Origin of the sequence: Neobacillus driksii, from assembly GCF_013409995.1 — a bacterium.
GTDB classification, from domain to species: Bacteria; Bacillota; Bacilli; order Bacillales; family Cytobacillaceae; genus Neobacillus; species Neobacillus driksii.
Genome location: NZ_JACCBX010000001.1, coordinates 353,618 through 411,288, shown reverse-complemented (window position 1 = coordinate 411,288; position 57,671 = coordinate 353,618). Strand labels below are relative to the sequence as shown.

General features: G+C 37.9%; 49 protein-coding genes, 1 pseudogene and 1 riboswitch (2 of these 51 running past the window's edge). Of the genes and pseudogenes, 18 read left to right on the top strand and 32 right to left on the bottom strand.

Annotated features, from left to right (window positions below):
• Positions 1-136: the start of a glycosyltransferase family 4 protein gene (locus F4694_RS01765; RefSeq protein ID WP_179595178.1), read on the bottom strand. The gene continues 968 nt to the left of window position 1, outside the view; the window shows 136 of its 1,104 coding nt (coding positions 1-136); the start codon lies at positions 134-136; its stop codon lies beyond the left edge, outside the window.
• Between the two features lie 19 nt (positions 137-155).
• Entirely contained in the window at positions 156-905 is a 750-nt protein-coding gene (locus F4694_RS01760; protein ID WP_179595177.1) for a WecB/TagA/CpsF family glycosyltransferase, read from the bottom strand.
• A gap of 279 nt (positions 906-1,184) precedes the next feature.
• On the opposite strand from F4694_RS01760, the gene F4694_RS01755 reads away from it, so the two are divergent.
• From F4694_RS01755 to F4694_RS01735, 5 genes are all read left to right on the top strand, one after another.
• The gene (locus F4694_RS01755) at positions 1,185-2,255 is read left to right on the top strand and encodes a glycosyltransferase family 4 protein (protein ID WP_179595176.1); all 1,071 of its coding nucleotides are present in this window, start codon (positions 1,185-1,187) and stop codon (positions 2,253-2,255) included.
• A gap of 21 nt (positions 2,256-2,276) precedes the next feature.
• Positions 2,277-3,725, top strand: a complete 1,449-nt coding sequence (locus F4694_RS01750; RefSeq protein ID WP_179595175.1) for an O-antigen ligase family protein — start codon at positions 2,277-2,279, stop codon at positions 3,723-3,725.
• 81 nt (positions 3,726-3,806) lie between these two features.
• Positions 3,807-4,913, top strand: coding sequence for a glycosyltransferase (locus tag F4694_RS01745; RefSeq protein ID WP_179595174.1), 1,107 nt, complete (start codon positions 3,807-3,809; stop codon positions 4,911-4,913).
• Between the two features lie 61 nt (positions 4,914-4,974).
• Positions 4,975-5,928 (top strand): glycosyltransferase family 2 protein, encoded by a 954-nt coding sequence (locus F4694_RS01740; RefSeq protein ID WP_179595173.1) that lies wholly within the window; start codon positions 4,975-4,977, stop codon positions 5,926-5,928.
• 48 nt (positions 5,929-5,976) lie between these two features.
• Positions 5,977-7,413, top strand: coding sequence for a flippase (locus F4694_RS01735; protein WP_179595172.1), 1,437 nt, complete (start codon positions 5,977-5,979; stop codon positions 7,411-7,413).
• 51 nt (positions 7,414-7,464) lie between these two features.
• On the opposite strand, the gene F4694_RS01730 is transcribed toward F4694_RS01735, so the two are convergent.
• The 14 genes from F4694_RS01730 to F4694_RS01665 all read right to left on the bottom strand — a co-directional run bounded on the left by F4694_RS01730 (position 7,465) and on the right by F4694_RS01665 (position 30,795).
• Positions 7,465-8,559 carry a glycosyltransferase gene (locus tag F4694_RS01730; RefSeq protein WP_179595171.1) on the bottom strand — a complete coding sequence of 365 codons (1,095 nt, stop codon included), beginning with the start codon at positions 8,557-8,559 and terminating at the stop codon, positions 7,465-7,467.
• Between the two features lie 92 nt (positions 8,560-8,651).
• Positions 8,652-10,166, bottom strand: coding sequence for a murein biosynthesis integral membrane protein MurJ (gene murJ / locus F4694_RS01725; protein WP_179595170.1), 1,515 nt, complete (start codon positions 10,164-10,166; stop codon positions 8,652-8,654).
• A 4-nt stretch (positions 10,167-10,170) separates the two neighbouring features.
• Positions 10,171-10,878: a WecB/TagA/CpsF family glycosyltransferase gene (locus tag F4694_RS01720; protein WP_179595169.1), complete on the bottom strand. Its 708-nt coding sequence runs from the start codon at positions 10,876-10,878 to the stop codon at positions 10,171-10,173.
• 32 nt (positions 10,879-10,910) lie between these two features.
• Positions 10,911-12,188, bottom strand: coding sequence for a nucleotide sugar dehydrogenase (locus tag F4694_RS01715; RefSeq protein WP_179595168.1), 1,278 nt, complete (start codon positions 12,186-12,188; stop codon positions 10,911-10,913).
• Between the two features lie 212 nt (positions 12,189-12,400).
• Positions 12,401-14,638: a SpoIID/LytB domain-containing protein gene (locus F4694_RS01710; RefSeq protein ID WP_179595167.1), complete on the bottom strand. Its 2,238-nt coding sequence runs from the start codon at positions 14,636-14,638 to the stop codon at positions 12,401-12,403.
• Positions 14,639-14,743: 105 nt separating this feature from the next.
• Positions 14,744-15,451: a hypothetical protein gene (locus F4694_RS01705; RefSeq protein WP_179595166.1), complete on the bottom strand. Its 708-nt coding sequence runs from the start codon at positions 15,449-15,451 to the stop codon at positions 14,744-14,746.
• 44 nt (positions 15,452-15,495) lie between these two features.
• A complete protein-coding gene (locus F4694_RS01700; protein WP_179595165.1) occupies positions 15,496-17,577 on the bottom strand; it encodes a cell wall-binding repeat-containing protein in 2,082 nt (693 codons plus the stop codon).
• 101 nt (positions 17,578-17,678) lie between these two features.
• Positions 17,679-19,319 (bottom strand): cell wall-binding repeat-containing protein, encoded by a 1,641-nt coding sequence (locus F4694_RS01695; protein WP_179595164.1) that lies wholly within the window; start codon positions 19,317-19,319, stop codon positions 17,679-17,681.
• 105 nt (positions 19,320-19,424) lie between these two features.
• Complete coding sequence (gene galE, locus F4694_RS01690; RefSeq protein ID WP_179595163.1) at positions 19,425-20,438, bottom strand: UDP-glucose 4-epimerase GalE; 1,014 nt, start codon at positions 20,436-20,438, stop codon at positions 19,425-19,427.
• A gap of 53 nt (positions 20,439-20,491) precedes the next feature.
• Entirely contained in the window at positions 20,492-21,361 is an 870-nt protein-coding gene (gene galU, locus F4694_RS01685) for a UTP--glucose-1-phosphate uridylyltransferase GalU (protein WP_179595162.1), read from the bottom strand.
• 146 nt (positions 21,362-21,507) lie between these two features.
• Positions 21,508-23,649, bottom strand: coding sequence for an LTA synthase family protein (locus F4694_RS01680; protein ID WP_218895481.1), 2,142 nt, complete (start codon positions 23,647-23,649; stop codon positions 21,508-21,510).
• 102 nt (positions 23,650-23,751) lie between these two features.
• Positions 23,752-24,900, bottom strand: coding sequence for a non-hydrolyzing UDP-N-acetylglucosamine 2-epimerase (wecB, locus tag F4694_RS01675; RefSeq protein WP_179595160.1), 1,149 nt, complete (start codon positions 24,898-24,900; stop codon positions 23,752-23,754).
• 152 nt (positions 24,901-25,052) lie between these two features.
• Positions 25,053-29,381, bottom strand: coding sequence for a bifunctional 2',3'-cyclic-nucleotide 2'-phosphodiesterase/3'-nucleotidase (locus tag F4694_RS01670; RefSeq protein WP_179595159.1), 4,329 nt, complete (start codon positions 29,379-29,381; stop codon positions 25,053-25,055).
• A 199-nt stretch (positions 29,382-29,580) separates the two neighbouring features.
• Positions 29,581-30,795 (bottom strand): cell wall-binding repeat-containing protein, encoded by a 1,215-nt coding sequence (locus tag F4694_RS01665; protein ID WP_179595158.1) that lies wholly within the window; start codon positions 30,793-30,795, stop codon positions 29,581-29,583.
• A gap of 202 nt (positions 30,796-30,997) precedes the next feature.
• Between F4694_RS01665 and F4694_RS01660 the strand changes: the two genes are divergently transcribed.
• On the top strand, positions 30,998-32,980 hold the full coding sequence (locus tag F4694_RS01660; protein WP_179595157.1) for a cell wall-binding repeat-containing protein: 1,983 nt from the start codon (positions 30,998-31,000) through the stop codon (positions 32,978-32,980).
• Between the two features lie 70 nt (positions 32,981-33,050).
• Here the strand turns inward: F4694_RS01660 and F4694_RS01655 are convergent, their stop codons facing one another.
• Positions 33,051-33,953, bottom strand: a complete 903-nt coding sequence (locus F4694_RS01655; RefSeq protein ID WP_179595156.1) for a CPBP family intramembrane glutamic endopeptidase — start codon at positions 33,951-33,953, stop codon at positions 33,051-33,053.
• A 280-nt stretch (positions 33,954-34,233) separates the two neighbouring features.
• Between F4694_RS01655 and F4694_RS01650 the strand changes: the two genes are divergently transcribed.
• Positions 34,234-34,536, top strand: coding sequence for a DUF4359 domain-containing protein (locus tag F4694_RS01650; protein WP_179595155.1), 303 nt, complete (start codon positions 34,234-34,236; stop codon positions 34,534-34,536).
• A gap of 79 nt (positions 34,537-34,615) precedes the next feature.
• Positions 34,616-36,349 carry a hypothetical protein gene (locus F4694_RS01645; protein ID WP_179595154.1) on the top strand — a complete coding sequence of 578 codons (1,734 nt, stop codon included), beginning with the start codon at positions 34,616-34,618 and terminating at the stop codon, positions 36,347-36,349.
• Positions 36,350-36,492: 143 nt separating this feature from the next.
• On the opposite strand, the gene F4694_RS31965 is transcribed toward F4694_RS01645, so the two are convergent.
• Positions 36,493-36,624, bottom strand: a complete 132-nt coding sequence (locus tag F4694_RS31965) for a hypothetical protein (RefSeq protein ID WP_257029078.1) — start codon at positions 36,622-36,624, stop codon at positions 36,493-36,495.
• Between the two features lie 40 nt (positions 36,625-36,664).
• Positions 36,665-37,342: a copper homeostasis protein CutC gene (locus F4694_RS01640; protein WP_179595153.1), complete on the bottom strand. Its 678-nt coding sequence runs from the start codon at positions 37,340-37,342 to the stop codon at positions 36,665-36,667.
• 201 nt (positions 37,343-37,543) lie between these two features.
• Between F4694_RS01640 and F4694_RS01635 the strand changes: the two genes are divergently transcribed.
• Together F4694_RS01635 and F4694_RS01630 are read left to right on the top strand one after the other, a co-directional pair.
• Positions 37,544-38,596 carry a multicopper oxidase domain-containing protein gene (locus F4694_RS01635; RefSeq protein ID WP_179595152.1) on the top strand — a complete coding sequence of 351 codons (1,053 nt, stop codon included), beginning with the start codon at positions 37,544-37,546 and terminating at the stop codon, positions 38,594-38,596.
• Positions 38,597-39,076: 480 nt separating this feature from the next.
• A riboswitch (cyclic di-GMP riboswitch) is annotated at positions 39,077-39,163 on the bottom strand.
• A 212-nt stretch (positions 39,164-39,375) separates the two neighbouring features.
• Positions 39,376-40,215 carry a M15 family metallopeptidase gene (locus F4694_RS01630; protein ID WP_374757400.1) on the top strand — a complete coding sequence of 280 codons (840 nt, stop codon included), beginning with the start codon at positions 39,376-39,378 and terminating at the stop codon, positions 40,213-40,215.
• Between the two features lie 44 nt (positions 40,216-40,259).
• On the opposite strand, the gene F4694_RS01625 is transcribed toward F4694_RS01630, so the two are convergent.
• From F4694_RS01625 to F4694_RS01615, 3 genes are all read right to left on the bottom strand, one after another.
• On the bottom strand, positions 40,260-41,444 hold the full coding sequence (locus F4694_RS01625) for a toxic anion resistance protein (RefSeq protein WP_179595150.1): 1,185 nt from the start codon (positions 41,442-41,444) through the stop codon (positions 40,260-40,262).
• Positions 41,441-42,097: a 5-bromo-4-chloroindolyl phosphate hydrolysis family protein gene (locus tag F4694_RS01620; protein WP_179595149.1), complete on the bottom strand. Its 657-nt coding sequence runs from the start codon at positions 42,095-42,097 to the stop codon at positions 41,441-41,443. Before F4694_RS01620 ends, F4694_RS01625 begins: the two co-directional genes overlap by 4 nt.
• Before the next feature lie 99 nt (positions 42,098-42,196).
• The gene (locus F4694_RS01615; RefSeq protein WP_179595148.1) at positions 42,197-42,388 is read right to left on the bottom strand and encodes a hypothetical protein; all 192 of its coding nucleotides are present in this window, start codon (positions 42,386-42,388) and stop codon (positions 42,197-42,199) included.
• A 151-nt stretch (positions 42,389-42,539) separates the two neighbouring features.
• Between F4694_RS01615 and F4694_RS01610 the strand changes: the two genes are divergently transcribed.
• The 6 genes from F4694_RS01610 (at position 42,540) to F4694_RS01590 (ending at position 48,354) form a co-directional block, all read left to right on the top strand.
• Complete coding sequence (locus F4694_RS01610; RefSeq protein ID WP_179595147.1) at positions 42,540-43,013, top strand: hypothetical protein; 474 nt, start codon at positions 42,540-42,542, stop codon at positions 43,011-43,013.
• A 208-nt stretch (positions 43,014-43,221) separates the two neighbouring features.
• Entirely contained in the window at positions 43,222-44,034 is an 813-nt protein-coding gene (zupT, locus tag F4694_RS01605; RefSeq protein ID WP_179595146.1) for a zinc transporter ZupT, read from the top strand.
• Between the two features lie 303 nt (positions 44,035-44,337).
• A complete protein-coding gene (locus F4694_RS01600) occupies positions 44,338-45,645 on the top strand; it encodes a S1C family serine protease (protein ID WP_257029077.1) in 1,308 nt (435 codons plus the stop codon).
• Positions 45,646-45,950: 305 nt separating this feature from the next.
• Positions 45,951-46,085 carry a hypothetical protein gene (locus F4694_RS31960; protein ID WP_257029076.1) on the top strand — a complete coding sequence of 45 codons (135 nt, stop codon included), beginning with the start codon at positions 45,951-45,953 and terminating at the stop codon, positions 46,083-46,085.
• 102 nt (positions 46,086-46,187) lie between these two features.
• Entirely contained in the window at positions 46,188-46,754 is a 567-nt protein-coding gene (locus tag F4694_RS01595; RefSeq protein ID WP_179595144.1) for a glycerol-3-phosphate acyltransferase, read from the top strand.
• Positions 46,747-48,354 carry an aminotransferase class V-fold PLP-dependent enzyme gene (locus F4694_RS01590; protein WP_179595143.1) on the top strand — a complete coding sequence of 536 codons (1,608 nt, stop codon included), beginning with the start codon at positions 46,747-46,749 and terminating at the stop codon, positions 48,352-48,354. The genes F4694_RS01595 and F4694_RS01590 overlap by 8 nt, the downstream gene beginning before the upstream one ends.
• Before the next feature lie 132 nt (positions 48,355-48,486).
• On the opposite strand, the gene F4694_RS32600 is transcribed toward F4694_RS01590, so the two are convergent.
• The 4 genes and pseudogenes from F4694_RS32600 to F4694_RS01580 all read right to left on the bottom strand — a co-directional run bounded on the left by F4694_RS32600 (position 48,487) and on the right by F4694_RS01580 (position 50,565).
• Positions 48,487-48,759, bottom strand: coding sequence for a magnesium chelatase subunit ChlI family protein (locus tag F4694_RS32600; RefSeq protein ID WP_308806260.1), 273 nt, complete (start codon positions 48,757-48,759; stop codon positions 48,487-48,489).
• 99 nt (positions 48,760-48,858) lie between these two features.
• Positions 48,859-49,277, bottom strand: a pseudogene (locus tag F4694_RS32595) (ATP-binding protein); the annotation flags it as partial.
• A 44-nt stretch (positions 49,278-49,321) separates the two neighbouring features.
• On the bottom strand, positions 49,322-49,969 hold the full coding sequence (locus tag F4694_RS32590; protein ID WP_306458355.1) for a magnesium chelatase domain-containing protein: 648 nt from the start codon (positions 49,967-49,969) through the stop codon (positions 49,322-49,324).
• On the bottom strand, positions 49,954-50,565 hold the full coding sequence (locus F4694_RS01580) for a transposase (RefSeq protein WP_257029075.1): 612 nt from the start codon (positions 50,563-50,565) through the stop codon (positions 49,954-49,956). The genes F4694_RS32590 and F4694_RS01580 overlap by 16 nt, the downstream gene beginning before the upstream one ends.
• A 350-nt stretch (positions 50,566-50,915) precedes the next feature.
• On the opposite strand from F4694_RS01580, the gene F4694_RS01575 reads away from it, so the two are divergent.
• The gene (locus F4694_RS01575; protein WP_179595142.1) at positions 50,916-51,365 is read left to right on the top strand and encodes a DUF6376 family protein; all 450 of its coding nucleotides are present in this window, start codon (positions 50,916-50,918) and stop codon (positions 51,363-51,365) included.
• A 119-nt stretch (positions 51,366-51,484) separates the two neighbouring features.
• Here F4694_RS01575 and F4694_RS01570 read toward each other — a convergent pair whose 3' ends face one another.
• The 4 genes from F4694_RS01570 to F4694_RS01555 are packed head-to-tail and all read right to left on the bottom strand — an operon-like array spanning position 51,485 to position 54,831.
• The gene (locus tag F4694_RS01570) at positions 51,485-52,624 is read right to left on the bottom strand and encodes an ABC transporter permease (RefSeq protein WP_179595459.1); all 1,140 of its coding nucleotides are present in this window, start codon (positions 52,622-52,624) and stop codon (positions 51,485-51,487) included.
• Positions 52,605-53,327, bottom strand: coding sequence for an ABC transporter ATP-binding protein (locus F4694_RS01565; RefSeq protein ID WP_218895497.1), 723 nt, complete (start codon positions 53,325-53,327; stop codon positions 52,605-52,607). Before F4694_RS01565 ends, F4694_RS01570 begins: the two co-directional genes overlap by 20 nt.
• Positions 53,328-53,335: 8 nt before the next feature.
• On the bottom strand, positions 53,336-54,604 hold the full coding sequence (locus F4694_RS01560) for an efflux RND transporter periplasmic adaptor subunit (protein WP_179595141.1): 1,269 nt from the start codon (positions 54,602-54,604) through the stop codon (positions 53,336-53,338).
• Positions 54,605-54,621: 17 nt separating this feature from the next.
• The gene (locus F4694_RS01555) at positions 54,622-54,831 is read right to left on the bottom strand and encodes a hypothetical protein (protein WP_179595140.1); all 210 of its coding nucleotides are present in this window, start codon (positions 54,829-54,831) and stop codon (positions 54,622-54,624) included.
• 423 nt (positions 54,832-55,254) lie between these two features.
• On the opposite strand from F4694_RS01555, the gene F4694_RS01550 reads away from it, so the two are divergent.
• Positions 55,255-55,998, top strand: coding sequence for a C39 family peptidase (locus F4694_RS01550; protein ID WP_179595139.1), 744 nt, complete (start codon positions 55,255-55,257; stop codon positions 55,996-55,998).
• Positions 55,999-56,026: 28 nt separating this feature from the next.
• Here the strand turns inward: F4694_RS01550 and F4694_RS01545 are convergent, their stop codons facing one another.
• On the bottom strand, positions 56,027-56,806 hold the full coding sequence (locus F4694_RS01545; protein ID WP_179595138.1) for an energy-coupling factor transporter transmembrane component T family protein: 780 nt from the start codon (positions 56,804-56,806) through the stop codon (positions 56,027-56,029).
• Positions 56,793-57,671, bottom strand: partial view of an ABC transporter ATP-binding protein gene (locus tag F4694_RS01540; RefSeq protein ID WP_179595137.1) — the 3' portion only. The gene runs 741 nt beyond the window's last position; only the last 879 of its 1,620 coding nucleotides appear in the window; its start codon lies beyond the right edge, outside the window; the stop codon is at positions 56,793-56,795. Before F4694_RS01540 ends, F4694_RS01545 begins: the two co-directional genes overlap by 14 nt.

The window sequence follows — 57,671 nt, the reverse complement described above, 5'->3', positions numbered from 1 at the left end:
TTGCTTTCAGCTCGAAAGTCCCCTGTTCAAGAAGCCCTAAATAAAATTCGTCACGATTTAATTGATTTAGAAGGGATAATATGTGGACCATCCCCCCTCCCGTTTCATTACCAGCATTTAGATGCAGTACTTTCATTCGTTTTCGCTCCTAAGTTTTACTCATTCGTTTTCTTTATATATTTCCCAACAAAAACTTTATAAACAAATTGAGGCAAGACCAGCATTCGTTTCCATCTGCTTGGCTGCTGAATCAATCGATATAACCACTCGATATTCATTTTTTGCCACACCAGCGGGGCCCTTTTTACTTCACCGGCAAGAACATCAAAACTTCCTCCAACCCCCATAAAAAGTCCCTTTTCAAATGCATTAATATTTTCGGATATCCAGATCTCTTGCTTGGGGAATCCCAGGGCAACAAAAATTAAATCCGGTTTCTTTTCTCTTATCTCATCAGAAATACTGGAGGATTCCCAGTCAAAATAACCGTCATGCCAGCCAACTATATCAAGGTCAGGATAGGTTGTCTTCACATTATTAACTGCCTTATCGACTACTTCTTTTTTAGCCCCTAAAAAGTAGGCAGACCAGCCTTTTTCATTTCCAACTTTCAATAATTCCACTAACAAATCATAACCAGCGATTCTTTCAGAGAGCGGGTTACCAATCATTTTGGAGGCAATAATAACCCCGATTCCATCAGGAATCGTATAATCCGCATTGTTGACAATTGAAAAGTAGTCCTTGTCCGTATTTGCATACATAATAATTTCAGGGTTTGCTGTAACTAAAAATGTCTTTTGGTTACTCGAAACCCTCTCAACTAATTTTTTCACTAATGCATTTTTTGTTATATGATTAAAAAGAACATTTAATATTTTTACTTTGTTTTTTTCCTCTTTCATGATTTCATCTCCAAATAATCCATACAGTTTTAAAACTGTTTACATGATATGCCCATCAATATTCTTCAGAAATCATTATATTCTATTAGGTTATTGATGACAAATATGTTTGAAAGGAAACGAGTTTGAGGTTAGTCTTTATATCATGGAAAAGATAGTAATTAAGGGGTTGTATTTGACGTGATACCTTCCATAAAATATACTTTAAGCGGTGAACATCTTTAAGATTTGTGACCTTTATACACCTAACTTTGCATATTAAAGGGACTGATATCCAGCATGAAAAAAATTATGTATATACTCAACTATCCTGGTGATGGGGGAACAGAAAAATATGTTCTAAACTTAATATCTGCACTTGGTAAGGAACGATGTGTTTTTGTTTATTCTGAGAACGGACCATTTTTAGGGAGATTTAAGGAATTAGGTATACCCACCTACCAAGTTACGATGAGCGGTCCGTTTGACCTAAAAGCAGCAAGGAAGATAAAGAAAATTTGTAAACAGGAAGGTGTTCGCTATATACATGCTCAATTTCTAAGAGAAAATTATATTGCCTTACTTTCGCGTATTTTTGGCTCAAAGGTAAAGGTAATTTGGACCTATCATGTAAATGTTCCTATGCCGGCATTATTCCGATTTTTAAACCGCTTTATGATACGATTGAATCATAGGGTCATTTCCGTAGCAAACTTTATTAAAATGGAACTATTACAAAAGGGTATACCTGAGGATAAAATTACTGTTATATATAATGGAATAAGCGAGCCAAGAGTAGACCATATAGATCGAGTAAATAGTATCGAAAAAGTAATCTCAGTCGTTGGGCGTCTAAGTGAGGAAAAAGGTCATAAGTTTCTATTTCAAAGCTTAGCAAAGTTAAAAGTTAACCACCCACAATTAAAATGGAAATTAAATATCGTTGGAGACGGACCTTTAAAGGAAGAGCTAAATTCATTAGCAGACAGTTTAAATCTCCGGGCTAACATTAACTTTCAAGGTTTTGTAAATAATATGAATACTGTCTATCTTAATAGTGATTTAATCGTTTTACCATCTGAAAATGAAGCTTTTCCATTTGTTGCAATAGAAGCATTGGCATATGAAAAACCAGTTATTTCTACTAATGTTGGCGGATTGCCTGAGATTATTAGACATAATGAAACAGGAATTCTGGTCCCTTATGGAGACGAAAACGCCATGGCTGACTGTATCTTAAGGGTATTAGAAGATGAGGATTTTGCAAAAAAAATTGCAAAAAGTGGTAAACACTTCTTCTTAAAGAACCTGACCTTTGATAAGATGCTAAATCAAACATTAGCTATTTACGATTTAGAAAATGAAAGATAATAAATAAATGAGGTAATATTAATGAATATCATATCTAATCGATTTCTTTCCATCTTGCTAGGAGTACTCCTTGTAATAATAGGATTATTTATTCCCAATCCGATAATCGGTATTGTTATTTGCTTAATTTTAGCAGCTGTAGTATTTTATGATGAAAAAATTGCCCTTCTCTTTTTGATTGTATTGGTTCCCATTAGGCCATTTTTAATTGTTTATAATACCGGATTTAAATTTGTTGCCGACATCCTGATATTTTTCCTTCTGTTAAAGGTAATTTATAATCACAGGACAAATATTCGAAATTTATTCCGTTTTCATTTGCTTGAAATCTCCTATATACTATTTCTCTTAGTTGGTATCCTTTCTGCATTCATAACCGGTGTCTCACCGATCACCATTATTATGCAGGTACGCGCTTTTCTTGTCTTTTTCCTTCTATATTATATTGTGAAGAGAATAAAAATTGGCGAGAAGGATATAAGGGATTTTGCTTTCACGACCTTTATTACAGCCGTTGTTTTATCAATCCATGGACTCATTGAAAAGATCTCTGTAAGGACCCTTCTTTTACCTGAGTTATGGGCAAACATGAATTTATCACCGACAAATAAAACGCGAGTGTATGGTCTAATCAGTGGGCCAAATGAATTAGCACTGTACTTATTGATTGCATTTTTCATTAGCTTTTATTTATTAGCGAATACAAAGGGTAAAATGAGAATTTTCATCTATATTGGGATGACTTTAATGCTCTCTGTGTTCCTTTTAACATATTCAAGGGGTGCCGTCTTAGCAATAGGAGCATTCTTAATCGTCTATCTGATTGTTAATCGAAAAATTCACCATTTCAAGTCAGTCTTAATTATTGTTATCGCGTCTGCAGTGACATTCTTTGCTGCCGCCTCCTTATCCGAATATGTCGATAAACATATCATCGTTGAAAAAGTACCAAGCGAAACAGATGGTCAAAATCATACCGGTAAAAATGGCGGTTTGAACCGTTTTAAAGAAGCACTATCTGAAGAAACAATTGAACTAAGCACAGCTGACGGCCGGGTATATTATGTCAAAAAGGCTATTGAAGTATTTAAAGATAAACCGATATTTGGTTATGGTTTTGCTACCTTTGGCGGTTCTGCAACCCAAACCTATTCCTCGCCAATTTACGAGAGATATGAAATAGCATGGAACTTTTATTCAGATAACCAATATATTCAAATTTTAGCCGAGACAGGAATTATCGGTGTGCTATTAGTAGCATTGTTTATTTATGGTATCTTTAGAATTACTTGGGCATTACGAAAGGGATCCATTGTATCCCCATTACTTCTCTTTTTCCTTTTTGGCGGTGTAACCAGCGCAGTGGTATACAATATTCTAGAAAACGATGTATTTATGCTTTATTATTTCATTGTTCTGGGATATGCTTATCAGTTATTGGAGAATAAGAAAACCAATTCAATAAAATAAACAGCTAACTTCATATACCCATTTTAATGAGACACCTCAATAGAGGGTCTCTTTATCTTGTAATGGCGGAAAGGAAAAGTTATGAAGAAATTATTAATCGCCATAGATAGTTTAGGCGGTGGCGGGGCTGAAAAGGTCCTCATTAACCTCTTAAATCATCTCAATACAAACAAATACAGTATTACATTATTGTTGCTCTTTAATGAGGGAGTCTACCTTAAAGATGTACCTCCACATGTTGAGGTTAAATACCTTTTTAATCCAAAGAGTACTTGGATGAGAAAAATAATTTATAAAATATTTAAGTATTTTCCCGCTGAGAAAATCTATAAGAAATATATCAAGGAATCCTATGATGTCGAAATTGCCTTTTTAGAAGGTTGTACAACAAAATTGATTTCTGGCTCGACAAATCCGAGGTCAAAAAAAGTGGCATGGGTTCATACTGATTTCTCTAATCATCATTGGACTGTCCATTACTACAAAAGTAATGAGGAAGAACAAAGACAATACAAACTATTTAATGATATTGTGTTTGTTTCAAATGATGCGCGAAAAGGATTTGAAACTACACTTGGGCTGCATGAAAATCTAAGTGTTATTTATAACCCGATTGACGCTCAAGATATCATTGCTAGGGCCAAAGAGGAAACAATCGTACACGATAAATTAACAGTTTGTTCGGTTGGACGATTAATACCGGCAAAAGGTTATGATCGATTACTAAACGTTCATTCTAAACTCATAAAGGAAGGGATAGAACACGACCTGTTATTAATTGGGGAAGGCGAAGAGAGACAAGCACTAGCTCAACAATGCCAGCAATTAGGTGTCACAACAAGTGTTAAATTCCTTGGATTTCAAAATAATCCATACAAGTATATAGCAGCAGCTGATTTATATGTAAGTTCATCACGGGCGGAAGGCTTGCCTTTGGTTGTAGCCGAAGCTTTAATTCTCGGAAAACCAGTTGTATCTACAAGATGCAGTGGCCCCGTTGAATTATTAGATAATGGAAATTACGGCTTAATTGTTGAGAATTCAGAAGAAGGCCTCTACAACGGCATGAAACAGTTATTAGTAAATACCGAAGAAAGAAAACGCTATGGAGAACTCTCCCTGCAGCGTAGAAGTTTTTTTGACATCAAGCAAATCCTCGGACAAATTGAGGATTTAATTGATCGTTAGGTTTCCAGAATGTCACACCCTATTAAGGGATATTCATTCATTATTTATAAGGAGGGGTTACATGGGAGATTTAGTATCAGTAATCATGAGTACCTATAATGAAGAACCTGATTGGTTGAAGAAAAGTATTGATTCAATTTTGAATCAAACCTATCGTAATATTGAATTCATCATCGTTTTGGACAAACCGGAAAATGAGGAATTAGGGTCAATATTGTATGAGTATGAAAAAAAAGATAACCGAGTAAAAATAATTCTCAATAAGAAAAATATGGGGTTAGTTAAAAGCCTAAATACTGCTTTAGAACACTGCCACGGAAAATATATTGCCCGGATGGATGCGGATGATATCTCAGATCCGGAGAGAATCAGTAAGGAAAAAAATTATCTAGAAAATAACAAACTAGATTTCGTTTTTTCCGGCATGATTGTCATTGATGAGAATGACAAGAAGCTTTACGAATGGGATAATAATAACTTTAGCCCAGAAGAAATAAAAAAGGTAATGGGAATTTGGAATATCTCTCTACATCCTACATGGTTCGTAAAAAGAGAAGTATTTACCTCTCTCAAAGGGTATAGGGACATCCCATATAGTGAAGATTACGATTTTTCGCTTCGAGCACTTTCAAATGGATTCAAAATTGGAAAATTAAACGAAAACTTATTGTTGTATAGAATGAGAAGCACAGGTATTTCTAAGAGTAATAATTTTGAGCAGTTTATTATTTCACGAAAGTTAATCCAGCTATATAAGAAAAATAAATTAGATGATTATTCCTATGTAAACGATCAAATAAATCATGTACAAGGGCAAATGAAAAATGGTCAAAAGCAAAAGTATAGTATTGCTGAAGATATTTTCCATGAAAGCATTGGCCAAATGAAAGAAGGTCAATTTCTTAAAGGAATATCGAAATTAGTAAAAAGTCTTTTGCTTTCAAAGTATCATATTCGAAAGTTTAATGAACTACTTAAGTATAAAATAGTAACAAAACAAATGAAGAATCGTTAATAACGAAAATAATCTTACAGTAGATGCTGTTCTAATAGGTGATCATCCTTGAGTATTAAAAAAAATTATTTATATAACCTGGCATATCAAGTGTTAAATATGGCGCTGCCATTAATAACTGTCCCTTACATCTCAAGGGTTCTTAAACCAGAAGGTGTTGGAATTTACGCCTATACAAATTCCATTGTGCAATACTTTATGTTACTCGCAATGCTCGGCATCGGAACCTATGGTAATAAGATGGTTGCAATCGCCAGAGATAATAAAGAGGAATTAAGCAGAACTTTTTTTAGCATTTTTCTTCTGCAATTATTTTTTTCGTTTATCTCTCTCTCATTGTATTTCGTTTTTGTATTTTACTTTTTTCAAGAGTATAAATTAATCGCCTTACTGCAAGGTATTGCACTTCTGGCAACGGTTTTGGACTGCTCTTGGTTCTTTAGCGGTTTGGAAGATTTTAAAAAGATTGTTACTAGAAATATCTTTTTTAAGGTATTGAGCCTAATCGCAATCTTTATATTTGTAAAAGACCCGAATGACTTAACGCTTTACACCATTATTATGGGGCTTTCCCTATTACTAGGATCCATTGTCCTTTGGTATTACGTGAAACCTCATGTGGCCCGAGTATCCATTTCTTTTCATTCTGTCTTTACTCATTTTAAACCAACGGTTGTTTACTTTTTGCCACAAATCGCAACACAAGTTTATTTTGTTTTAAATAAAACGATGCTGGGGTATTTTTCAACTACCAGTGAAGTCGGAATTTATGACTATGCAGATAAAATCCTAAAAATTGCATTAGCAATTGTTACTTCATTAGGTATCGTTATGCTCCCTCGTATGGCGAATACGTTTGGTAAAGGCGACCTGGACAAAGCAAATGAATATATAAGAAAATCATTGGAGTTTACGACATTGTTAGCCATTCCGATAATGTTCGGTTTAGCTGGTGTCGCAATGGAATTTGTTCCGTGGTATATGGGTGAGGATTTTAGTTTAAGTGCCAATGTATTAGTTATATTAAGCCCTGCAATATTTCTAATGGCTTGGAGCGGTGTCTTTGGTACACAATATTTAGTGCCATTAGGAAAAATGAAGCAATATACTAGCACCTTATATATCGGAGCCATTGTTAACTTAATCGTAAATATTATTCTTATTAAACCTTACGGGGCAATAGGAGCCGCAATAGGCACATTAGCTGCAGAAATAGCCGTTACCGTCGCCCAATTATTCTTTATCAGGAAAGATATTAAGATTATACAAGTTATGCCTAAAACCTTTTATTATCTCATTTCTGGAGGCATCATGTACCTTGTGGTCAGGTATATTGGCGGTTTACTCGGCTCAACGATAATGACCACTCTTTTACAAGTAGCAACAGGAATCTTTGTTTATTTAACATTCGTTATTTTGTTCGAAATATTATTTAAAGATGGATTAATAATGAACGAGATTAAACGCAGGCGTTCAAGGCCCTAGTATATAAAAAGCGAAAAGAACTCTTAGGTAAGAGTAATCTTTTCGCTTGTTTTAATTCATTCGGTAAATTTCTTTAAGTTTGTTTATGATGGCAATTTGATCGTGCTCTTCTGCCCTTTTGTAACCATTTTGAATGAGTACCTCTCTTACTGCCTTATTTGTCAGAACGCGATTAATACCCTCTGAAAGGGCACTGCTGTCCGCTGGCGGCACCAGAACTCCGCTGCTGTTATTTAGTAAGTAAGAGAGTCCTCCTACATTACTTGCCACTACTGGCGTACCGCAAGCCATTGCTTCTAGTGCTACCAATCCAAATCCCTCAATATAAGATGGCAGTACAAAAACATCTGCTGCATTCATCCACTCCGCTACTTCATACTGTGGCTTGGGTTCGTGAAAAATAATGCCTTCCAAAGAATCTTTTTTAATAATGGTAGTAAGTTCCTCTACAAAAGGTTTATTCTTTGCAGAACCAATGATATGTAGTTCAGCCTGAAAAATTTGTTTTTTTACATTAGAAAATGCTTGTATTAGCTCGATTAACCCCTTATCACGGGTAATATTTCCGACGAAAAGGATCACAGGGTTATTTTTATTAAGTTCTAATTTTGTCTTCATCGTTTCTTTAACAGCTATGTTTCTAAAGAGTGTACGATTCACTCCCATTGATAGAAGCAACAGCTTTTTGGGTTCTACTTGATAGTTATCCTGTATCTCTTGATATAACCTCTGCCCAACTGCAATAACAGAATCTGCCTTATGTAGAATCATCGTGGTAATCCTTTGAATGAGTTGGTTCTTTTTGGCCATTTTATCTAAATCCCCGCCATGCGCAGTAACAACTAATTTGGACTTCCATACAAACTTGTAGATTAATCCTATTAATCCTGATGGGAAAACATAATGAGCATGAACAGTTTGGTACTGATACCCCTTAAATAGAAAGAGCAGCCCTTTAAGGAACCATATTAGATATTTACTAATAACTGCCTGCTTTTTAGTACTTGTATTTGTAATCGCAAGTACATCAACCTGAATTCCCTCTTTCATTAACGCCTCTACTTGATTCTTCACAAAAATTCCAAAGGTAGGGGAATTTTCACTTGGATACATATTACTTATTACCAACACACGTTTTTCTTTCAATATCAGTCACCCTATTTTTAATATATTTGCTTCATTAAAAGCAGAGACAAGTAAATTAACTTGCCTCCATCATAGGTCGATAGGTTAACGTATTATCTCCTTCTCTTAAAAGAAATGGTATCAAAAAAGGTAGAAGATTTTAATACAACTAGGACGCTTACAAAAATAAGCCCGCCAATAAACGTGTTAATCAAAATATTAGGAATATCTCCCCACTCAGAGAGTCCAAAATAGTGTTTGATTCCTATTAAAATTAGCACCATAGTGAGGGTTGCAAAGCCAATTTTCCCGACTTCTTTTAATAGATATTTTAAATCAAATCCACCAGATATCTTATAGAGTGTTGTAAATGTAAGAGTTGAATAAATAAACCCTACAATGGATGCAGACAAGGCTAATCCTTGCGGGCCCATAACATGCGCTAAAAAATAGTTTGAGAGAATATTAATTACAATTGATAAAAGTCCAATCCTCATTATATAGTGGCCCTTTTCTAATGTATAAAAGCCTTTTGCTATTACAGCCTGAATACTATAAAAGAAAACCGACCCCATATAAAAAAGTGCATACTCCGAGGTAAGCATGGTTGCACTCTCAGTAAATGCTCCACGTTCGTATACGATACGGATGATAGGCTCTATTAGAAAGATCATTCCGGAAATAGTCGGTGCTAGTAATAAAAGCATAACAGATAAACCGCGTTCAATCCCGCGTTTGAATAAATCGTGATTGGCTTCTGATTTTGCCTGTGCCAGAATTGGAAAGATAATCGTAGCAATGGTAACCCCAAAAATCGCTTGTGGGATACTTATGAGCCGGAATGCATAGTTTAAATTCGAAACGACACCTTCCCCCATCCCTGCAGCAAAGAGCATGTTAACAGACAGATTAATCTGTCCGACCGCAATAGTGATACCCACAGGCAGGAAAATCAGATAAAATTCCTTTACTTCTATCCAGTCGATTTTTTGACCCCATATGAGAAATTTTTTTGGGGAAATCACTAAAAACTTTAGGATAAATGATAGTACGGTTCCTACAAGATAGCCAATTGGTACTGAATAAATCCCCCATGACCGATGGAATAAAAGCGCAAATAAAACGGTGACGAGTACAACAATGGTTTGAGAAAAGGTAGAAATAGAGAACTTTTTCTTAGCATCAAAATAGCCTTCATAGATTGCATTAACCCCGACAAATACGACAGAAAGGAAATATAACGCAATGGTCCATTGGGCTATACTCGTCCCAAATTCATAGTTACTAAAACCAGGATAAAGCCAGTCAACTAAAAAAGGGGACAAAATTGTCCCTATAAGTGCAATGGCAATCGAGAAAAGAAACGTACTTTTTATGATATTGGTCTGATGCGAGATCCCTTTTCCCTGGACATCAAATTTATAAAAACTAGGAAGAAAAGCATCCTTCAATCCGGTTAACAAAAAAAGGATAATCGTATTCGGAATGGTCATTGATGCAAAATAAGCATCAGCCATATAGGAATCTCCATAAAGTCCGGAAATGACCAAATCCCGAATCATACTAGAAAATTTTAAAACCAGTGTAGATAGTAGAAGTAAAATTACTGAGATTTTTAATTTAGACATAGCATTATTCCTTCAGTGCCTTTATTAAGAATTTAGGAAGAATGGTTTGGCGCTTCCACCGAACTGGTTCTTTTAAAAGGCGGTACAGCCATTCCAGACCAAACCTTCTAAAAATCGAAGGTGCCCGCTTAACACGCCCGGAGATAACATCAAACGAACCTCCCACTCCCTGGAACACCTGAGCCGAGAGATGATTCATATTATTTACGATCCAGTATTCCTGCACGGGACTGCCAAGCGCAACAAATACAATATCAGGATTTGCACGATTAATGGTACTTCTAACTATCTGTTCATCCTTTTCATAGCCATTTAAGACGCCTGTAATATTAATACCTGGATAGAGAATTTTGAGGCACTCACACGCCTTTTCCGCAACACCGGGCTGGCCGCCATAGAGAAATATGGATTTATTATTCTTCGCAAAAGCCTTGCAAAGATGCATCATTAGATCAATACCGGTTACCCTTTGACGAATTTTGCCTCCCCTTAATTTTGAAGCTAAGAGTATACCTACTCCATCAGGGATTTGAAAATCGGCTTTATTTAGGAGTTCCATTAATTGAGCGTCATTTTGGGCCTTCATAATCTTCTCAGGATTAATCGCAACAATAAATGACTTTTGATTATGACGGATCCTGTCTAATAGTTTCTGTGTTATTTGTTCATATGTTTCATTACTAACATTTACGCCTAGGAGATTTTCTTTCATGATATCCACCTATCTAATTGGGAAGCAGTGTTTTAATTTGAGCTTGAATCACCCAATACGTGCACCTCAAATCCTGCCTGATTCCATTTATCTTCATCGATACACTTTTTTGTATCATAAATTATTTTCGTTCTCATTTTATCCTTAAGGCTCTCTGGGTTCAACTTTTTAAATTCTAGATGGTTCGTCATAATTAGAATCAAATCCGCATGTTCTACTGCTTCTTCAATCGTAGCAGCCTGCTTAATAAATATTTGTTCTTTAATATGCGGGTCGAATACACTGTATTCTACTTTTTGTTCTTCCAGCGCTCTGATAACATCTAGTGAAGGGCTTTCCCTAGTGTCATCGATGTCTGCTTTATAGGATAACCCAAGTAAAGCTACTTTTCCATGATGGATGGATTTTTGATTTAATATGGATGTTACTCTATTGGTTGTATAAAGCGGCATGGAATCATTAATATTCCTAGCTAGTCCAATCATTCTCGCCGTTTCTGGCTGGAGCTCAACTAAAAACCATGGATCTACAGCTATACAGTGACCACCGACTCCAGGTCCTGGGCTATGAATGTTTACTCTCGGATGGTGGTTGGCAAGCTTAATGGCCTCCCAAACATTAATGTTAAGATTATCACAAATTCTGGCAAGTTCATTAGCAAATGCGATATTTACATCGCGGTAGGTATTTTCAATTACCTTTACCAACTCTGCCGTTTTTGCATCCGTAATATGAATATCGCCAACAACAAAGGTTCGGTATAATTCAACCGCTAATTCCGAAGATTTGTCATTAATCCCACCAATTATTCTATCATTATTTATCAATTCCTCAAAAACTTTTCCCGGAATAACCCTTTCTGGTGAGTGTGCTACAAAAAGTTCAGTTCCAATTTCTAAATTTGTTTGCTTTAGAATTGGCAGCATGACTTTTTCTACCGTTAGGGGAGGTACAGTTGATTCTAGGATAACCAAATTACCCTTTTGCAGATACGGAGCGATAGATTCCGTAGCCTTTTCTACATAACTTAAATTTGCAGTTTTATCACCCTTAATCGGTGAAGGAACAGCAATAATAAAGACATCTGCATGTTCTGGCTGACTAGAAACCGTTAATTGCCTTTGGTCAATTGCTTTTATTAATTTTTCTTTAAGTCCTTTTTCTTCTATATGCAGTTGCTTTTGATTTATTTTATTGACGATCTCCTCATTTGTATCCACACCGTGGACTTGTTTACCATAGTTCGCAAACATGACTGCAGTCGGAAGACCAATATAGCCTAGACCTATCACACAAATTTTATTTATCACAAGTATGTCTTCCCTTCAAAATTACAATTTAGCCTATTTTTCATTATATCGAATTTTGTCGCCATCCGACAGTATTTCCTACTAGAACATATTGTAAGATAATCATACACGATATTAAATTTTAATTTGGAGTCGTTTAAACTGTTAAGACTTCTTTATCACTCAAAATAAAGGATACAGTGTAATGTTCCACTGTATCCCGCAAAAAATATTTACTTAAAAGTAGCTCCTGGGTAGTAAAATTCTAAGATTTCAGTATAAGATTTATTGTTTGGAGCATCTGCCATTGCTTTTGCACCATACTGACTCATACCTACACCATGACCATACCCTTTTCCGTTAATGGTAACCGTCGTTCCATTGTTTGCTACACTTGAAATATGGTAGCTTTTAAACAAAGCTCCTCCAAGAATGGATCTGAGAGTTCCAATTCCTACATTCTCTTTTTCAAGTGTAAATAATTTAATATCTCCGAGGAAGGTATTTTTTATTTCCGCTCTTGTAGTATTGGCGATTGCAGCCGGTCCACCAAGATAGTATACCTTTGGTCTCACAGATAAGCCTTTCACCCATGCTTTTGGTGCGGTTGAAAATGTATCTTTCTGTGTAAGAATTACCGGCGCATTATATTGGGCAGCTAATGCAGCTCCTGGTAAGGCGTCAATAAATAAATCACCGTTTGCAAAAAATACATTATTTAAATCAAAGTTAAATCTCTTGGCAATCTCAACACTTGTATCATAGCGTTTTTCACCGGCTATCCTCTCAATGTTGCTTATTCCAAGACTTTTCATTTCGGTCACTACGTTTTCTGAAACGGCTACTGTTCCACCAATTACATATGCTTTACTTATTTGGTGATTTTTAATATAGCCTTTAACATCCTCAGGTAATCCGTTTGCTGCTGTAACTAGAATCGGAATCTGATTTTTTGCCGCATATGAAGCAATTGATAAAGCATCTGGAGATTCACTGCTGCCGCTAGTAATAATAAGCTCTGTAGAACCCGTAATCTGTTCAGCAATCTTCACAGCCGTTGCATATCTTGTTTCCCCGAAAACTCTTTCAACTACTGCCCCTGTAGTTTCAATCTGTTTGATAACATCATCTGTTATTGCGATATTACCACCTAATACATAAACCTTTGATGGATTTAATGATTTTATTTTATCTACTACGGGTTGAGGCACAAAAGTCGATGTCGTTAATAATAATGGAGCATTATACTTTTTCGCTAAAACTGTACCCGTCAAGGCGTCAACAGGAATATCTCCTCGACCGACGATAACTGCATCAGATTGGCTCCATCCTTCATTAGCAATTGCTGTGCTCGTTTCGTAGCGGGTATTTCCTGCCAGTGTAACGGAGTAGTTTTCCGGTAACTGACTGCCTGAATTCCTTACGTAAGTCCCATCAGCATTCTTCATGAAATAGTTTACAACTAGGGATCCTTTTGTACTTTTTCCGCTTGAATTTTTCTCATTAGAAATTTCAAGTTTAGGAACAGATGCGATTTTTATTTCGTTCTTTGGGTAATAATTATTATTAATATAACTCTTTATATTATTTATTACACTTTTGTCATTCGGATTTTCAGAAACCTTAGACCACCATGCGTCTGGATTTAATAAATCTAAGCCAGTCGTAGTAAACTGCTGCTTATTTACTGACAAAGTCCAAGGAATTTGTGGATCGTATGGATCTGGCTTAGATGGCAAATAAGGTACATATGCTGAACCCCAATAGTTTGAATTTGATTCAGTATGTCCGCCATTACTTGATGAGTAAACAGCAGAAATTAAATTACCATTATACCTTAATACTTGACCATTTGTTTCTTCAACAGCATTATTGGAATTTGCATATAGAGAACTATTCCAAATATAACCGCCATAAACCTGATAGGAAATGGTATCATCAATGACATTATTAATTCTAGCTAATGCATACGTTCTTGCTGCAATAGTTTGAGCCTTTAGAGCATCAACGTCCCAGCCAGCAGGCATTTCATACGGAACCACTCCCTTTAAATAATCTTCAAGCGGGAGTTTATTCATTGTTTGGATTGAAGTACCTGATACAGTAAATTGAATATCACCTAGGTAGTTCCTGCCGTTAATAGAAACATAGTTACTAGTACCATATTGTTCTGGAATAATAACAAAAGTAGTACCATAATTTTTCACAAGACTATTATCTTTATATAATGCTATTGATCCATTCTCAATGCGAACGGTAAAATTTTGATTGGTAAGGAGATTCGTATTGGTATCACCTTGTACAATGTACTTACCACTAACATTAACTTGAATACTTTTTTGTAGTCCCAAATAATTGTTTAGTTTAACTGATACTATAGGTCCCCCAGTTGCTGCACTTGCACTTTCCGGAGAAATAGCTAACGGAAGCAAAAGCAGCAATAGAAGAAAACCTAATATAGCTTTTTTCATTTATTCTCCCCCAATAAAAATGAAATAGTTATATCTTACTAGACATAATGATACATAGATTTACAAATTTCAGCAATAGACCGATAGGATGTAACATTTCCCTATTTACAATTCTTCTATCTTTTGCAACAGAGATTCAGCCTTATACCCTTGGTCTCCGGTTAATTCGAATGATTCTTTTATCAGTCCAATCCCAGGTGCAAAATAATTGGTGTAAATGGTTTCTGCTCCTTCTACCTCATTTGTAGTCTTTTGAATGACATAGACATTACTGAAAGTTTGGTAGGGTGTCTGAACTGTTTCATTCTGACTAATAACTTTCCAATCTGCCTTTAAAGAGTCTGCCAAAGAAATCATAATTTCTTGTTTGTTAACTTCTTTGAAACCATCCAGGTAGTTGTTATTTGGATTATCGGGATTTTTTATTGTCTCTATTATAGAAATTTCATCTTTATTCCATTTGTAAATCATCACACTTGGTGATTGACCAATCGTGACGATACTTTGAATATAGTCTCCATTCTCAAAGACAACTTCCTCTGTAAGGGATTCAACATTTTCATGATCAATAAAAGTCTTCTTTACACCCATTTTCGGACGATAAACCATTAGTCCCTCTTCAGCCGATTCTGAATCCACAATGGGCTCCTTCTTAGCACTCTTACTATCATTCTCATTTTGGCTATTCGATTCAACAATCTTTTCTTCACTCTTATTCTTTGCTGCACTATTATCCTTTTCGTCTTCAGAAAATAGTGAACAACCCGTAATACTTCCTGCGAGTAGAAGCACAGTGAGTAAAAACCTAATCATTTTTTCTCCTTTCTAAAAAGAAAGCAAACTCAGGAAGAGTTCGCTTATTTTGCTTTATTTACAATCATAGTCTCTAAGGATTGTGGTACAGCTACAGGGCCGCCGATAACATTAACGCGTTTGATTAAATTTTCCTCAGTATATTGATAAAGGAAAGATTCAATATTTTTGTATAGACCATTGCCTAATAGAATAAGTGGTGCTTTATTCTGAATGGATAACGGGGCCGCTGTCAGTGCATCTGGGAAATTTGCTCCAGTAGCGATATTAATGGTATCGGATTTCATCTGATCTTTAAAATACCAAAGGATACTTGCGAGCGTTTCGTAACGGTCAGAACCTGAAAGTCTAACTACATTCTGAGTCCCATTTTGTTGGACTAGTTGATTTTGAATAGACTGAGAAACTACATTCGGTCCTCCAAGAATGACCGTTTTCTTACCACTAAGATATTTTAAAGTCTCAGCTGACATATTATTTTGTTCAGTTAACACAATGGCCCAGTTATTAGCGGCCGCGATTGGTGCTGAAGCTAATGCATCAGGGTAGCTCATACCAGATGCAACAAACACTCCATCTACGGACCCTAACTTTTCAACAATACGTAAATTTGTTTCAAAGCGCGTTGCACCAGATATTCTTTCTGTTTGAATACCTAAAGAGATTATCGCATTTTCTACATTAGGAGAAATCGCCACTGGTCCTCCGATAATGACTACCTTTGTTGCCCCTAAGCGTTTTAGTTCATCTTTTACTTCAGGAAGTAAACTGCTGCTATTATTTAAAAGAATTGGTGCTTGTCCGTATATAGCTGATAAAGGACCAGCAGATAACGCATCCGCAGGTTCTACTCCTGTCGTTAAAATAACCGTTTTATCCATATCTGCAGTAAAGCCATTTGGATGTAACATCTTTGAAATAGAAACTGAGGTTGAGTAGCGCGTTGCACCATCCAATCGGCTAGTTTGTAGACTTCTTGTTATCTGTTCATTTGGAAAGCTAGTCCAAATGATTTCATTTGAATTGGCTCTTACCACTCTTGCAGTTTGTTTGCTTTGTGCAAATGAAACGGCTTTATTAAAATCAAAGAACGAAGAGTTAGTTCCTTGTTGGTCTTGAACAATATAGCGTTGAGTAAAGAAATTTGCCCAAATGGTATCACCGGATGCCTTTTCTATTACTCTCGTATTTGCATAACCAGATGCATAAGCAATGGCTTCTTGTTCGTTGGCGAAACTTTTTAATAGCCCCATTGATTTGTGATAGACTTCAAAGTTACTATTTTCCCAAACATTCTGCTGTGTATCTTTATCAAACACTCTTACATTACCATTAAGTGTTTGAGCATAATTGATTGCTTCATTTTTAGTTTTAAATGTAGCTTTCTTGGTTTCATTTTGATAGACGTCAAAGACTTTAAAATAGGCGATGATTGAGTTGGCAAGAGCCTGTGCAGCTTTTTGTTGATAATCAGCTGTTTTAATTCTGCTTTCCTCATCCCGATTCGTCATATACCCAAGTTCCACTAACACCGAAGGCATTTGAGTATTACGAATAACATAAAAACTTTGATCATTATGGATTTTTCGATCAATTAATCCAAGTGCACTTACCACATTTGGGTGAATAACCTCTGCAAATCGTTTACTATCATTTAAGTATTTTACTTGGAGTGGATCATATGGATACATTGGGTCCAAGTTATGATAATCATAGTAATACGTCTCGTAGCCCTTTACATAGGGGCTTGTTGGTGAAGCATTGTGGTGAACGGAAATAAAAATACTATTATCGTTATTTCCTTTTATAAATCCATTGGCAAGATTTGTCCTTGCTCTAAGATCATCACTTGAATTTGAGGCGAAACCTATATCAGTTTCACGTGTCATAAATACTTTAATACCCGAGGATTTAAGTGCATCTCTTAGTTTCAATCCAACGGATAAATTAACATCTCTTTCACACAAGTCCTTACCACTTTCCTTCGTATACCCACAGGTTCCAGTGAATTTACCGCCATGCCCTGGGTCAATAACGACCATTTTCTCAGCAAAAACACCTCCTGGAAAAAGGAAAATAGCGAATAAGATGACCATTCCTATCAAACTATAAATCTTTTGCTTCATTCCAAACTCCTTCCCACACTTCTACAAAAATTTTATCTCTATTACATTATAACAGTAAATTCTACAAATTTTTCTATATTTTGCATAGAAATTACTAAATTTTAACTCTCCTCACTGATAAAGTTCTTGTCCGGCATGTGTACCTTACTAACGGGATTTTCCTCTAATCGATCAAACATTCCTGGAACAGATTGATAGCCGATTGAATATCTTCCTTCTTCAGGGTTAAAGAGTTTGTATGCGAAAATTGCATCTATCACTCTACTTCTGTGAATAGGTTCAATATAAAAACCTTTAATGAAACGGTTTTCCAAATATGGGGAGATATAAAAGCGAGCATTTTTAACCTGCCCCTCCCAATACAAATTGTTTAATGCGATTCCCGTGGCACGATGGTCTTTATTCGCCTCTTCAAATGAAAGGGCCCTGTGTTCTGCATTAGGGAACCGATTTTCAAAATCCATTATGACACTCCTTACATCCTCTTCAGTCAGCCCAGAATCCGGAAAATCATATACAAATATATTGTTCTCTTTGACTTCTAATCTCGAAAGTGAATCTTTAAACTCTTTTACCCTTGCTTCCCCAAATTCTTCTAAAGTTAATTCAGGAAATTGCGATTGTAGCCGTTGGTATACCCCAGAAGCCTTCCCCTTTGTTAATAGGACTACCTTCACATCAAATCCCCGGCTGAGATAATGGTCAATTCCTGCGCCGGCAGCTAACAATTCATCATCAGAATGTGGCATATAGAAGATGATTGGGTTGCTTTGATCTTTAATTTCATAAATAACCTGCTGATCCAATTGGTCTGCTGTATCTTGTTGAATTGCCTTAGGGCCCCCTAAGACAAATGTTTTAGTAAATTGATAGTTTTTTAAACTATCCTGAATTTCGGGTGGTATGGCATTTGGTCTCACAAGTGCTATTCCACTCTCATTTTTAGCGGCTAAAGCCGATCCAGCTAAAGCATCGGTAAATTCCACTCCAGTAGCAAAATAAAGATAGGGCTGAATTTTATAAAAAGTATTTAGTATTAGGGCGGATGTATCATAACGAGTTTGACCAGCAATTCTCTCTGCATTTAATTCTGCCTGAATTGCGTCATTTACGGCAACTTGCCCTCCTATTACATACCGCTTCTCTGCCTTATCTGCTGCCTGCTTTACTTCCATGGGTAAGAAATCAGACTTTGTTAATAGAATCGGTGAACCCGTTTTAGCTGCATAAGGAGCAATGGATAATGCGTCAGGAAAATTATTCGCATTTACAATGAAAACCTGAGTGTATTGCCCCATTTCAGCAGCAATCGCTTCAGCTGTTTTATAACGGGTTTCCCCGCCAATTCTCTTTACATTGAGCTTCAAATTGTTTACTAAATCATCTTCAATATTTAACGATACTGCTGCAGGTCCACCCATAATCATGACATTTTTAGCTTTTAATCTTTTTATTTCCTCTATAGTTACAGACGGAAGTGCATTAGAGCGAGTTAGCAAGATAGGAGCATTTAATTTTTTGGCCAAAGGCACACTTGCTAATGCATCCGGGAAATCCAGTCCCTGCGCAAGAACTACTGTTTCGGCAGTCTCCCAGCCTGCCTTTGAGATGTTTGCTGCCGTAATAAATCTGTCACCGCCTGATATTCTTACTTGTTCTGCCAACGCAGTTTTATATTGAAAAAATAGTGTAATTAAGCAGATTATTACAAATGATGAAAAGACTTTTAGTTTGTTTGCCATTCTAATCCCCCAATAAAACATATCAATCTAGCAAATGGTACAATATTCTCCAAATGAAAACCTTCCTAAAAATTAATTAGGAAGGCATTAAAATTATTTTTCTATTTATTTGCCGTAACCATTTGGATTTTCACTTTGCCATTTCCACGAATCCCTGCACATTTCTTCAATCCCTATTTCAGCTGTCCAGCCAAGCTCAGCCTTAGCTTTCGTTGAATCAGCGTAACAAACTGCAACATCTCCTGGTCTATTTTCGACAATTTCATATGGAATATTGATTCCAGAAGCTTTTTCAAATGCCTTTACCATCTCTAAAACACTAAAACCAATCCCTGTACCTAGGTTATAGGCCTCTACTCCAGTTGCATCCATAATCTTTTCAAGGGCTTTTAGATGACCTTTCGCTAGGTCAACCACATGGATATAATCCCGTACCCCTGTACCGTCAACGGTTGGATATTTATTTCCAAAAACCCGAAGCTTCTCTAGTTTGCCTACAGCAACTTGTGTAATAAATGGCATTAAATTATTGGGAATACCATTCGGGTCTTCCCCAATTCGGCCGCTTTCATGTGCGCCGATAGGATTAAAATAGCGAAGTAAGGCAATACTCCATGATGAATCGGATACCAACAAATCACGTAGAATTTGTTCAATCATCAGCTTCGTGCTTCCATACGGGTTGGTTGCACTAAGTGGATCTTCCTCTGAAATTGGCATCCGTTCAGGCATACCATATACGGTTGCAGAAGAGCTGAATACTAGATTTTTCACTCCGAATTTATTCATTACTTCACACAGAATCAAAGTACCAGTGATATTATTATGATAATAATGAAGGGGTATCGACACGGATTCTCCTACAGCCTTAAGTCCAGCAAAATGAATGACTGCATCTATTTGATTATCTGAAAAAACTTCTTCTAGCTTTACCCGATCTAGTAAATCAACTTCGTAAAATTTAAAGTCTTTCCCTGTTAATTCTTTCACACGAGTTAGTGCTTCCGGTTTACTATTTGAGAGGTTATCAATTACTACTATTTCATAGCCGCTATTTAATAATTCCACACATGTATGTGTTCCAATATAACCTGCCCCGCCTGTAACTAAAATTGCCATAAATGAAATACACTCCTGTCCTATTCATTTAAAAAATCATTTTTACTCTGTGATTACCTATTAAGCTTTTGTGACATAAATTTTAGTAAGTCGTCCCTTAGCTCCTCTTTTTGAAGAGCAAATTCTATCGTGGTTTCAATGAAACCGAGCTTATCGCCAACGTCGTATCGTTGTCCCTCAAATTCATAGGCAAACACACGCTGAATTTGGTTTAACTTTTGAATAGCGTCTGTCAGCTGGATCTCACCGCCTGCACCAATTTCTTGCTTATCTAAAAATAAGAAAATTTCCGGGGTGAAAATGTATCTTCCAATAATCGCTAAATTAGATGGTGCTGTGCCTTTTTTTGGTTTTTCGACAAAGTTTCTAACCTGGAATGACCGCTCAAACTGCTCTATCGGATCAATAATACCATAGCGATCTGTCTCATCTTCTGGAACTTGTTTAACTCCAATAACCGAAGAATGCGTTCTATCATACTCATTAATTAATTGCTTCAAACAAGGCGTTTCTGCTTGAACGATATCGTCCCCGAGTAAAACAGCAAAGGGTTCATTGCCAATAAAATTCCGTGCACACCAGACAGCGTGTCCAAGACCTTTTGGTTCTTTTTGGCGAATGTAATGGATATCAACCATCTTTGAAGCTTCTTGAACTTTTTCTAATAACTCGAACTTCTCTTTTTCCAATAACGTTTGTTCAAGTTCATATGCATTATCAAAATGATCCTCAATCGACCTTTTCCCTTTTCCTGTTACAATGATGATGTCTTCGATTCCAGACTCAATGGCTTCTTCAACAATATATTGAATCGTTGGTTTATCCACTATAGGTAACATTTCTTTAGGCATTGCCTTGGTCGCTGGCAGAAACCTTGTTCCAAGTCCAGCTGCTGGAATGATCGCTTTTTTTACCGTTTTCATCTTTTATTCCAACCTTTCCTTAATTTGAACCATTTAAAGAAGTGTTTTACAGGATATCCTTCAAATTATTATAGCAATAACATCCAATAACCTAAAGGACAATTGACAAAACTTAAGCATTTCATAAAGCTCTTTAATTTCTAATTTCATTTTAATTTTATTGTCTTTGAATTTGATTCTTCAATGATCGTCTTCCCATCATCGTCGAGAACGGCAACTCTTATTTCATGTGGGGAAGTTTCATCCGATGAATCTCCATTCATCTTTATCGTAGTGGAAATTAAGTTCTCATTGGTAAACTTAATTTTTTTCTTTTTTCCATCAATAAAAATCGTTGCACCAGAAACAAAATTCTCTCCCCGTATGTTCAAACGGTACGTTCCTTTATTTTCTTTCTCAACCTGAACCGAATCAATTTTTATTTTACCATTACCTAATACATAACCCGCAAACGGTTTAAGATTTCTGTTAGCATAACTATACTGTTTACCCTTTAAGGCATCATATTGAAGCAGTTGATAATCCATTAAATCTTCTTCTCTAACTCCTTCTTCTTCATAAAAGGTCTTTTTAGGAATAACGGTATCCCCTTGTTTATATAGGTCACGGCTGAGGCGGAAGATTGGCGACATTTCCTTCTTCGCATTTGCTAAGATATAGGACCCTAGAAAATTAGGGGTCATACGCAAATCTTCTTTCTTTGTTTCTCCTCCAAAATTATCCCAGACTACTAATGGTGTCTGGTACATCTTTTTGTATTCCTCATGATTGTTTAAATCACCGTGAAAGTAATCTAGTTCTCGATAAACAGCGTATTCTTCCCCTAAAAACGGTAAATGATCCCCATAGATTACCACCATTGTTGGCTCATCTATTTCCTTTACACCTTCAATTAATATGCGAATGGAGTCATCTACATCTTTTAGCAAATTGGTATAAAGGTTTAGGATATACTTAGATAACTCGGTCATATTCCTACTGCTTGTTGCTAATATCGGCAGATCCTTATAACGGATATCATTATAGGGACCATGGCTCGCTACCGTGACGACATTTAAAAAGTCAGGACCTTTTGTATTTTTTAATTCTGATAGCGCCTTTTTCATTAATATTCTATCATCAATATATGGACCTATATAACTTGGATTATTGAAAAACTCCATACTGAAAAATCTTTCAAACCCTATAAGCTCGTAGATATCTTTTCGGGTATAATACCAATTTTTAAAATTATGAATAGCTGTTGCATGATATCCTTGCTTTCTTAATAAATAGGCTAATGAATCAATCGGCCGATTCACTTGATTATAGTAGACCTCCTCAGGAGCAAACCGCGTCGATAGGCCCGACAAAACCTCTAACTCGGTATTAAAGGTGCCTCCGCCATAGACATGTGTTAACAGACTGCCGGAAGAATAATTCTGCATTAATGACCGAAAGTATGGCAGTGGATCCTCCTTAAAATCCGCATTTTTCAACAATAACGGATCCCACATCGCTTCTGCGAGTACCACAATAATATTGGGTTGAAAATCTGGATCTACCACATCCTCTGTCGGGGTGGCATTCACTGTTTTAACTATTTTCTCTACTTCATCCTTATCGTAATGGTCCGGGACAGCGATTATCGCTTTCTCTACTAAAGTTAAATAAGCACCGACAAAACCAAACACCCGATAACTTTCAACCGTTGGCACCTCTTTGGAATAACTTCTAAACGTAAATAACGACGGCTGCGTACAAATTATTGCGATACATAGGATAGAAATAGCAGAAAGGATTAAGCGCTTACGAAAGGAAACCCTGTTTTTTAAACGTACAAAGAAAAGGCAAAAAACCAAAAGAAGTAATAATGTTACTACAAAACCAGCTATTTCTTTCCATCCTATTAAATCATTCATTAATGTAGAAATATCAGCACCTTCATTTAGCGCATATAAATCAGCTGGTGTGAAGTATTCCCCTCTTAATTGAAACTTAATAAAGCTTCCGAGCGACACAATAAATAGAAAGATGGTTTCAACTATGATTAGGGTAATAAAAAGAATCGTTGGTAAAAATAGCAGTGCCCCGACTAAAAAGAATAATAAGAAGAAGGTAATGACAAATGACACAGTACTTGAACTCGCCCAAGCAAAAAATGCGGTAAATGAATCTCTATGTATGACTTCAATGATCATGAGGGTGAAAAGTGAAAAGGCACCGGCCGTTAATGCCAATAATAATCCACTTTTAGAGGGTCTTATGTTAGAAACCAGATGATTGATACCCTTCATATTGTTGGACAATCCCTTCAAATAATTTTTTTTAGTATACCTTCAGTTTGCACCAAACGCAAAGAAAGCTAACCCAGTATTCGAGTTAACTTTCCAATTAGTTGATTTCCTTTGCTATATATCTCCAAAAGTTATTGGTTTTTTATCCGTTAGCTTAAAATGATAGAGAATTGCTTCGACAATTCTTTGTGAAGCTAGTCCATCACCATACGGATTTGAGGCCTTTGCCATCGAATCATGTGCTTGTTTATCCGATAATAATTCATTCGCAAGCTTGAAGATTGTTTCCTCATCCGTGCCTGCAAGCTTTAATGTTCCTGCCTTTACCCCTTCAGGACGTTCGGTTGTATCTCTTAAGACGAGTACCGGAACTCCTAATGACGGTGCTTCCTCCTGGACGCCGCCAGAATCAGTTAAAATGAGATAGGCTCTAGAGGCAAAATTATGAAAATCGATTACATCAAGCGGTTCGATTAAATGGATTCGATTATTTTCTCCCAATATTCTATTCGCAATTTCTCGAACAACCGGGTTCATATGAACAGGATAAACTACCTGAATATCACCATGCTGGTCCACTAACCTTCTGATTGCACGGAACATATTCTCCATTGGCTTTCCAGTGTTTTCTCGACGGTGTGCGGTCATTAATACCAACCGGTCATCTCCAAGTTTATCCAGGACAGGGTGAGAATAATCGGTCTTTACTGTTGTTTTTAATGCATCAATTGCCGTGTTACCTGTCACAAAAATGGAATCTTCTGGCTTATTCTCAGTTAGAAGATTTTCCTTTGATTGACTTGTTGGTGAAAAATGCAAGTCTGCCAACACTCCCGTAAGCTGCCTGTTCATTTCCTCAGGATAAGGGGAATATTTATTCCAAGTCCTCAGGCCCGCCTCGACATGCCCAATAGGGATAGAATTATAAAAGGCAGCTAAGCTAGCTACAAACGTGGTAGTGGTATCACCATGCACTAAAACAATATCAGGCTTAACCTCTTGAAATACCTTATTTAATCCTTCTAAGCTTCGTGTTGTAACATCTATTAAGGATTGACGATCTTTCATGATATTTAAATCAAAATCAGGTTGAATATCGAATATTTTCAACACCTGATCAAGCATTTGTCTATGTTGTGCCGTGACGGTCACAATGGATTCAATCTGATCATTATACTTCGCTAATTCTTTTACCAGAGGAGCCATTTTAATCGCTTCAGGTCTGGTTCCAAAAACTGTCATTACCTTTAACTGGTTCTTCATAAAAACCTCCAAATGGAAAATCATTGCATCGAGTTAACGTCGATATCCTATAACCCTTTAAATAATATCAAAATATAGACAGAAAAGCATCATATGTTATTTTTCTCAGTAAAAAAAGCAGACTCATATCAAATGAGTCTGCTCTATTTAGGTTACTGAGTTACTTTTTGAATACGGCCTTCTTGTTTGTATTCAAAAGGAACTGGCAATGTTTTTACGAAATCTAATGTAGCATCTAAGTCCACAGGGCCCACTTCCAAACCGCTGGCAAGTGGAAGAATTCCATAGCTAGCATTACCGTACATATAATTGTTTAAAACAACAGAGTATTCTTTTGCTGGATCAAGTTTCTCACCATTTGGTAAGAATAAATCTACAACCTGACCCGTTTTCGCTGTATTATCCCATGTGTATGTGTACTTAAATCCAGAAATATGGAAATCAAGACCCTTTGGTGTGATTTGCTTGTTTAATACTTCTTTTAAATCTGCACCGCTCAAGTAAGTTTTATTTAACACATTTCCAAACGGTTGAATGGAGAATAAATCACCGAATGTAACCTCACCAGCGTCAAGCTGAGCGCGCACACCGCCGCCATTCATTAAGGCAAAATCAGAATTCATTGCTGCCTTCATACCGTCAGCTAATAAGTTACCTAATCCATTATCACCAAATTCAGTTGCAACAGATGGGTACGCTTTTGCTAATGTAGTTAAAGAGTTACCTACAACCTCTGCCTTCATTGGAGCAATTTCGTCTTCGTATTTCTTCATAATGGCTGCAACTGCTGGATCTGCAGTGTAATTAGCTTGATAAACTGTTACAACTTCTGCTTCCTTCTTGATAATCTCACCTGTTACAGGGTGAAGTTCAAGATCAACATCAGAGAATGCAGAACCGTATGAATAAGCTTGGACAATTAACTTGTTATCTACTACTTTGTCATTAAAAGCATGGTTATGGGCAGCAAAGATAACATCTACTTCATCATTAACAGTTTCAGCAATTCTTGTTGCGTCATAAAGGTCTACATAACCATCTTGATTTGTAGGGTTATGGGCAAGGACAACAATCGCTTCAATACCTTGGGCCTTTAACTCTGCAGTATATTTGTCAATCGCTTCTGCTTCATCTGTAATTTGAAGATTTTCATTACCTTTCGTTACAATCATATCAGGAGTTTCTTGTGTAATAACTCCGATAAAACCAATCTTTTGACCGCCTACTTCTTTTACTACATATGGCGTTCCTGTAACTAACTTGCCTGTAGATTTATCAAATGCATTTGCAGCAATTACAGGGAAGTTCATACCGTCATAGCCTTTTGTTCCTTTTCCTTGTGGATGCTCACCACCGTTAATCATTCGTTGCAATTCTGCAATACCTTCATCAAATTCATGGTTTCCTAGGGTACCAACATCCATGCCTAATGATTCCATTACTTCAACGGTTGGTTCATCTTGGAATAATGCAGAGATTAACGGGCTTCCGCCAATCATGTCGCCAGCATTTACAAGAAGTGTATTTTCATTTGTAGCTTCACGCTGTCTGATTGCTGCAGCTGTATATTCCATGCTGCCAGCTAGAACACTTTGACCATCACGTGTAACCTTTGTATCTGTATCAAGCTGACCATGTAAATCATTTAAGCCTAGAAGCTGAACTTTTACTGTGCTTAAGTTAAATGAATAGTTAGCAAAACCAGTAGCTTCGTCTTTATTTAGATATTTAATATTTGGTGTTTCTTTTGCAAATTCTTCTGCTTTAGGGCTAGATTGGAATGTTACATTTACATCACCGCTAATTGGTGCGATACTCCAGTTGTTATCAGCAGATGGATTGATAACTTTGTTATCACGGATATAGTTCATGACTACCTGACGGTTTTCATCTGGAGAAGCATAGATAATTTTCTTACCGCCGCCAACAATACCCATTCCTGCGCGATAGTTGTTTGTTGCAAGAACAAACTGCATATCATCTGTTACAGGCTGGCCGTTGTATGCTAGGTTCACAATTCGGCTCGCATCTGGATTCGCAACCTCTAAACCTTTGGCGTCATATCTTGAAGGCTGTGTAACATCAACTTCATAGGTTACGCCATCGATAATATCAAAGTTGTAAACAGGGAAATCTTTATTGAGTAATACTTGTGCTTCTGTTTTAGCTGGATCAATTTGATTAAAGTTTGTTGTAGTCCATTCTAAGTAATTCTTTAAATCTGAACCGCTCAATAGTACTGCTTGTACAGTATTATTATATTTGTATAGGTCTGCCACGTTTTTAATTGTTACATTACCTACTGGGATATTTGTAAAGTCACCTGCCCCGTTTCTTCCTGCTTTAAATGGTGCTGCAGCAGAAATGACTGGAAGGTTCTCATATTCTGTCCCAACTAATTTCTTTTCAATATAATCTTTTTGAGCATTGTTTACGATTTGTACTGATGGGTCGTCTTGTACACGTGAGAAGTAACTGTTAATTGGAGCAGTTGTTTCTCCTACTGGACTATTAATATAGGTAACTGTTTTACCATGAACATCAGCTAATGATTCAACTAGTTCTGGATTAGGCTTTACATCAGCTACTGAACGGACTTCAGACTGTGAATTTTCTACTAACCATTTTCCATCTTTATCTTTAGCAAGTGTAAGGTCAATAATACCTAAGTGACTTCCGTCAACCTTAGCCTGAACAGCTGCAACACCATTAATGGTACCTTTTACGCTGTCAGTAAGTCCCTCAATACTGTCAGAAGCTTTACCAGTTGGGAAAGTTAAGTGTGAATGTCCATAAAGGATCGCGTCAACACCCGGAACTTTACTTAATCCAAGAACAGCATTCTCAGAGTCTTCTGGATTGTTCACAAAACCTGTATGAGCAAGTGTTACGATAATATCTGCACCATCAGCTTCCATTTCAGGAATCCACTTTTTAGCTGAAGCAACGATATCCTCGGTTACCACTTTTCCTTCAAGGTTTGCTTTGTCCCACTGCATGATTTGCGGCGGTACAAATCCGATTACCCCAACATTTAAGGTTTGTTTCTTACCTGCCTCGTCAACTACAGTCTTTTTAATAATTTTATAAGGTTTTACAAGGTTTTTATTATTTGAAAGGTCTTGATCACCATCAGCTTTATAAACGTTACCAGATACAAATGGGAATTCTGCTCCTTTAATGCTGCTCATTAAGAAATCAAGGCCATAGTTAAATTCATGGTTTCCGAATGTTGCTGCGTCATAATCTAAAAGATTCATAGTATCGTAGATAGGGTTTGTTTCGCCCTTTACCACACTTTCTGCTACAACATTTTCGCCACCAAGAATGGTTACATATTTACTATCTACTAATTCTTCGACAGCTGTAGGAAGTTTATCCTTATTTACTAGAATAACAGGAGCTCCTTCTTTTGCAGCAAGCACAGAACCAGTTAGCGCATCAGCAAATCCCCAGCCCGTTGATAGGAATACCTTTTCCTTCACACTGCCAAGTTCAGTTGCCAATTTTAATGAAGTTTCAAAGCGGTCTTTTCCACCCACACGCTGTGGATTATTTACAGCTGATTCTACTTTTTCACTAATAACGCCGGTACCGCCTACTAAGATAGTATCCGTAACATTATTAAGCGCTTCCACAGTGGCTGCTGGTATCTCATCCGTTTTTGTTAATAAGATAGGGAAACCATTTTGAGCTGCATAAGAAGCCGCTGAAATGGCATCAGGATAGTTAAAACCATTTACAAGAACAACTTTTGCAGGATTTCCTAGTTCGTTTGAAATAGCTGCAGCTGTATCAAAACGAGTTTCACCAGAAATTCTCTTTACCCAAAGGTTTAATTTTGCTGATAGTGCATTGGTTACACGGTTAGATACTACATTCTTGCCGCCAACCACAATTGCTTTTGTAGCACCAAGACGTTTAATTTCTTTTTTTGTATCTTCATTTAATGAATCTGTTTGTGTTAATAGAATTGGAGCATTGTATTTATAGGCTAATGGTGCTGCTGCCAGCGCATCCGCAAAGTCGTCACCTCTTACGATGATAACCGTTTCAGCGGAATCCCAGCCTTGTTTAGACACTTGAACTGCTGTTTCATAACGGTCAAGACCTGCTAAGCGATTAACAAATGTAGGACGGTCTACTTTTGCAAGATAATCTGTAAAAGGATTTCCTTGAAGAATATCACCGTTATCAAACAATAGATTGTTAGGGTTTTCTGCACGCTCTTCACTAACTGCTGTTGCAACTCTTACCAATCCATTTTTTGCTGGAACATCTGAATAATAATCATGATCCATTAAACTTCCGTGTACATCAGTTGTCTCCATGAGCTTCAATTTTACAAATGCCTCATTCGACAATACATTCGTTGGTTGATTTCCTTCTGCAAATACGCCTCCGTATGGAGTTGTAAGAAGTCCCAATGCCAATGTAGACACAGCAAGACCTTTAAGGTTCTTTTTAATGCCTTTCTTCACTAGGTTTCCACCTTTCGACAAAAAAGTATTATTACAAAATTCATTATAACGGCAATTGTCGAAATAGAATATATATTTTTTTGTAAAATTTGTTGGTTTTTTGTAATTTATATATTCTGAATTATTATTAAACTAGTAAATTAGTACGGTACTAAACTGTTTATTAGACAGGACCTTTCACCCTGTTCAGAAGCATTTGTTAGTGAGTTGGTATTGTGCGAATCATTTTATCAGATAGGACCTCTGGCCCTCCTAGAAGTTTATATTGATTTACCTTCCCGTATGTTGTTAGCCAATTTTTTAACGGTTCGGGTACATAGTCTTTCTCGACAAGCAGAATATGGGAATCAATCCTCGCAGCCAAGACCGAACCAGTTAGGGCATCTGCATAGTTCCTTCCAGTCGCGAGAACCGCACGATTAGAAAAACTTCCAAAGAGTTCTAGAATTCTAGCATTAGTCTCAAATCTAGTTGCACCACTGATTCGTATTCCGTTTTCAATTTGTGCTAAAACTCGATCAGAGATAACACCCTCGCCACCAACTACAAAAGTGATCTCAGCTTTTTCAAGAACTTGCCTTGTCTCTTTAGGAATGAACGTTGTCTCTGTTAAAAGGATAGGCATCCCGTCTCTTGCTGCATACGGTGACATTGAAAGTGCATCTGCATATCCCTTGCCATACGCAAGGACAACTTTATCCTTAATCCCCATTCTATCTGCAATTTTCGCCGCTGTATCATAACGATTGACACCAGCGATTCTTTCTACGTGTAGACCTAGACTAACTTTTAGCTCCGTTTCTACTGGTATTGAAACAGCGCCATCTCCGCCAATGATAATTACATTTTTTGCACCTAATCTTGTTATTTCATTCTTTACATATTCAGGAAGAAGTGTTGATTCCTTTGACAGAATCGGTGCCCCCAACTTATAAGCTAGCGGTCCTGCAGCAAGTGCATCCGGAAAATCATCTCCACGAACTAACACTACCATGTTCGCTCCATGTGGAAATGCTTCATTTGAAATAGCAACTGCCGTAAAATAACGGTTTTCACCATAGATCCGTTTCACACTCTCATCTACAACCAGTGTTGCCGGCGGACTTTGGTTATTGCTTTTATCAACCGCTATAACTTCCAAGGTTGTCCCTGCTGCTTGAGAAATAATTGAAATTGTAAAAAAACCGTCTGATTGGGCCGTTCCTCTGCCAATTTCCTGTCCTTTTGCGAATACTATAATGGTTGCAAGTGACTCTGACATCCCTCTTAATTCCTTTTCACCCTCTACATAATTTCCTAGTAAAGGTTCTTTAGGAGGGTTTGTATCTGGGATTTCTTCAGCCTGATATATTCCCGCTTGGGTAAATAAACTGAGGAAAAGCACGAATATAATCGATAAGGACTTATGTTTCACTGGGTGATTTCCTCCTAGTTGTTTAGAATAAATTCACCCTATTTTATACTAAATTGCCGTTAATTTTATACAGTTCTTTCTTGGTACATTACACCAGTCTAGTTTATAGAAAAAATGCTACTCTTCTTGTCTATTACATTGTATAATCTCATTGTTCATATACTTTTTTTGTAATTGATATTTTTAGAGATGAGGCTGATGAATGAAACCAATCGTATCGTATGAACAAAGTATTTTTAAAACAGTCAGATTAGTTTTTTCCTTAATGATGTTAGTTTCAATGTTTGGTATTTCTGGAAACAAAGCTTCTGCTGCTTCTTTTATTGAGCGAATTTCAGGAGACAATAGAATTGAAACCGCTATCGAGATTTCAATGTATGGCTGGGAGCAAGCCGAAAATGTGATTCTGGCAAGAGCGGATAACCCAGCAGACGCGCTTTCTTCTGCTTCGTTATCAGGGGCCATGGATGCTCCTATTCTACTAACCTATCCTAACAACCTTTCAAACAGTGTCCTCGATGAAATAGAACGGTTAGGAGCTTCAACTGTTTATCTCCTAGGCGGAACAGGTGCGATTAGCACTGAAATTGAAAAGAAACTGACCGATAAGGGATTAACAGTCGTTAGACTTGGTGGAAATAACCGCTTTGAAACGGCAGCAAAAATAAATAAAGAGGCAAAAACCTCATTAAACACAAAGGCGATTGTAGTTAACGGATTTGCAATCGCAGACGCCTTATCTGCTTCTAGCGATTCCGCCAACAATCAAATTCCCATCTACCTTTCTACAAAATCTACTCTTCCTGTAAACCTGCCAGAAAATGTAAAAGAGGTTACGATTTATGGCGGTGAAGGTGTCGTTGGGGAAGAAATCGTTACACTTTTAGAACAAAAAGGTGTAACGGTAACGAGAATTGGCGGTTCTACCCGCTATGAAACAAACATTAAGGCAGCTGACCTCGCTAAAAAGGAAAATGTAATTATTGTTAGAGGAACCTCTGTAAAGTCCGATAGTGAAGATTATCCAGACGCAGTAGCTGGGGCAGGGCTTTCACACAAATTAGGTGCTAATATTATTTTATCCCACGACAGTATCCCGATATCTGTGGTGGCAAAACACCTGGAGGAACAACATTATCCTAATGTCTATGTTTTAGGTGGTCCCGGTGCGGTCTCAGATGAAGTAATTGCTGAACTCACCTTTTACCAAGTTTCAAAGGTAGAAAAGACTTTTGACTTTAACGTGGTCGATACCGCAATGGATCCTACTAAGCCGGTAATCTATCTGCTTAGTGACGATGATAATAGTGTGAAAATGTATAATTATAATACGAAAGAATTAAAGTCAATTAAGCTAAATACCAGACCTGAACAATTATATGTAGAAAATAATAAAATTTACATCACCTTAGTCCACCAGCTTCATGACTCTTACTGGTGGGATGAAGAGCAAACAGGTGAGATTGGTATTGTGAATGCTGATACATTTAAACTAGAAAAAACGATTATGATTGGTTTAGACCCATTTGATATCGTTGCCGATAAAAATGGCTATATCTATGTATCAGGCGGTTCAGGACAGTGGACGTATATAAAGAGCTACTCTTCTCAAACTGGGGCAGAAGTTTCCTCTGCAGGCATTCGCCAACAGAGTTATCTAGAAATGCACCCAACACAAACAAAGGTATATGCCATTGATACCGATTCATCTCCCCGTGATATCAGGCAGTATTTTATCTCGAATGGAAAATTTACAGGATCGCAAGACTCTCCCTACCATGGCGACTATGATCTAGGAGAATATATGAAGATTTCGCCAGATGGCAGATATCTCTTTAATGATTATGGCAATGTATTTACCGGAAACCTAAGCTACGCAGCAACGTTAGAGGTTCCTTTTAATGATTTAGCCTTTGACCTGGATGAAAACAGATTCTTTTCTGGAATTGAGGATGTCATTTTTGAACACGATTATTCCACCTTTGAAATTTACAACTATTATGTAATCAAAGGGGAGGCATTTAAAACCTATTATAAAGATAATAAATTGTATATTCTCTCTTTAATGACGGCGAGTTCAACCGGATTACAAAAATTCACGTTAGAATCAGTTACTCCAGATGGGGTATTTGCGGAGGAAGAAGTTTCCCCATTAGAAATTCTCGAAAGCCTTGAAGACAATTAATCGAGCGGTTTTTTTTACAATGTGAGTTTGTTAAAAAGGAGGTTACCATTTTTCAGGTAACCTCCTTTTATTATTTGGCTATTTCTTCCGTAACTACTACTTCTATTGAATTTTTCATCTGTCGATTCTTTTCGATTACCAGTAAGAACAGGTAAATAGGTAATAGAATCAATCCCGCCATTTCAACGATAAATTCAAAGTAATACCAAGATAGTGTTGCTAATATATCGTAAACGCCATGAACCATAACCGTCACCCAGAGATTTCTCGTCCACAATAAAATCATTCCAAATAAGAAACCCATATTGGCAAAGGTGATAATTGCTCCAATTTCATACTGCCATGATTGAACCGAGTTTAGTGTATGGTCAATACCGAATAACACTGAAGTGACGAAGAGCGCAAGTAAGACAAAAATATCGCGCCGCCCTTTTTCCCAGCGTCTTGGAAAGATTTTTTTAAAAACAAGCAGGATAAGTATGATGTATGCTAATCGCCAGACTTCTTCGAGACCAGCAAGGATATCTGTAAAAATATCGTATCCCACAGCATCAATTTCATCTATCACTTCCCACATCTTATCAACAGGTTCCATTGGCTCACTTGGCTCTATTATGTCGCTTTCATCCGAGACCGTTTCTGAATAGGTCTCTACATATTGTTCATAATCGTTGCTAAAATCTTGAAAAGCGTAAGATGAATAGATATTAATAATGGTGCTGCCGAGAATAAAGAGCAAAAATGCGCCTATAAATTGGCGTGTAAGTTGTATCTTTGTTTTTTTAATTCCATTATGAAGTCTTCGGTGAAGCTTCAATCCGATAAAAAAGGATGACACCATTATGGCGTCATAGATGGTACCAGCTAATTGGCTGTAGCCACTTAAATAGAGAATGAGTTCAACCCCTATCGTAATGGTGAGAAGTGCTATTAAAAGCCGCTTCGAAACTGGCGCCGTTAAGTTATTTGTCATTTTTAAATCCCTGCCTTTGAGACTTGCTGCACTCTCTTACCTTCCAAAAAGCTGTACAGCCAAAATTCCAAATCCATTTAATAACAGCAGGAAAAGTACGCACCCAATGATCCAAATCCACTTTCTTGACAAGGGCTTATCTCCTTTAAAGGTAATTAGTAATAATTTATCATATTAATAGAGAATTAGCACTAGTGATAATTGTGTTTACAAGAATATCCTACCAGCTTTATACTTAAATTAGGTGAAAATTAACAATTATTAGAATAGGGGTTGAAAAGTGAAAAAGGTCATTTCTATTATCCTATTGATAGTCATTGTATTTGTTTTATCAGAAACAAACCCTGGGCGTTCGCAATACGTGGAATGGATTACGCATGAAGCGATGGATCAATCTTCGAATATCCTTGAAAAAGGGATTCTTTCATTAGCTGGGGAAAAGGTTTTCGATATGGGAACAACGGAAAAAGATTACTTCATTTTTTCAGTCTATAAAACCGATTTTTCCGAGATAGGCTTGGGGCAGGTCACCAGCATCGGTATCTTTAATAAATTTATTCCTATTTCTAAAAACGAAAAATAAGAAGACCAGAACGGGTCTTTTTATTTTTTATTAATTTTAACTATTATAATAGTAGAAACTCATAAGGGAGACAAAAACAGTGAGCCAGCAGGAAAATACATTGGAACACCAAGGATTGAGTGAGTTCTATGAGAAAAACCCTAAAGAAGTTGTTATGGACATTTTTAAAGCTGTGTTGGAATCTGTCCAGAATGACCTTAAGGATGAAGAGCTTGCCTTTATTCTGAACACCCTGGAACATTATCAGGATCAATCATATTTTTATGATTTATGGAGAATAATGGAGATTAAAGTTCATACATACAAACAGATAGTCGAGTTTATTAATCAGCATCAAGACTACACAAATCTTATAAAAATATATCTAGATGAAAAATTCAAGCTTATCACTGTCGTAGAAATTTTGGCACAAATCAATAACCTACTTGAAACTTCACCCTTTCTACTTAAGAATCGTTATTTTCAGAAGCTCGCCATCCAAAAGACCGCATATGCCGTTGGCAATTCCTATGATTTATTTATAGCAGCAAGTATGGTTAAAGCGTTCCAGGTGACAAACCCTGATGTTGATTTTTCAAAAATCAAAGAAAAGATGTTGCTTTACTCGGAGATTGCCCTATTAGATGAGCTTGAATTAAAGAATGTAACTCTCAAGGATATTGATACATATGCACACATTTCAACAGGTAACCTTAACGAAATAGAACTAAAGGATAAAAAAATCATCAGCAAATACAAAATTATGAAGGTCCTTCATGAACTTTTTCACACACCTGTCGTTTCTGTCTGGGTGATTCTTCAACAGTTATCACCAGCTAACCGAGAAGAACTTCGAGAGGTTTTAAAAAATGTTTTGCGGGGTAATATTTCTGAGGACAATTTTCAGCATATACTAGCGGCCTTTGATGATGAGAAAGGCGGTTATCATTTCCCACAACTTTTTGCTTATTTAAGTAAAAATACTGATGAGAAGCTGATGTTATCTTTTATTAAATGGACGGCAAAAAACCTTCAACTTGATCATCATTACCATCGAGCACTAAAGGCTTATTTGAAATCTCATCCAAGGTCAGTTTGGAAGAATAAGACTTATAGAAAAGAGCTTGGTATGATTTCAACGAGCAGCTTTAGAAAATTAGTAAAAGAAGTTGAGAATGAAAGCGCAAGTCAAGTTGTAAAGTATTTTAAGAAGTATGGTGTTCAATTAAGCAGCGTATTGCTCATTATTCTTGTCGTTGGAAGCGGGTTATATTTTGGTTATGACCTCCTGGCAGACAAAAAAGAGAAGGAATCTGTTTCAAAGCCGAATAAAGCTGTAGCATCAGAGCCAGCTAAAAATATTAATTTTGATCCATTTAGAGAATGGATTAGTGAAGAGCCCTTTGTTTTCAATGTAAATGGACAACAACAGAAAATGACCTTTGGACAGGCAAATCCAACGGGAGGTAAGAGCCTAGTATTGACGGACAGCCACAATATTGAAACTACCTATCAGTTAATGATTGACTCTAAGGTTTCACCATTTGATGAAAAGGGTGTACTAAAAGAAGGCTTTTCTCTCTATCATACAGAATACGATTTCGATGATAATGGGATTCCCGAAGTTGTCATTATGGCACTCAATCAAACATTTGAATCGTTTGTCTGGGTCTACAGTCCGGCTTCCGAAAATGGAAGTATGAGTCTGCGTTCAGACCTGGCACTAAAAGGGATGTCTGCTGCGAAATTAGTGGGTAATACACTGAAGCTCCTTGGGGACCAAGGTCAGTCAGAAACGTATGCCTATTTGAATCAGCAATTTGTAAAACAATAGAGATAGGAAAATTTTATACGATATATGTATCGAGACCTCAAACTAAGAAAGTTTGAGGTCTTCTTGGGTCGGCACTGTTCTCCTTAGGTGAACAGGTTCACGAGTGGTTAACTCCTTTTTAAGTGTCACCTTGGTGACAGGCATTATCTTTCGTTATTTTTTTCTGCTTCATTGTTTTCAACAATTTGTTTTATCTCGCCTGTGTCACCTTTTGCATTGATGATTTCGAAGATTTGGTTGAGCCCTTCGCTAGTTTGATCTTTTTCTTTATCCATTGTTTCCTCCATTGGTAAGATTATTTTTAATATCCCCCAATTATTTCAAGGTATGAACGATTTCAATTGCTTTTTCTAAGGAAACACTTTTTAGAGCGCTATTATCTTTTCTTATGGCTGTGCCGAAGTGGTAGTGATTTGTTCCAACCTGTGTATGTACCTGCACGATATTTTCCTTTGTCAGACCGCTGCCAATAAGAATTTCTGTTTTTTTACAAATTTCTTTCATTTTTCTTAGGGTTTCCAAGCGAGTTTCCCAGTCACCGTAACCTCCAGAGGTTAAAATAGTAGTAATCTCTTTATATTGATCCAATTGTTGAGCTGCTTCAATGATTTTATTTGAACTGTCGATGGCGCGGTGAAACGTTACATCCATAGTACCTATATCCGTTAATAACTCTTCAAGGCGTCTGAATTCAACGTCCCCTTTCTGATCTAGCATTCCGAAAACTACTCCATTCGCCCCTAACGACCGAATCATACGAATATCATTCTTCATAATCGCAAAGTCATCGTCTGAATAACAAAAGGATTGACCATGCGGTCTCACCATAACGTTGACAGGAATCGTAACGCTATTAACAACCTTTTCGATTAACCCATAGCTCGGTGTTATACCGCCTTCTGTTAATCCAGATACTAATTCAATTCTGTCAGCACCTGATTTTTCAATTAATAATGCATCCTCTACCGTAACCGCAATAAATTCGATTATCATTATTTATCCCTTCTCCCATAACACGTTTTTTACTATTATTTACTTATTTTACTTAAATAACTTATGAACGTTATTAATTGCTCAACATTTCACAAAGCGTTCAATATATTCAGAAAAATAAGTGATTCTAATCACTAGTAAATTTTTCACAAATTTTTACAATGAAAGTGTAATCAATTTATCTTAAAGGGGTAGAATCAAATGAAAAAGTTCTTGAAGGTTGCAAGTGTTATTGTCACTTCTGTCATGGTTTTTAGTGCTTGTAGTTCTGCCAATGTTTCCGTGGATAAACAGTCAGTAAAAGTAGCAAAAGCTAACACAACCTCACAAGTAATTGAACCTCATAAAAATCTCAACCAAAAACCAATCCCACTCAACATCAAACGTGTCGGTGAACATGAAGTTAATATTGAAATGACCGCACAAATTACCGATATCCAAATTACCAAGGACAATATGTACAAAGCATGGACATTTAACGGTGAAGCTCCAGGACCAGTAATTGTTGTGAATGAAGGAGATACGATTAATTTTACGTTGAAAAACATGGATCCGTCTATCCCTCACAGCATGGACTTTCATGCGGTCCACTCCTCCCCATCACAGGATTTTATAGATATCATGCCCAAAGAAAATGGCAGCTTTACCTATCCGGCTAATAATCCCGGAGTTTTCATGTACCACTGTGGAACAAAGCCTGTATTAGCCCATATCGCCAACGGAATGCATGGCACCATTATTGTTAAGCCAAAAAGCGGATATCCGACTGATGCTGAAATCGATCGTGAATTTGTCATCGTTCAAAATGAATGGTATAAGTACAACGACCTTGAGGACTTTACAAATGGAGTGCCTAGTAATGTGGTCTTTTCAGCCAAAGCTTTAAAAGAAGGCGATTTAAATACAAACGGTACAGTTGGTGCCCTTGTCGACACTCCGTTACCTGCAAAGGTGGGCGAGAAAGTCAGGATATACATTAACAATGTAGGGCCTAATGAAGTGAGCAGCTTCCACGTAGTCGGCACTGTTTTTGACAACGTTTATATAGATGGGAACCCTTTTAACCTAATGAAAGGTTTGCAAACCGTTATGCTTCCAGCAAGCGGTGGGGCTGTGGTTGAATTCACCGTTACAAAAGAAGGCATTTACCCGATTGTGACGCATCAATTTAACCACGCAACCAAAGGAGCCGTTGGAATCTTGAAAGTAACAAAAGAGGGACTGGACGATGGCAGCGAAACCACGTCACATTAAACGATAGACAAGCATCTGAAGGTTGCTTTTTGTTGTGAAAGAGACTTTCTCTCGCAAAAGTTATTAACAATATTGATAGATTGCACAAGGTTATCCACAACTAAAAATATATCAAGTCCTTTAATTCCTATTTACCCACAAATATTAAAAACTTATCCACTTAATTAACAAACTTATTCACAACTGTTAATTACTTACTCACATTTCCTATTAACATATCTACAATCAACCGACAAAAAAGTCTGGGGGCATCCCAGACTTTTTCTATATTCTAGCACCTAATTCTAATGCTTTACTATTATGGTACAAAGATTTCACCTTTAATTCGTATTTAAGTTCGTCACATAAGCAATCATACTGCATCATTTCAATGTGTCGAAACTGAAATAAATGATAATAGTATTTCCCTCTTAAAAACATATTTTTTAGCAACACAAAAATACCTCCTCAATTTATTTACATAAATCGCAGAGCATCGTGTTCGGTAACTGGCTGGCATCGTTCAAAAAAACATTAGCCCCTTTAGTTTTGCGTCACCATTTTTCAATAGTTTTGCCGTTTCGTACGATTTATGTGTTTAATAGAACTATATGATACAACCAGTTAATAAAAAAGAGTCTTAGGTCCTGCTTTGCTTTTATATCCTGAATTTACTATAGGCTGCACAGCCTATTTTTTCAAATTCACATTGTTGGATAGCGAAAGATGTAACATAATGTACTATATTGCCGTCTAATTTTGTTAGAATTAATTCTATATTTAATAAGTAAGGGTGTTTTATCGTGAATAAATATTTTTCAATAATCGGTGGAATCGTCATAACCACTGTACTATTATCTGGCTGTTCGGAAAAAATTCTGAATGCCAAAGGCAATCCTAACCAGTCTGAGGTCCTGTCAGATCCAGATAATAAAAACTCAATTCCAACTGATCAAAAGCAGAAAAATGTCGAAAATACTGAACAACCAGAGCCATCATTGACTGAAGAAAACGTAAAGCCAAAAGAACAAGAGGGTTCGGCCACTCCTGAAAGTATACAAGTTGTTTTTAATCCAGAAAGTATTCCGGTGCTCGTTAATAAACAAAATAAACTGCCAGACAATTATAATCCTACTGATCTTATTTTTACCGATATTCCTTTTGTTTCTGGAGCAAGTAATGAAAAACGCAAAATGCGTAAAGAAGCCGCAGCTGCCGTTAGTCAATTATTTGCTGGTGCTAAAGCAGAAGGTATCTCCCTATTGGGGGTTTCCGCCTATCGATCTCATGCAACGCAAACGACATTGTTTAACTACTATGTAAACCGTGATGGATATGAAAAGGCAAGAACGTATAGTGCATTGCCTGGCACGAGTGAACATGAAACCGGTCTTGCTATTGATGTTACCGGCGGTAATGGAAAATGTGCCGCTGAAGATTGTTTTGGAGGTACCAAAGAGGCAGCTTGGCTGGAACAGCACGCAGCAGAATACGGGTTTATTATTAGATATCCACAGGGAAAAGAATATATTACGGGATATCAATACGAACCTTGGCACCTTCGCTATGTTGGGAAAGAAATTGCAATCGAGATTATGAACAAAGGGATCACGCTTGAAGAATACAATAGTGCAATATAGTTAAAAGCGTCAAGTTCCGTCATTATAGGAACTTGACGCTTTTCTTATTTACCTTTGATTTCTAAGAGTTTCAGTCGCAAATCATTTTCCATATTCGCAAGTTCCTGCTCAGCCAAACGTCGTTTGTGGCGCCCTTCTTCTTGAATGCGCATCGTTTCTTCAAGCGTGGTGATTAAGTTTTCCTGAGTCTTTTTAAGAGTCTCGATATCAACGAGTCCTCGTTCATTTTCTTTTGCTGTTTCAATCGTATTGGTTTTTAGCATTTCAGCATTTTTCAACAACAACTCATTGGTAGTCTGTGATACCTTTTTCTGTGCCTCAACAGCATGGCGCTGACGAATGAGGGTTAGTGCAATCGCTACTTGGTTTTTCCAGAGCGGAATAGCCGTCATGATGGACGATTGTATTTTTTCCACGAGTGCCTGGTTCGTGTTTTGAATGAGACGGATTTGTGGTGCACTTTGAATGGTAATTTCACGACTTAATTTCAAATCGTATAAGCGTTTGTCCAAACGGTCAGCAAACTGAATCATATCGTTTACTTCTTGAACCTTCATTTGATCATTGGTTGCCGCGGCCGCACGTTTCATTTCCGGAATTGTTTTTTGGTGCAGTTCTTCTAGCTTAATTTCTCCTGCCGCAATATAAACATTTAAAGCATGGAAATATTCTTTATTTGTTTCATAAAGCTGTTCCAATAGTTTAATATCCGATAATAACACGTTCTTGCTACGGTCAAGTTTCACACTAATCCGGTCAATTTGTGCACCAGTCTTTTGGTATTTGGACAAAACTTCTTGAAGCGAGTTCGAAATTTTTCCAAACATACGTCCGAAAAAGGATGGCTTCCCATCCTTCAGTTCATCGGGATTCACCTCATCCAGCCGCTTCATTAAATCACTAATGATTTCGCCAACCTCACCGATATCCTTTTTCTGGACATGCTCAAGCATAGTGTGCGAAAAGCTTAAGAGCTTTCCTTGTGCCTGGGTACCATAGGTAATCATCGCCTGGTGATTTCTCGGATCAATTTGTTCAGCAAGCTGATAGGCTTTGGCACGGTTCTCCTCAGGAATAACATCAATTAGTTTTGGAGGCTTGGCTTCTTGAAGCTGTGGTGCTGGCTGTGCTTGTGGTGTTAGTTCTTGATTTTCACCAAATGGATTGGCTAGAATATCATCTAATAAATTTCCAGTTTTATTCAACTGCGGGGAGTTATTTTCGCTCATTTTAGCCTCCTGCTTTCGTCTATGGTTTTAGTATCGTTAAGTTTTTTAATGGAATGTTTAGCAACATCAATTTCAAAATTTAAGGAATCTAAATCGTCTGAAACAATATGATAGAGATCCTCTTCCAAGGCCTTCGTTAGATCTGTTAAGGTTTGACGAGTCTCATATAAAGAAACATCAATTTCATGACTTTTCTTAGGCTGCTGTGATAAAAAGCGGTATTTCTCGGTTAACTCAACCACTGAATCTAAGTGAGAAAAATAAAACTTTTCAGCTTTATAAAAGCGCTTCGGTTCCGTTTGGGTCATGCTTTGAATTTTCCTAGTAATGCGAAGTACATCAAGTCTTTGCTTTATCGTAGGAAGATCTCTTATGGAGAATAATGATTTGTTCAGTTTGTTTATTTTTTGTTTTGCTTCATTTAAATTCTTCTTTATATAACGATATTCTTTTCTAGTGAGCTGATGTTTTTTTAAGAATTTGGATGTCATGACCCCGGATGTTATCTTAGAAACAACAACCGCGCCTGCTAAAGAAATGGCGGATGAAATTAAAAATGTGAGATCGAACGCAAAATAGCTTAAAAACCATACCGTAACCGCAGATGGAACAGTCACAACAAATTGAACTAGAAATGATAAAAATCGGTTCATCCTAATCGACTCCTGACTAAAAAATCCTTTATATTCATACGAATCAACAACAAAAATGTTTCACCCAATGCAAAAATACAAAAAAAGGAAAGATCCCTCTCAATACTTCAACAATACACCATAAAACTCCTGCTTTCCATAGACCACAAACGTAAACAAGACTAAGACCTGAGACGTATTTTTTTGGGTTGGTGAAGTTGTGATGGTGACAATATTGGTGATGTTATTGATGGTGATGTTATTGATGGTGGCAATATTGACGGTGGCATTATTGCTGGTGACAGGCACCATCCGTGGACAGTGTCCACCTCAGGCGGACGGTTAACCTTCTCTTTTCTCTTGTTTTGTGTATTCTAGGCTTTAGTCCACGAGGATTACCCAGTTAGACATAGGATATGAGGGTATCACTTTAAAGTTTTTAAATATATAGATGAGGAGTGCGATGAAACGAATGTATCAACCATTTGGAATGCCCGTTGATTATCGATTTGTACATCAAGGAGGACAGCATGGTGGCGGTCACCATGGCGGTGGACAGCACGGAGGCGGTCATCATGGCGGTGGCCACCATGGCGGTGGTCATCACGGAGGCGGTCATCATGGAGGCGGTCATCATGGCGGTGGCCACCATGGCGGTGGTCATCACGGAGGCGGTCATCATGGAGGCGGTCATCATGGCGGTGGATTTAATTTAGGGAATGTTGGAGCTGGACTACTCGGACTTGGATTAGGATATTTAGGATCCAGTCTAGGTGGCGGATATGGTCCAGGTTATGGTCCTGGGTACGGTTACGGTGGTGGTTATGGTCCAGGTTATGGAGCTGGATATGGCTATCCTGGTGGTTATTCTGGTTATGGCCCGGGAATGGGTGGATATGGCACGGGATATGGCGGCGGATTTGGTCCGGGATATTAACTTTTTTTAATTATGCGTGAAGTTCTTGAGGAAAATTCTCTAGGACCTCATGCTTTTTTATATTTTTAGAAATATATTTACTGTTTTTTTGTTTCGGACGGTGTAAAATGTTTCTCAAAGGAAACATTTCTGTGTTCGCGCATATATAATATTATTCAAAACATTCAAACATAAAAAACATTATTAATAGATAAAGGGAGAAGAGACTATGACAGAGAATTTGCTATTAGCATTTGGGCTAACATTATTTGCTGGCCTTGCAACAGGCATAGGAAGTCTGCTTGCATTCTTCACCTCACATACAAACACAAAATTTCTATCTGTTACCCTTGGGTTTTCCGCCGGTGTGATGATTTATGTGTCAATGGTAGAGATTTTTGTAAAAGCAAAGGTCGCACTTGTTGACTCATTGGGTGTTGTTCCAGGGAACTGGTTAACGGTCGGAGGCTTTTTCGGAGGCATGCTTCTGATTGCTTCAATTGATAAATTTATACCGAAACAATCGAACCCTCATGAATTGAAAACAGTAGAAGATATGAATCAGCCTGGTACTAATGACGGAAAGAAGCCTGACCTTTTAAAAATGGGAACATTTACTGCGCTTGCTATCGGAATTCACAATTTTCCCGAAGGAATTGCAACCTTCACTTCTGCTTTACAGGATCCTGCACTTGGTATTGCCATCGCTGTCGCGATAGCGATCCATAACATCCCAGAGGGCATTGCTGTTTCAGTACCGGTTTACTTTGCGACAGGTGATAAGAAAAAGGCTTTTAAACTATCATTCTTGTCTGGCTTATCTGAACCAATTGGTGCACTGGTTGCATACTTATTCTTAATGCCTTTTTTAAATGATATTATGTTCGGGATTATCTTTGCAGCAGTTGCAGGGATCATGGTATTTATCTCACTTGATGAATTATTACCTGCCGCAAAAAGATATGACGAAACCCACCTTTCGATCTACGGTCTGATTGCCGGAATGGCCGTCATGGCACTTAGCCTTTTACTTTTCATCTAATCACACATTCAAATGTAGAATCGGGAGCCAGCAGAAATGCTGGCTTTTTGCTATTTGGGGATCCTCTGATTGTCCGCCAGAGGTGTGGAAGTGTCCGCCCTGGGTGGAAAGTGTCCACGGGTGGTGACAGGCACCAAATCACTTTATTTTCAGGTACAAAGTTTCAATATTTCAGTAAAGGCATATATTAGATGGAATTTCCAATATTCATGGAAGCGAGTGAATTTATTGATGAAAAGAGCCCTATTTACAATTCCGCTTTGTTTGATACTTATTGGGGTGATTGTTACTTCTTTTGTTCTAATGAGTATTAAACCAAGCTCTTCGAATATTTCTCAAGCTCAAAAGCTTGCAGAATACACGAAGCCAGCGGTTGTTCGGATTCTTGGCTACTCTGTGGTTGGTTGGCAGTTTAACAATCCAAATGACCCTGAAGTGGACGCGATACTAAGTCAGTTAAACTACCAATCTGTTGTGGGTGGCTCCGGATCTGGGGCAATTATTAGTTCAGACGGTTATGTTGTTACCAATGCCCATGTGGTAGAAGCGGCCCAGATGGAAGATGAGGATATTGCCAATGCTGCATTTGACCAGCTTGTTACGATTATAGCTGATTATTTTCAGGTGGATTATGATACAGCGTACGAATATATGCTGACTTATACGCAATACACTGGAATTCAAAAAGTAATTAAAGTTATCTTACCAGGCGGAGATATACTTGACGGGGAAGTTAAAAGCTATGGAGCACCGGTCAATGAAGGGAAAGATGTAGCGGTACTTAAGATTGAAGGAAAAAACCTTCCTACATTAAAGCTTGGGAATTCCGACAATATCCAAAATCAGGGTAATATTTGGGTAAGCGGATACCCAGCAGCAGCCGATTCCGATTTGCTGTCTCCTGATTCTTCTCTCGTATCTTCTATGAACGCTGGTCAAATTTCTGCTATAGATAAGAAAACGGAGCAAGGAAGCCCTGTTATACAAATAAATGCCGCAGCTACACATGGTAATAGCGGTGGACCCGTCATCAATGAAAAAGGGGAAATCATTGGCTTACTCACCTTTAGAGGCGATACTGTTAATGGTCAAGAGGTTCAAGGATTTAACTTCTCAGTTCCGGTTAATACCGTTAAGGAATTCACAAACCAAGCGGGGACAAAGAACACTTCTAGTAATACAGACAAACTTTATATAGAAGGGTTAGAGCTTTATTGGGGCGGTTATTACGATAACGCTCTTGAAAAATTTGAAGCAGTTCAGAGACTGTATCCAAACCATTCCGAAATCAAAAAATTCATCACAAATTCGGAGCAAAGATCTGGTGACAGTAAAACCTTGTGGTCCGACTATAAAACCATTTTTTACATTGTTGATGGCTTTGCAGCATTACTGATCTTACTTCTTTTGATATTCACCTTTGTCGGAAAACGGAATCGACCTGTACCCGTACCTGCAACTGTGGGTGCGCCTCAGGCTCCACCATCCCCGCCAACTATACCAGAAAATACCATTCCAAACCTAAACGGTGATGGAAAAATCGACGTCCAGGACATCATACTCGCACTCCAAGAACAACAAAAGAAACAACAGAAAAAAGACGACGAATAAGTGACGGCTCAGCTACAGATTATGCAAAAATGGATGTATAAATGAAGGAAAATGCATAAATGGTGACAGGCACCCTCTCGAAATAGAACGTATAAAAAGCCATAGGAGATAATATCTATTTATAAATGCTATTTTCGAGGGGGAATGTCTTCTGAGAGGTTTATTACGGCTGATTGGTTTCCTCATTTTTGTTTTAGGAGTTTATCTGATTTTTGCTGAGCAAGTATTTTTTGGGGTACTTTCCATTATATTAGCCTTTTTGATTTTCCCTAATCGAAGTAATAGCAAAGGTCACCACTATAGCTATGACAACGATTATAGCAACGATCATACCTACAGTTCAGACAGTGATTCTGGGGGCAGCGACTCCGGCGGAGGCGGCGGAGATTGATAAAGAAACATCCTCCATCACGAGGATGTTTCTTTATTACCGTAATTAGATTTCACAAAGTATATGTGAATAATTAAGGAATTCTATTATAATGGTAATAAATTCATTTTTTCCAAAAGAGTACCAAGAACCCACAAAGGTTGTGTTACACATGATATGGTTGTATTTTATTATTTCCTATGTAATTGGAAGTATTATGTTTGGCTTTCTTATCACGAAAATCTTCTATCGTAAAGATATCCGGATTCAAGGAAGCGGAAATGTCGGTGCAAGAAATGCCGGCCGCCTTCATGGCAAAACAGCCTTTGTACTCATTTTTCTCGGGGATGCACTAAAAGGTGTCCTGGTTATTTTAGCGGCACGCTACCTGCAATTCTCCGAATCTATTCAACTACTAGGATTAGCATTAGCCATTTTCGGTCACATCAAACCCATCACTCTAAAATTTAAGGGTGGAAAAGGGATATCAACCTTCATAGGCGGGATCATAACCTTTGAACCAATTCTTGTTCCTGTAATTATCCTAGGATTCGGGGTTTTCTACCCTTTTCTGAAAAGCTTTACATTAGCAGGTTTAGGGGCATTTCTTTTTATCCCAGTAGTACTCTTTTTAAAAAATAATGATTGGCTAAGTTGCATTATAGCATTAGGTATCATCGCAATGCTTTACGCAGCACATGCAGAAAATCTCAAGGAAAGGCTGAAACCTAATGAGTAAGCACGAGTTCTTTTTCAAAATCGCAACCACAGCTGATGAATTCGAACAAATTCATCGCTTAAACTATCAAACCTTTTCAGAGGAAATACCGCAGCATGAAAAGAATGAGGAACAAAAATTAGTGGATCCTTTCCATGCTGAAAATACATATATCATTTGTATAAAAGAAAATGAAGTGATTGGGATGACAGCAATTCGTGATAAACGGCCATTTTCACTTGATCGAAAAATTGGACCGGTTGAACTATCACTCTCTTTTCCAGTCAATTCACCATGTGAAGTTAGACTATTATCAGTCAAAAAAGAATATCGAAATGGCCGTGTCTTTTTAGGTCTCGCACAGTTTCTCATAAAATACTGCCTAAAGAAAGGATACGATATTGCTTTCATTTCTGGAACAGTCCGTCAATTAAAGCTCTATGGTCAGTTAGGATTCCAGCCTTTTGCTCAATTAACCGGTACAGACGAAGCACTCTTTCAACCCATGTACTTGACGAAAAAGACCTTTGACGAATCGATTGCTGGCAGAATACTTCCACCGACGATTCCCTTTTTGCCGGGACCTGTTCGAATTTCTGAAAAGGTCATGAATGCCTTAAGCATATCACCGATTTCTCACCGCTCCGATCAATATAAAGAGAAAATAGCTAAAGCAAAGGATATTCTTGCTAAATTAGTTAACAGCAAATATGTTCATATTTTTCTAGGGTCTGGGACACTCGCCAATGATGTAGTGGCAGGACAGCTTTCTTTAGAAACTGGCCGTGGGCTCATTTTAGCCAATGGAGAATTTGGCAGTCGTTTGGTTGAACAAGCCAAACGATTCGGGCTCCAATTTGATGTACTTAATAAAGACTGGGGTCAGGCATTCACCCGTGATGAAATTATTTCGAATATCTCGGACACAACCGGTTGGGTTTGGGCTGTTCACAGTGAAACTTCCTCTGGTATGCTGAATGATCTTGGTTTGTTGAAGGAAATATCGGAACAGCATCAACTTAAGCTTTGCCTTGACTGTATCAGTTCTTTAGGAGTAATCGATGTAGATTTAGATGGTGTATTTTTAGCAACGGGTGTAAGTGGAAAAGCCATACGCGCTCTCACAGGGCTTTCATTCGTTTTCCACCAGCATGAGGTACAGGCGTCATATACACTTCCTCAATATCTCGACCTAGGAACATACATGGCGAAGGACAGCATTCCTTTTTCTCAGTCTTCGAATCTATTAGAGGCTCTTCTAACAGCGCTAGAAGATATTAGTAGAGAAACGTTTGAAAAAGTAGTGGAAACACATTCTTTCTTGAAAAATCAGTTGAAACAATTCGGCTTTACAATCATAAGTGAAGAGAACAGTTCACCCATCATTCTCACGATTGAAATACCAAGTTCCCTTTCTTCTGTTGTCATTGGAGATATCCTCTTCAATCATGGCTACCAGCTTCACTACGAAAGTGACTATCTGCAGCGAAGAAACTGGATTCAAATAGCCTGTATCGACCACTACGATAAAGCAGACCTAGAAAAAATGACCAACCTCTTAAATAGAGTCATAACCTATGAACAAACTGCCAAACAACAATCACTCGTCACCGGTATATAGCATAGAAGAAAAGTCACTGCCAGTAGAGCCTGAGCAGTGACTTTTCTGTATATCAACTGTCCGCCCGAGGTGGACAGTGTCCACGGCCGGTGCCTGTCACCATTGTTGGTGTCCCTACATTTGCTGTCAGTTCTAATGAAGATTTACGGCTTCCCAAATGCTTTGGTCGGTTATGGCAGTTTTCCCTTCTAGGTCTGAAATGGTTCGAGCTAAGCGGATGACTTTTATTTGGGTACGGTTGCTCCAGTCTTTTTTAGGCGAAAGCTGGTGAATTTTTTTCTGCTGTTCTTTTGTTAACGGGCTTGTTTTTTGCAGAATATCATAGCTGACTCTACTATTGCATATTTCTTTTCCATAACGCTCATATTGCCGAATTCTAGCAGCCTCTACCCTACTTTTAACCACGAATGACGATATCTCTTCTTTTGAAATTTCTCTACCAAGGGTAACAGGTTTTATTGTGAGACGAATATCAAATCGATCACGCAGCGGGCCAGAAATTTTATTTTGATAGTTTTGAACCTGACTTGGCGTGCAGGTACAATAATGTGTATTCGAATCTGCATAGCCACATGGACATGGATTCATTGCCGCAAGTAAGATGAATGTTGCAGGATAGGTAAGAATTGCATGTGTACGGCTAATCGTAATTTTGCCACTCTCAAATGGCTGACGTAGCATATCAAGGGTTTTTTCGGAAATTCTGCAATTTCATCAAGGAATAAGACTCCTCGATGTGCTAATGAAATCTCCCTGGGCTTCGGATAGGTCCCACCGCCAATGATGGAGATACCAGATGCAGAGTGATGAGGATTTCGGAATGGAGGGATATTGGTGTTAGGATAGTGGATTCCACTTAATTGGTGGATGGCGATTATTTCAAGTCGTGCTTCTCTTGACAATGGAGGTAGAATCGATGGAAAGCTCTAAGCAAGCATACTTTTTCCACATCCAGGCGGCCCTGTCATCAACACATGGTGTTCCCAGCAGCAGCCACTTCCATTGCCTTTTTCGTATCCCAATGACCAATAACCTGCTGAAAATCTATGTAGTTACTTTGATGTGAATCAATTTTGTCTGTTTTTGGAGTAAAAAGTGCCCCTCCTCTTCCCTCCAAATTCTCAATCACTTCTCTTAGACTAGAAGTATAAATAATTTCAAGTCCTTCAATCTCGAGGATGGGCTGCTTTTCGTCATACGGCATATAAAGCCTTTTTATGCCCAGTTTTTTAGCAGATAAAACCGCTGGAAGCATGCCTTCTACTGGCACTATCGCTCCGTCCAATGACAGAGCACCAATAAATCCATAGTTCTCAGGAATCGAAATCACCATTTCCTTCAGACTCAATAGCACACCAATCGCCATAGGCAGATCAAACATTGGACCACTTTTCTTCTGTTCTGAGGGTGAAAGGTTTATGATGATTCTTTGGCCATTTATGGTATATCCTAATGATCTTAGCGCAGCACTAATGCGTTCCTTTGACTCCTTAACCGCCGCGTCAGGGAGCCCCACAATTCGAATCGAGTCATTCCCCACAAACGTTTTTACTTCCACATTTAAACGATATCCTTCCATACCTTTTAATCCTATACTCGTTACTTTTGCACACATGGATTTTCCTCTTTCCTTTTAATCATTATAACTTTACTGTTATTGAGTAAAAATAAATCGACTTGTGGTGTTTTTATGTATTCTTCATAACGCTTGGACGCGGGGGCGGGAAAAAAAGAAAGCAGATGTTTGGTGTCCACTAGCTGGGTAACCTCCCTATTTACATACGCGTGGTAGCTGCTCCAAGGGTAGTCTTCTAGCGCAACGACTAGTCCACCCTTCAGGGGATTCAGGTGGATATACTTGCTGACATCGAATTCGTAATCCAGCGAATCTAGTAATTCGGCACCATAGCGTTTTTCAAATACATGTCCGGTAAAATCATATTTCTTATTAAAATACTTGGCAAATTTAGTGTTAAGATGACTCATGATAATGGTTGGTGAGGTGTCTGAGGTTTTAATTTGGAGATGAGTGTGATTGGTCATTAAGCAAAAAGCGTGGAGCGTAAAAGGGAATCGCACCATGGTTTCTTGTAAAAAGCTTAGATATTTCATGCGATCTTCATCATCATAAAAAAGAGTAGATTTGCGATTACCTCTACTAGTAATATGATATTTTGCACCTGGAAACCAAGCACGTCGTTTTCGACCCATATCGGTCACTCCTATTCAAATGGAATTTTAGAATAAAATAGATTGGCTGAGAGGCTAAAACAGAGGAAAAGGATAGCAGAGATTCAAATAATAACATTCGACACCCTTCCCCAAACTCCTTTTTCAAAAACGAAATAAAATACTCACACTAACTGTCCACCTCAGGTGGAAAGTGTCCACGGGTGGTGACAGGCACCAAGTATCCTGGCATGATTCCGGCATTTATGATATCCTTAAAGGACTCTAATTACTCCCTACCAAACATAAACCATTCTTTTTATAGTCCCTTCAACTTTCCCTGCACCCAAGACCTTTATACAATTTGCCAAGACTAAAACGGAGGTTTTAATTTGAAAAAAGTATTAATTATTTTATCTACCTGTATGTTATTGCTGCTGGGTGGTTGTTCGTTTCTCAATGACGCACAGGACACGTTAACGTATATTAATGAAGCAACAGACTATTTAGCGGTTGCAACTGATTTTGCCGGCAATGCCCCAGCTCTTGCGCAACAGGCTATTAGTGACCTCCAAGCTGCTGAAGATTTCCAAACCATGCTTCAACAAATGCAACAAACAGCTGAAGCTTTTAATGAACTGCAAGCACCGGATATTGCAGTTGAGCTTCACCAGCAAATTATTGAACAAAACAGTGCTATCGTCAGTGAAATTGAAACCTTCATGAATAGTTTCCAAGACGGACTGCTTGATCCTGCTATTCTTGAAAATACTGAGTTGTTTCAGACCGTTCAAGATATCACCAGTATTATTGATCAGATTCAACAGCTTGGTGGTGAATAAAAGAAAAACAGGCTGATAAAGTTCAGCCTGGTTTTCCTTTTTTATCGTAATTCTTCAAGCGGACTTAGATAAGTTGAATATTGGAATAGTGATAAAACATAGCATTTGTTTTGTATTTTCTACTCATATCGAAGTGCTTGAATGGGATCAAGCTTAGATGCTTTATTCGCTGGAAATACACCAAATACAACGCCAACTAATAAAGAGAATACAAATGATAACAGGATGACAGGTACAGAATATGCAATTGTCGTTCCTGTTGTTAACGTAAATATTTGGGCACTTACTATCCCAATTCCAACTCCTATTATCCCTCCTAATGAACTTAATACCATCGATTCAATGAGGAATTGAAGAAGAATATTTCTACGTTTTGCTCCAATCGCTTTTCTAATACCAATTTCTTTGGTACGTTCTGAAACGGAAACGAGCATAATGTTCATAATACCAATACCACCAACGATAAGAGAAATAGCAGCATTTCCACCAAGCATTAATGTCATTGTTTCATTGACAGATGTTGCTGTTTCCATTAAATCTTCCTGACTGGATACACTATAACTATCAGCATCACCAACAATTGTATACATGGTTTGTTCGATACGACGTGATGTAAAATTAATCATATCTTCATTTTCTACCTTTACATATACTGATCCAATTTCAGTAGTAGAGGCTAAGCGTTGTCCTGTGCTTAGGGGTACAATAATTGTACTGTCTCCGCTTGTTCCTAATGAACTTCCGACAGATTCAAGAACCCCAACAACTTTATATGACGTTCCGTTCACCTTAACAGATTCTCCCACCGGATCATCGAACCCAAATAATGTTTGTGCTGTGTCTGAACCAAGGACCGCTATTTTTGAATGGTTATCATTATCCAAGTCTGCAATGAAACGCCCTGATTGCAACTGTAAATCACGAACATCTAAATAGGAAGAAGTTGTTCCTATCGTTGACACTTGTGCGTTCGTTTGTCCATTTTTCACGGTTACTCTTCCAGAAATAGTCGGAGCAATGGCTTCCACACCACTGACATCCTGAATTTGACTCGCATCATCTTCTTTAAATGTAACATCCGAACCAGTAACACTTACAGTTAATACATTTGTACCCAGACTGCCAATTTGATCTTGCACTTCTTTCGTTGACCCTTGTCCTATCGCAACCATGACAATAACAGAGGATACACCAATAATAATTCCCAGCATCGTCAGGAATGCTCTTACTTTGTTTCCTTTAATGCTTTTCAGTGCCATCCTGATTGTCTGCAAACCATTCACCCCCATTCTCAAATAATTGACCGTCGTGTATACGAACGACACGATTTGCTCGTTTTGCAACGTCTAAATCATGTGTAATGAGAATAATGGTATGCCCCTGCTCATTTAACAAACTCATAGTCTCCAAAATTTCCTTACTTGTTTTCCTATCTAGTGCACCAGTTGGTTCATCTGCTAGTAAAATAGGAGGCTGTCCAGCCAGCGCGCGCGAAATTGCGACACGTTGCTGCTGGCCCCCTGATAATTGAGTAGGCAAATGGTTCGCTCTATCTACCAATCCTACTTTTTTTAACGCCTCTAAAGCAATTTCTCTTCGTTCCGCCGCTTTCATTCCGCGATAAATGAGAGGAAGCTCTACATTTTCAACCGCTGTTAGCTTTGGAATGAGATTGAAGTTTTGAAAAATAAACCCAATTTTTTCATTTCGAATCGTCGCAAGTTGTGAGCTCTTCATTTTCCCTACTTCTTCATGATCTAACATGTATTCACCTGAATCCGGTCGATCTAAGCATCCAATCATGTTCATAAATGTTGACTTCCCGGAACCAGATGGACCTATGATAGAGATAAAATCACCTTTTTGAATATCAAGGGAAATATCTTGAAGAGCCATTACCGTTTCGCCGCCAAGTTCATACATTTTCTTCATGTTTTTAATTTGAATAATCGGCTCAGTCATAGTCATCATTAGTTCCCTCCTTGTCCGCCGCCTGATGGAGCTTGGCCACCTGATGGAGCTTGGCCACCTGTTGGAGCTCCAACTCCACTTCTTCCTCCTGAGTTTTCACCACGAAAGTTACCACCTGGGAAGTCGCCACCTGGCATCATCATTCCACCTTGAGAAGAATTACCACTAGATTGTTCTCTCGGTATTTGAACAGAATCTCCTTCTGCTAACCCACTTGTAATTTCTACAAACGTATCATTTGAAATACCCGTTTCAACGGTTACCTTTTTTGTTGATTGTGTTGAATCATCTGATGACGCAGGTACTTGTACATATTTTTCGGCTCCACTTGTATACACCGCTTCTACTGGAACGTATATCGCATCCTCTTTACTCTCTATTGAAATACTTGCCTCTGTTGACATACCAATTTTTAAGTTCTTGGGATCTATGATTTGTACGGTTACGTCAAATGTAGAAACTCCATTTGTTGATGTTCCTACCGCTGCTACTTTCGTTACACTCCCTTCAAAGGTTTCATCTTCAAAGGCACTTGCTGTTATTTTTACCGCCTGTCCTACTGCTACTTTTGTAGCATCTAATTCATCAACACTAATCGTTGTTTGCAATGTGCTGTAATTTGTTATGTGCGCAACTATCGCTGAACTTTGCACAGAATCTCCGCTTGCAACAGAAAGACTTGTGATTGTTCCTGCAACTGGGGCCTGTAAGATACTTCCATCTGTAAAAGTTACAAGTGTTGCACCTGCTTCTACAACATCTCCTTCTTTCACACTAACAGTATCGGCTGTTAAGCTGCTTCCACCCGTACTTCCGCCGCTCGAGCTATCTGTACTAACATTACTGTCACCTCTTGTTACAGGTGCTACGACTTCATCTTCATCTTCCATACGAAGAAGGATTGTTCCTTGTGAAGCTCCACTGCCGCTATTCACATTAACGGACGTGATTTCTCCATCATTTGGAGCTGTAACAACATCACCATTTATAAACGTTACTAGTGTGTCACCTTTATCTACTGTATCTCCAGCTGCTACACTAACACTATCTACAACAAGAATTGTATTTGCTGCCGTTACATCTTGATCTGTAATCGCTGTGACTGACCCCGAACCACTAACGGCTACCTCTAATTTCCCTTTTTGTGCTGTTGTTGTTTGTGCTGCTGCCTCAACACTTTGAGTTTGATCCGTATTACCTAATAAAAACCATGCACTCCCTCCACCTATTACAACAATAATCGCTGAAATAATAATCCACTTTTTCAAATTTCTCTTCCTCTCTATTATTGAGTTTGATCCGATTGATCTTGACCCGGCTGGAATTGATTACTACCCGGTGCCATCTGACCGCCGCCTCTTGGGTTCATTTCTGAAAAATCAGGGCTTGTACTTTGGTTATAAGCTAAATACCCCACTCCAATTGCTGCGCACGTACTTATTGTCAAATTTAAAATGAGTAAAATTTTTATTAGACTTGGATTGGTTTTCTCCATACTTTATTCCTCCTTGTTTCATGTTGATAGGCTTATTATGGATTCGGTTCCTTAAACTTTCCTTAAAAAAGTCATATTCTCTAGCAAGTCTGGAAGTATTTTTACCTTTGCAATACGCAAGATGAAACTCTTTAATTAGTTCCCAACGTTTTATTCCTGCGATTCTTGAATGGTATATTCCTCCTTCCTGCTCTAATATCAAGCCCTTAAAAACTTTGTCTAGGTGTATACATTGTCCATTCCACATCGCCTATCATAGGTCTACAATATGTCAGGAATATGTCAGTCTCATTTTTTTAACAATTGACTTCTTAGGTTAATAGAATGTTCCTTTTCCTTTCATAATTTGTTCATATTTATCCCGTACCCTTGATTTAGAATAGTGCCTCTCTCTCTTCTAAAAGAAATATAGGAGGTATATTGATGATAAAAATAATAAAGCTTATCTTGGTTGGGGTTTTAGTAATAACCGGTTTTGTCATTTTTTCGAATAGCAGGGAAACAATATCATCGAAAATAGAGGTTAATACAGCTGTGGTAGAAGAAAAGATTCTATCAGAACAAACCAATGTTTCAGAGGATCATAAAATCGCAGAGGAAATGCAGCTTGACGTACCCTTGCTTAATCAAATGGATTCCCCACGGCTTTATAATGGTTGTGAAGTGACCAGCCTAGCGATGATTCTCAATTATAAAGGGATTTCTGTTACGAAAAATCAACTAGCTCAGGAGATTACTAGAGTTCCATTGCAATATAGTAATGGTGAAAATGGGAATCCAAACACGGGATTCGTGGGGAATATGGAGGATGGACCGGGTTTAGGCGTTTACCATGAACCTATTTTTGAATTAGCGCAAAACTATTTGAATGCAGCCGACTTAACCAATACGTCGTTTGACCAATTAATAGAAGAAGTTGCAAACGGAAATCCCGTTTGGGTGATCACAACTTCCACCTTTGCACCTGTTTCTGCATTTGAAACATGGCAGACACCAGAAGGAACCGTAGACATTACCTATAACATGCACAGCGTCGTAATCACCGGTTATGATTCTACGAATATTTACATTAACAATCCTTATGGTACAAAAAATCAAAAAGTAGACCGGGAAAGCTTTATCCAGGCGTGGGAACAAATGGGGAAACAAGCCGTTGTTCTTTATTAAAAATGGGGTGTCGTTCAAGACACCCCTTTTATAGTTCACGATTATAAAATTGTAAGTAACCTAGTTTCCATGAGATAAATGCGCTGAGTATGACGGCGCTAATCATGAGAATGAAAAACAGCCAGTCGATACGAGACACAGTAATTTCACGGTAGAATATCCGATTTTTTTCGCCGGTAAAGCCTTTTGATTCCATTGCCAGTGCAGTTCTCTCTGCTTTGCGAATCGCTCCGGCAAGAAGTGGAATCACGTATCGCTTCAGCTGTTGCACTTTCTCCGGTATGGTTTTTGCCCGTGCTACACCTCGTACTCGATGCGCATTTTGCAAGGTTTGAAACTCTTCCTTGATTACAGGTAGGAAGAGGTATCCGGCCATAATTCCATATGCGAGCTTTGGCGGCAGCTTACACTGCTGCATTAAACTTAGAAGGAAATCAGTTGGCTTTGTCGTTAACGTAAACATAATCGATAACGTGGCAAAGCTCAACACTCGGAGTCCAAGTGACACTCCTCTTTGAAAGCCTTCAGCTGTCAGCGTCAAAAACCCCCATTGCCATAGGACTGTATCCCCTTCTTGCAGCCGTGGAAAAAGCATGGTGGTCCAGACATAAATCAAAGCGATAAATAAAAATGGTGCGAATAACAAAAGCCATTTCTTAAAAGAAACCCGTCCGAATAGAAAAGTCAACGTCAAGGACCAGAGAATGGTCACTAGCGGTGTAATGGGATCAAAAAATAATGATAAGATCAGGATAGAAATGACGATAGCAAATGCTTTTATACTTGGATTCACCTCATGTAGCGACATGAATCTCTCTCCTTACGATTTCATTTTGCAGCTGTTTTCTAAAAGGCAATTTTAATCTTGCCCGGTTAACCACTTCATGTTTTTCCCACAAGCTCTCAGGTGTCCCGGTGAAAATTATCTCTCCTTTATCTAACACATGAACAGTATCAGCATATTGGTCGACAAGTTCCATATCATGGGTAATCATAAAAACTGCGCCATTTTTTTCATCAAGGACTCTCATAATTTCATAGGCAGTGTTCGCATCCTGGCCAAATGTCGGTTCATCAAGGATAAGCAGGTCCTGTTCATGAACCAGCATGGTTGCTACACTCAAACGACGCTTCTGCCCTTGACTTAGTGAAAAAGGATGGGCACCTGCATGTTTTTCCAGTCCCATTTTTTCAAGAAGTGCTGTAACTCTCGATTTGTCTTCCATGCCAAAGGTAATCTCCTCATAAACACTATCCGTAATAAATTGATGTTCAGGATTTTGAAAAACATAGCCTAATGCCTGAAATAAATCTTTCTCCCTCCATTTGGAAAGTGGAAGTCCTTTAAAATGAATCTCACCTTGCGTAAGAGGATATAATCCGGCTAAACATTTTGAAAGAGTTGTCTTGCCTGAACCATTTGCGCCGACAAGTGCTGTCAGTTCTCCTTGTTGAATACGTAGATTTATATTTTTCAAATAACCACGAGCAGAAATGCTGTTTACTTCCAGAATGGAATCCTTTTTGGTAATAGTCTTGATTTCTTTTTTAAAAAAAGCAGCTGTATTCTCCAGCCCTGAAAGGAGTTCATCATTACACAGCGGAAGTCTCTCCCCTTTAAACAAGCCAGCACTCTTCGCCGTCATTCCCACTTCAACTACCTTTGGCAGCCA

Coding starts and splice junctions, on each gene's coding strand:
- F4694_RS31965 (WP_257029078.1), bottom strand. CDS start 36,624: ATGGATAAAGAAAAAGATCAAACTAGCGAAGGGCTCAACCAAATCTTC.
- F4694_RS01710 (WP_179595167.1), bottom strand. CDS start 14,638: ATGAAAAAAGCTATATTAGGTTTTCTTCTATTGCTGCTTTTGCTTCCG.
- F4694_RS01620 (WP_179595149.1), bottom strand. CDS start 42,097: ATGAACCGATTTTTATCATTTCTAGTTCAATTTGTTGTGACTGTTCCA.
- F4694_RS01570 (WP_179595459.1), bottom strand. CDS start 52,624: ATGGCACTGAAAAGCATTAAAGGAAACAAAGTAAGAGCATTCCTGACG.
- F4694_RS01695 (WP_179595164.1), bottom strand. CDS start 19,319: ATGGCAAACAAACTAAAAGTCTTTTCATCATTTGTAATAATCTGCTTA.
- F4694_RS01760 (WP_179595177.1), bottom strand. CDS start 905: ATGAAAGAGGAAAAAAACAAAGTAAAAATATTAAATGTTCTTTTTAAT.
- F4694_RS01595 (WP_179595144.1), top strand. CDS start 46,188: ATGATATGGTTGTATTTTATTATTTCCTATGTAATTGGAAGTATTATG.
- F4694_RS01740 (WP_179595173.1), top strand. CDS start 4,975: ATGGGAGATTTAGTATCAGTAATCATGAGTACCTATAATGAAGAACCT.
- F4694_RS01720 (WP_179595169.1), bottom strand. CDS start 10,878: ATGAAAGAAAATCTCCTAGGCGTAAATGTTAGTAATGAAACATATGAA.
- F4694_RS01580 (WP_257029075.1), bottom strand. CDS start 50,565: ATGGGTCGAAAACGACGTGCTTGGTTTCCAGGTGCAAAATATCATATT.
- F4694_RS01615 (WP_179595148.1), bottom strand. CDS start 42,388: ATGGTGCCTGTCACCAGCAATAATGCCACCGTCAATATTGCCACCATC.
- galU (WP_179595162.1), bottom strand. CDS start 21,361: ATGAAAACGGTAAAAAAAGCGATCATTCCAGCAGCTGGACTTGGAACA.
- F4694_RS01640 (WP_179595153.1), bottom strand. CDS start 37,342: ATGATAATCGAATTTATTGCGGTTACGGTAGAGGATGCATTATTAATT.
- zupT (WP_179595146.1), top strand. CDS start 43,222: ATGACAGAGAATTTGCTATTAGCATTTGGGCTAACATTATTTGCTGGC.
- wecB (WP_179595160.1), bottom strand. CDS start 24,900: ATGAAGAACCAGTTAAAGGTAATGACAGTTTTTGGAACCAGACCTGAA.
- F4694_RS01700 (WP_179595165.1), bottom strand. CDS start 17,577: ATGAAGCAAAAGATTTATAGTTTGATAGGAATGGTCATCTTATTCGCT.
- F4694_RS01545 (WP_179595138.1), bottom strand. CDS start 56,806: ATGTCGCTACATGAGGTGAATCCAAGTATAAAAGCATTTGCTATCGTC.
- F4694_RS31960 (WP_257029076.1), top strand. CDS start 45,951: ATGACAACGATTATAGCAACGATCATACCTACAGTTCAGACAGTGATT.
- F4694_RS01565 (WP_218895497.1), bottom strand. CDS start 53,327: ATGACTGAGCCGATTATTCAAATTAAAAACATGAAGAAAATGTATGAA.
- F4694_RS01635 (WP_179595152.1), top strand. CDS start 37,544: ATGAAAAAGTTCTTGAAGGTTGCAAGTGTTATTGTCACTTCTGTCATG.
- F4694_RS01705 (WP_179595166.1), bottom strand. CDS start 15,451: ATGATTAGGTTTTTACTCACTGTGCTTCTACTCGCAGGAAGTATTACG.
- F4694_RS01555 (WP_179595140.1), bottom strand. CDS start 54,831: ATGGAGAAAACCAATCCAAGTCTAATAAAAATTTTACTCATTTTAAAT.
- murJ (WP_179595170.1), bottom strand. CDS start 10,166: ATGTCTAAATTAAAAATCTCAGTAATTTTACTTCTACTATCTACACTG.
- F4694_RS01750 (WP_179595175.1), top strand. CDS start 2,277: ATGAATATCATATCTAATCGATTTCTTTCCATCTTGCTAGGAGTACTC.
- galE (WP_179595163.1), bottom strand. CDS start 20,438: ATGGCAATTTTAGTTACAGGCGGGGCAGGTTATATTGGAACACATACA.
- F4694_RS01600 (WP_257029077.1), top strand. CDS start 44,338: ATGAGTATTAAACCAAGCTCTTCGAATATTTCTCAAGCTCAAAAGCTT.
- F4694_RS01655 (WP_179595156.1), bottom strand. CDS start 33,953: ATGACAAATAACTTAACGGCGCCAGTTTCGAAGCGGCTTTTAATAGCA.
- F4694_RS01625 (WP_179595150.1), bottom strand. CDS start 41,444: ATGAGCGAAAATAACTCCCCGCAGTTGAATAAAACTGGAAATTTATTA.
- F4694_RS01590 (WP_179595143.1), top strand. CDS start 46,747: ATGAGTAAGCACGAGTTCTTTTTCAAAATCGCAACCACAGCTGATGAA.
- F4694_RS32590 (WP_306458355.1), bottom strand. CDS start 49,969: ATGTGTGCAAAAGTAACGAGTATAGGATTAAAAGGTATGGAAGGATAT.
- F4694_RS01610 (WP_179595147.1), top strand. CDS start 42,540: ATGAAACGAATGTATCAACCATTTGGAATGCCCGTTGATTATCGATTT.
- F4694_RS01755 (WP_179595176.1), top strand. CDS start 1,185: ATGAAAAAAATTATGTATATACTCAACTATCCTGGTGATGGGGGAACA.
- F4694_RS01745 (WP_179595174.1), top strand. CDS start 3,807: ATGAAGAAATTATTAATCGCCATAGATAGTTTAGGCGGTGGCGGGGCT.
- F4694_RS01660 (WP_179595157.1), top strand. CDS start 30,998: ATGAAACCAATCGTATCGTATGAACAAAGTATTTTTAAAACAGTCAGA.
- F4694_RS01550 (WP_179595139.1), top strand. CDS start 55,255: ATGATAAAAATAATAAAGCTTATCTTGGTTGGGGTTTTAGTAATAACC.